Origin of the sequence: Pseudomonas sp. B1(2018) (assembly GCF_003097365.1) — a bacterium.
In the GTDB taxonomy this organism is placed as follows: domain Bacteria; phylum Pseudomonadota; class Gammaproteobacteria; order Pseudomonadales; family Pseudomonadaceae; genus Aquipseudomonas; species Aquipseudomonas laurylsulfatiphila.
The window spans coordinates 230686-288356 of sequence record NZ_PYUK01000001.1 but is presented as its reverse complement, the minus strand read 5'-3'; the positions used below and the strand labels follow the sequence as shown (position 1 = coordinate 288356).

The window sequence follows — 57671 nt, the reverse complement described above, 5'->3', positions numbered from 1 at the left end:
GACGCAGGCGTTCAGCGGCGGCTTCGGCGGCTTGCTGCACCGAGTCGAATTCGGTTTCGTCGACATCCTGGGGCGATACGATAAACGCGCGGCGCGTCCCGAGCAGCACCATGTAGCTTTTCATGATCGGATCGAGGGTGACCTTCAGGTCGTCGTCCTCGTCCAGCGCCTCACCGATCACCGCTTTCGCCCGTTTGACCCGCGAGGCCGGGGCCTCGCCGAGGAAGGTCGCGCGAAACACCATGACGCTGCGGTTGGCCACTTTCAGTTCGGCAGGCGCATCGGCCACCTGTGGTGAATCCTCGGCCCACAGCTGCAACGACCAGAACAACCCGAGAACAGTGAACAATACAACGAGCAACCTGCTCCGCATCTGTCAGATCCCTACTTCACAAATATCTGGTCGAGTGTACGTACCGCAGCGTAGTTCACCGATGAACGGTTGTCAGATTGTAGGAGCGAGCCTGCTCGCGATAAACCGGAGAGCACTGCGGGGCACCTGCCCGCCAGCGTTATCGTTGACGACCATCGCGAGCAAGCTCGCTCCTACAGGGTTTGTGCTCTCGCCGGCGACCATTGTCCTCTGTAGGAGCGAGCTTGCTCGCGATAAACCAGAGAACACCGCGGGGCACCTGCCAGCCCGCGTTTTCGTTGACGACCATCGCGAGCAAGCTCGCTCCTACAGGGTCTGTGTTCTCACCGGCGGCCATTGCCCTCTGTAGGAGCGAGCTTGCTCACGATAACCCGGAGAACACCGCGGGGCACCGTTCAGTACCTGATTCAAGGGTTGACCTGGTAACCCTTGCCCTGCAAACAACTGGTGTAAGCCGACGTAGTGTTCGCCTGCGTGGTTTTCGATTGCTCCCGGCGTTCCTGGCGCTGACGTGACGCACCGACTACGGCGCCGGCCGCCGCTGTCTCCTTGGCGCGGTTCTGGCGATAGTCCTGTTTCCTGTCATCGTCGACACGATCATAAACCTCGTCATGTTGATTGCCGCGCACCTGGGCCCCGACCGCGCCAGCGGCGGCCCCGGCAGCAGCGCCCTTGACCCGTCCGCCGGAAGGCGTGGAAGCCGTCGAGGCGCTTTGGCTGGCGGCGATGCTGTTGCATTCGTTGATGTCGGCCTGGGTTTGTTGCGAACTTTGCCCTTTCATCGGCACCACCGTTTGCGCCCATCCCGGGGCGCTCAAAACCGACAAGGCGAGACACAGACTGATAGGTGACAGTTTTTTCATGATGACCTCCGGATGAACCTGGTTCACCCCCAACAGGAGTTTAGATCAGCCCCCATCAGCCACCCGGTTACTGACCGGCGGTGAGTTCAATCTCCATGACCAGTTGGTCTTCGACCCAACGTACCGGCACGGCCTCCAGTTGCGCGCCTTTACACGGGCCGTCGATGCAGTGCCCGTCGTCGTAACGAAACATCGCGCTGTGATGGGCGCACATCAGGACCTTGCCGCGCCAGGTGCAGAACTGCTGCGGATTGAAGTCCAGCGGTACCGAGAAATGCGGGCAGCGGTTGATGTACACCCACACCTGCTCGCCCTGACGCACCGCCACCAACCCGGCGGGATGCAGTTGCTGGTGCTGTGGCAATCCCAACGCCCCGCCGTCGGCGATGTCGTCCAGTCGGCACAAGGAAATGCGGGTCATGGAAAACCGCGCAGTTCCGGATTGCCCAGGCTCCAGTGCCAGGGGCGAATCTGCAGGCTGGCGAACAGTCCCGCCTGGACATAGGGATCGTCGCGCATGAACGCTTCCACCTCCGGCAGGCTGCCCGCCTCGATGACCAGCAATGTCCCCGTCATCGCCGCGCCGGCATCATCGAGGATCGGGCCGCCGAGGCGCACGACCACCCGATGATCCCCGGTCGCACGCAAATGCGCCTGGTGACTGGGCCGCAGACGTTGGCGCAGCGCCTGGCAGTCCGAATGATCAGTGGCAAATACCGCAAAGAACTGACCCATGATTCACGCAGATTCCATGACAAATTCATAACACGCACGCTTGAACGGCACGTCCATACCCAGCCTGGCGGACACATCGTCGTGGCAGGTCATGTCTTCGTAAATCACCTGCAACGACTGTTTCACCCCAAACACTGCATCGGATTGCAGGTACGGATCATCGTGGTTGAACAGGTGCGTGACCAGTTTGCGATAGCCCGGCACATCAATCATGAAATGCAGGTGAGCTGGCCGCCACGCATGGCGGTTGGCGGCATCGAGCATGCGCCCTACCGGGCCATCGGTCGGTATCGGATAGGCCACCGGGACAATGGTGCGAATCGCAAAGCAGCCATCCGCGTCGGTGCGATAGCGCCCGCGCAGGTTGCCGAACGGCTGTTCGGTGTCCTGTCCGGAATACATGCCGTTTTCGGCGGTCTGCCAGACGTCCAGCACCGCACCGGCCAAGGCATTGCCATGGATGTCGACCACGCGCCCGCGTACCAGCGCCGTTTGCCCGGGCGTGAAGGCCATGTTTTCGCCGAACTCGCGATCCGGCATGCCATCGATGTAGAACGGCCCGAACACCGTGGTCTCGGTGGCCGTTGCGCTGTGGCGATGGTTGATCGCGTCGACCAGCATCGAAACGCCCAGGGTGTCCGACAGCAGAATGAATTCCTGGCGCACCAGGCCATCGCATTTGTGCCCGGTGTCGGTCAGAAAGCCGATGCCTTCGAACCACTCCCGTTCAGTCAATGCGACCTCGCTGACAAATGCATGCAGGTGGTGCACCAGGCTTTGCATGATCTGTTTGTAACGCGCATTCGGCGCATCATTGAAGCTGTTCACTGCCTGTCGGGAGATCAGTGATTCCATGATGTTGTCTTGATCGGTCATTGTTGTTATTCCGACGAGGATAAGAGTGGCTGGCAGATCAGGCGGGAGCCTGACCTGTCAAAGCACGGTTGAGCAGCGCCTCAATCGGGCCTTGTTCAAACGGCCGCGGGTTGTAGTAAGGGCTGGCGCAGGCGATCTGCGCGGCTTCGGCCGGGCCGTTGGCCGGGAAACCGATGTCCGCCAGGGCCAGTGGAATACCCAGCTTCTGATTCAGTGCGTACAACAAGGCACCGACCTCGCTCGCCTCACTCCCACCCAACGCGCGTGCAGCCCGTTGCAAAGGCCCCGCCGCCGCTTCGCGGTTGTAATGCGCGGCGTGGGGCAAGACGATGGCGTGCGCCTGGGCATGGGGTAAATTGAACGTGCCACCCAAGGTGTGACAGAGTTTGTGGTGCAAGGCCATGCCGACCGAACCCAGGCAAATACCTGCCAGCCAGGCGCCGTACAGCGCCTGGCTGCGCGCCTCGGGGTCATCGGGATGCTTGACCACACCCGGCAAGGCCTGCGCCAGCGAGCGAATCGACTCTTCGGCCATGAAGCCGATGATCGGGTTGGCGTCTTGGGCGTACAGCGCCTCGACCGCGTGGGCCATGGCGTTCATGCCTGAACAGGCCGAAATGTGCGCTGGCAGGGTCAGGGTCAATTGCGGGTCGTAGACCACGGTCTTGGGCAAAACCCGCAGATCCCGTCCGGTTTTTTTAAGGCGATTTTCGGTCAGCCCGTAGATCGGCGTCATCTCGGAGCCGGCGTAGGTGGTCGGCACCGCCACTATGGGCAGACCGGAATCCATCGCGATCGCCTTGCCCAGGCCGATGGTCGAGCCACCGCCAATGGCCACGCAACAATCCGCATCCAGCCGGGCTGCCTCAAGGCGCGCCGCTTGCGCCACTTCCAGCGGAACGTGCATCACGGCCTTTGGATAGACACCGGCGGCACGATCACCGAGCAACGCCGCGACCTGTTCGCCGAGTCCCTGCTGTTCCGGTGTGGTCAGGATCAGCGCGCGCCGGGCACCCAGCCGTTCGATTTCCTCGGCCAGCGCCGAGAGCTTGCCCCAGCCGAACACCACACGGGTCGGCAGGCTTTGATAGACAAAGGGATTCATGGCTGGCCTCAACGCTTGTAGTAAGGCGGGATGTTGGCGTCGACATTGACCCAGACCGAACGGGCCTCGGTGTAGTCGTGGATCGCCTCGAAGCCCATTTCCCGGCCATAGCCGGACTGACCGACTCCGCCAAACGGACTGCCCGGGTTGACCCGTTTGTAGCAGTTGATCCAGCACATGCCGGCGTGAATCGCCTCGGCCATCTTGTGTGCGCGGCTCAAATTCTGCGTCCACAGGCCGCTGCCCAGCCCGTATTCGGAGCCATTGGCGATGGCCAGGGCTTCTTCGTCGGTGCTGAAGCGCACCACAGTCACGAACGGGCCGAAGACTTCCTCCTGGCAAACGCGGTCACCGGGCTTGGCCTCGACCACTGTCGGCTCGACATAAAATCCATTGGCCAATGCTTTATCGTCCGGTGCCTTGCCGCCGGCCAGGACCTTGCCGCCCTGCTCGATGGCAATATCGATGTACGCCATCACCCGGTCGCGGTGCAGCGCCGACGTCAGTGGCCCCATTTCGGTGTCCGGGTCCAGCGGGTCGCCCAGGCGAATGGACTTGGCCAACGCAATGAAACGCTCAAGGAATTGATCAGCGATGTCTTTGTGCAGAATCAGCCGCGAACCGGCGATGCATGCCTGGCCCTGGTTGTGAAAAATCGCCCAGGCCGCGCCATTGACCGCCGCGTCCAGATTGGCGTCCTCGAACACGATGTTCGCGCCCTTGCCACCCAGTTCCAGCTGGATGCGCTTGAGGTTGCTTTGGGAGGCTTCGACGATCCGCCGCCCGGTGGCGGTCGAACCGGTAAAGGCAATCTTGCCCACATCGAGGTGTTCGGCCAGCGCTTGCCCGGCGGTATGGCCGTAGCCCGGCACCACGTTGACCACGCCCTTGGGGAAGCCGACTTCCGTCATCAGCTCGACAATGCGCAAGGTCGACAACGGGGTGATTTCCGAAGGCTTGATCACGATGGTGTTGCCCGCCGCCAGCGCCGGGCCCATTTTCCAGCTGGTGAACATCAGCGGGAAGTTCCACGGCACGATCTGCCCCACCACGCCAATCGGTTTGCGCTGCACGTAGTTGAGAAACCCGGCTTCGACCGGAATCACCGAACCTTCGATCTTGTCGGCCATACCGCCGAAATAACGGAAGCACGCTGCCGTGCGCGGCACGTCAAGGCCACGGGAATCGCGGATCGGGTGCCCGGTATTGAGGGATTCGAGCTGCGCCAGTTCTTCGCCGCACGCTTCGATCCTGTCCGCCAGTTTGAGCAAAAGGCGTCCGCGTTCGGCGGCGCCCAGCGCCGACCAGGCCGGGAAGGCGCGCTTGGCGGCGGCCACGGCGAGGTCGATGTCAGCGGCTTCGGCGGCAGCGATGCGGGTGATCAACGAACCGTCATGGGGCGACACGACGTCGATGGTGCCGCCGCCGACGGCATCCACGAAGCGGCCATCGATATAGAGCTGATTTTGCATAATGGTTTCCTCGCACCGCGCGGCTGGCGCAGTGTTTGACGAAGTGATTGCTGAACGCTTTGCCCGGCGCGAGCCGGGCCGGACACCAGGTCCTAGAACTCGATCGGATACGGCTTGAGCTCACCGCTTTCGTAGCGTTGCGGCAGGTTTGGCGTGGCGTTTTCCCAGACCATCAGCATCGAGCGTTTGGTCGAGTAGCCCTGGTGACGAATGTCCGCGGGCATGGCGCAGATGTCGCCGGCACGCATGGTGATGCGCGCACGGGGGTTGCCGTCGTCCTTGTCGCCGACGTCCCAGATGATTTCGTCGGACATCTGCAGGAACCACTCGATGCGGTCGTTGCCATGGAACACCGGCAGGATGAACTCCTCGGTGGTCGGGCAAAACAGGCTGGCCTTGCACACCGAGGTCACCGACGGGTTCCAGGTCACGTCGGAGCGCGACAGGTACTTGAACAGGTTGAAGGCATGCAGTTCGCCTTCGAAGCCTTCGGCGGCATGGACCTCCGGTTCGTCCTGCGGCACATCGATGAACTGGCGGTTGACCGGCAGGTCGTCACGCAGCGGCGAATCATCCTTCAGGCCCGGCATGCGTTTGGTGGCGATGCGCGAACGCTCGATGGCTTCGATGTTGTTGCCGTTCTTGCGCCCGAATGCGCTGCCGGTTTCTTCGGGTGCGGCGAAGGGGTCGAAGGTGGCGTTGGTCCAGTCGCGCAGGATGGCCTTGAAGGTGGCCATGATCAGCGGCGTTTCGAAGTTTTCGGTGTAATTGACCCCGGCCGCCTTGAGCGTGCCGTTGAAGGTGCCGGCGTACAGGTCGACCTTGCCGTAGTAGTTGCGGGTGCCAATGACCTGGTCAAAGTTGACCCAGCCGTAGAAAAAGCCCCAGGCCACGTCGCGCATCATGGCGCGCAGGAAGGCGTCGACCGGAATCAGGTGCGAGCGGGTCTGGCCCTTGGCCGGCCAGGTGATGCGGGCGAAATACTCGTCGCGCGACAGTTCGAAGGCGCCGAGTTTGAATGAGCGGTAGCCGGTGACGGCATGGGGCGCGCTGGCCTGGACTTCATCGTCGGCAAGGTGGACGGTGTCGGCAGCGGTTTCAAGCATGGCCATGGCGGAATTCCTCTTGTTGTTGTGGGGTGGGCGGTCGGATGTGGCAGATCACTTGAAGCAGATGTCGGCCCACTTCTCGACCGACAACGGGCCTTTGATGGTCTGCTGCAGAATCACACCCGGGCGGCTGGCTTCGAAGCGATAAGCGGTGCCGACCGGCAACAGGCACTGATGGCCGCGCTTGAGCAACACATAACCCATCGGTTTGCCGGCCGGTACGTCACCGGCCAGATGCGTGCCCTCGCCGGCTTTCAACGGCGCATCGAGCTTGAGGAAGTCCACGCGAACCTCACCGTCCATGACGATGGCGAATTCGTCGTGTGCTGCGGTGTACCAGGGCGACTGGCCTTCGGCACGGATGGACTCAACGACGTAGCCGAGGTTGAAACCCACCACGACTTTTTCAAAAGGGAGGGATTTATCCGCCACTTCGAAAATGTTGGAAAAGGCGTAGTGGCTGGCCTGGCCGCTGATGATTTCAACCGACCCTTTGGTGTAGTTGTCCAGCGAGCCGAAGACCGTTTCAATTGCAGCGCTACTCATGGTTTTCACCGTTTTGTTGTTGTAGTAACAGTGAGCCAACAGTACGTCGCACCACCCCGGCGAACAATTAGAGGACCGGCGACAACAGTGTTTGCGAAACGCAAACACTGTTGTAGGAGCTGCCGCAGGCTGCGATCTTTTGATCTTGCTTTAAAAAATCAAAAGATCGCAGCCTCGTTGCACGAGACAGCTCCTACAGGGAGTACGTGGTCGTCAGCGCACCCAGCCACGCTCCAGCAGGGGCTTGTCCCAGCATGGCTCATCGCCGAAGTTGTCCACCAGAAAGTCGATCAACGTACGCACTTTCAAGGCCCGGCGCTGGGTGGCGGGATACACCGCCGAGAAGTTGAACGAGGACAGCGCATACTCCGGCAGCACCGGAATCAGCCGGCCGCTGAGCAAGTCATCACTGGCCACCAGGGTCGGCAGACAGACAATGCACACCCCGGTCTGCGCGTAATCGCGCAGCAAATGCACGGAGTTGGAGCGCACCTGGCCCGGTAGGCTCAGCTCGACTTGCTCGTCGTCGCGGGTGAAGATCCAGCGATTGCGCGACGGATAGCCTTCGTACAGGGCGATCTTGTGTTGCAACAGTTCCTGGGGATGGGTCAGGACACCGAACTCGCCGGCGTAATCGGGCGACATGCAGAACAATCGGCGCACGCTGAACAGCTTGCGCTCGATCAGGGTTTCGGCCATGGGCGGGAACATCTGGAACGCCACGTCGAAGCCTTCCTCGATGGGGTCCACCACCCGGTCGTTGACGATCACGTCGACTTCGATGTCCGGGTACAGGCGCGTGAACTCGGCCAGCATGCGGCCGAAGTGACCAATGGCAAAACCCGGCAGCATCTGCACCCGGAGCTTGCCGGTGGGCTTGGCCCGCAGTTCGCGCATGTGTTCGGTCAGCGAGTTGAACCCGGCGACCATGTCGGCGCACTCCTTGTAGTAGGTCTCGCCCACTTCGGAAAGCCGCACATGACGCGTGCTGCGGTGGAACAGCGGCGCGTTGATGAACTGTTCCAGTTGCTGGATGCGGTGGGTGATCACCGAACGGGTCACCCCCAGTTGCTGGGCCGCCTTGGCGAAGTTGCCGGTTTCGGCCACCCGCACAAAGGCTTCGACACTGAGTAAACGATCCATGGGCAGGCTCTCGGAATTTTTGTTCTTGTATGAACAGCGAGGTTAGCCTGTCGCCACCACGTACTCCACCTCCCCGCCACCCCCTGTAGGAGCTGCCGAAGGCTGCGATCTTTTGATCTTGTTTTTTGAAGAGCAAGGTCAAAAGATCGCAGCCTTCGGCAGCTCCTACAGGGGGGGGTGGTGCTTTATGGGTGGGGGTGCACTGACAATCGTCGCTGCATCGGGAACACCTGCCAGCCCAGGCGCTCGCTGACCAACCCCCACACCCCTTGCGGCGCCTTGAGCATCATCACCACCGCGACCACGCCGAGGATGATCATGTACAGCGCACCGTACTGCGCCAGGCAACCGCGCAATACGAAGTAAATCAGCGTGCCGATCAACGGCCCTTCCAGGGTGCCGATGCCACCGATGATCACGATAAAGATCACCACCGCCGTCCAGTCCTGCAGGTTGAACGCCGCGTCCGGGGAAATCCGCAGCTTTTGCAGGAAGATCAACGCCCCAACCACGCCCGTACAACCGGCGGCCAGTACATAGACCATCAGTTTGGTACGGAACGTATCCACCCCGAGGCTGCCGGATGCCGGCTCGGAATCACGAATCGACGCCAGGGCCAGCCCCTGACGCGAGCGCAACAGGAAGTACACCACCGCCACGGCGCCGATGGCGATCGCCAGCGCGGTGAAGTAGATCAGCGTTTCGCGCCCGTCCCGGTCATTGCCGATTTGCCGCACAATCGCCGCCGGCAGGCTTTGCCCCGATCCGCCGCCAAGGCTGCTCATCTGCGCCAGGCCCAGACGGAAGACCTCCGCCACCACCCACGTGCCGATGGCGAAGTAAGCGCCGCGCAGGCGAAAAACGATCAGCGCCGTGGGAATCGCCAGCAACGCCACCAACACGCCTGAAAGCAGCACCGCGGCCAAGGGCGGCACACCGAATTGGCTCGCCAGCATGAACAGCAGATAGCCGCCCAGGCCGACGAAGGCCTGCTGCCCTACCGAGACCATGCCGGCGTAGCCCGCCAGCAGGTTCCACATTTGCGCCAACGCCAGGTAATAGGCGAACTCCACCACCAGGCGCAGGCTCGCCCGATCGGCCCACAAAGGTGCACTAAGCAAGATCAATACGCACAGGCCCAGCAACGACAGGCCGATGGTGCTGCTGGTGGTCGTGCGTTGTACGCGATAAGCGAGCGCGGGGTTGTTCAAGGCATTCATCAGTCGACACTCCGGGGAAACAGGCCACGCGGGCGCACGACCAGGATCAGCAGAAACACAAGGTGACCGGCGAGGATCTGCCAGCCGGGATCGATTTTTGCCCCCAGGGTTTGCGCAACGCCGAGAATCACTCCTCCGGCCAGCGTGCCCCACAGGCTGCCCAGGCCACCGATGATCACCGCTTCAAAGCCGTACAACAGCCGCGCCGGCCCGACCGTAGGATCAAAACTGGTGCGGATCGCCAGGAACACGCCGGCTATCGACACCACGGCCATCGCCAGCGCCATGGCGAGGCCGAAGATGTGCGCGTTGTTGACGCCCATCAGCCGTGCGGTGTGCTGGTCATCAGAGGTGGCGCGAAACGCCCGGCCCAACGATGTTTTGTAGAACAGCAACTGCAGGCCGCCAATGATCAGCAGCGCACTGCAGAACACGATCAGCGGCATGACGCCCACACTCAAACCACCGAAACCGACACTGGCGACCTCAAGATCGCCCTGGGACAGCTTCTGGCTATCAGCACTGAAGAATTCCAGCAGCACGTTCTGCACGATGATCGACAGGCCGAATGTCACCAGCAACGGCGGCAGGATGTCCGTGCCCAGCGTACGGTTGAGCAACAGCCGTTGCAGCAGATAGCCGAAACAGAACATCAGCGGCACCACGATCAGCAAGCTCGCCAACGGGCTGAACCCCAGGTGATTGACCACCAGCAGCGCCAGGTACGACGCCAGCACGATGAAGTCGCCATGGGCGATGTTGACCAGGCGCATGATGCCGAACATCAGCGACAGCCCCACCGCGAACATCGCGTACAGGCCGCCGAGCAACATGCCTTGAAGCAAAGTATTGAGCCATTCCATCACTAGATCCCGAAATACGCGGCTTTGATGTGTGCTTTGTCCGCATCCCCAGGCCGACCGGCCAGGGACACGCGCCCTTCCTGGAAGCAATAGAAGCGGTCGCACACACTCAGTGCCTGATTGATGTCCTGTTCGACGAGAATCACCGTGGTGCCGTCGGCCTTGATCGAGGGCAATGCGGCGTAGATGTCCTTGATCGTCGTCGGCGCCAGGCCCAAGCTGATTTCGTCGCACAACAGCAAGTGCGGGTTGGCCATCAGGCCCCGGCCAATCGCGACCATTTGTTGCTGGCCGCCAGACAGTGCGGTGCCCGGACGCTTGCGCAGTTTTTCCAGCACCGGGAACAACTGATAGATGCGCTTGAGCGTCCACGGTCCCGGGCGTTTGCTGTAGGCGCCGATCAGCAGGTTTTCTTCCACGCTCAGGGACGGAAACAGCTTGCGGCCCTCCGGCACCAACGCGATGCCGCGCTCCAGCACCTGATTGGCGGCCATGTCGCCAATGGCCTGACCCTTGAAATTAATGGCGCCCGGCTGGTTCTTGATCAACCCGGCCAAGGAGCGCAGGAACGTCGATTTGCCCGCGCCGTTGGAGCCGATGATCGCCACGGTTTCACCGGCCTCAAGGGTCAGGCTGATGTCGAACAGCGCTTGAAAGTCGCCGTAGCCGGCGCAGAGTTTTTCGATGGTCAGCATGCGTCAGCTCCCGATGCCCATGTAAATGTCCTGGACCCGAGGATCGGCCATCACGCTGCGCGGTTCGCCTTCGGCCAGCTTGGCGCCGAAGTTGATCACCGTCAGGCGACTGACCACCGCCAGCAAGGCGTGCACGATGTGCTCGATCCAGATAATGGCAACACCGGACTTGTGGATGCCCTGAATGGTTTCCACCAGTGCCAGGCATTCCGGTTCGGTCAGGCCTCCGGCAATTTCGTCGAGCAACAACAGGCGCGGCTGGGTCGACAAGGCCCGGGCCATTTCCAGGCGCTTGCGGTCGAGCAAGGTCAGTGAGCCGGCCAGCACGTTGGCCTTGCGCATCAGCCCAGTGAGTTCCAGCGTCTGCGCACACCATTGGCTGGCTTCGTTGTCACGCAGCCGTGCACCGAAGGTTGCGCCCACCAACAGGTTCTCGAACACGGTCATTTTCACGAACGGATGCGGAATCTGATGGGAACGGCCGATGCCCTGCTGGCAGCGCTTGAACACAGGCTCGCGGGTGACGTTGCGGCCTTCGAAATGAATCGTGCCTTTGTCCGCCGCTACGCCACCGGCGATCAGGTTGAACAACGTGCTTTTACCCGCGCCGTTGGGGCCGATGATGCCCAGGGCCTCACCCGGTTGCAGGGTCAGGTCGATGGCGTCCGTGACCTTCACCGAGCCGTAGCTTTTGTGCACATCGGTCATTTGCAGAAGTGGTTGTTGCATGGTGCACCCGTCTCCTGTCGCGCGATCAATACGTAATGGCCTGCATCTCGCCGCCCAGCGGAATCGCCGGGGCGGTGGCATTGCTGGTCACGATAAGGTCGTATTTATTGTCCTTGCCCAGTCGCCACTGGCCGCTGACCAGAGGCGTCTTGGCGACGTTCTTCACCGGCCCGCCATTCCAGTTGATCGGCCCGACCACGGTGTTGAGGTGGGTCTTGAGCAAGGCATCGCGGACCGCTTGGGCGTTGCCGATTTCTTCGGTGCGCTTGAGGATGTCCACTGCCAGTTCGAACAGGGCATGCACGAACCCCAGCGGTTGCGTCCACTGCTTGCCGGTGGCCTGGGTGAAACCCTGGGCCAATTGGCCGGCACTGGCGCCGGTCAATGACGAGCTGAACGGGTGCGTCGGGCTCCACCAGATTTCGGTCGACAGGTTGTTGCCGGCCTTGCCCAATGCCTCGACTGCCGTCGGAAACAGCAATGCCTTGCCCACCGATACGGCTTTCGGATTGAAGCCTTGCTGCCGGGCCTGGGTCCAGAACGTGCTCAGGTCCGGCGGGATGACCACGCCGGTAACGATTTCGACATCGGCCTTTTTGAACGCGGCAATCTGCGCGGAAAAATCGTCGGTCAGACTCTGGAAGCGGCCAGGATCGACTAGTTGAAAGCCCTTTTGCGCCAGTACTGGTGGGAACCCGAGCTTCTGGTCGCCCCAGGCATTGCCGTCGCCATCGTTGGGGAACAGACCGCCGACAACTTTGTTGGACGGCATCGCTCCCCACATGGCGCTGTAAGTGCCGATCACATCTTCCAGGCCCCAGAAGAAATGGTAGGTCCACTCGAAGCCTTGATCCGGCTTGCCGCCCCGGGTGAAAAACCACGGCTGCCAAGGGGCAACGGTGGAGATGCAGGGAATCTCGTTGATTTCGCACTGGTCGGACACCGGGTTGGTGGTCTCCGGGGTCGACGACACCAGCATCAGGTCGACCTGGTCCGACAGGATCAGCTCGCTCGCCACTTCCGCCGCGCGGTTGGGGTTGGACTGGCTGTCCTTGACGATGACCTCCAGGCGATAGGCCTTGCCTGCGACATTGATCGAATTTTTCAGCACTTGCTTGAGCGACTCGATGATGTAGTTGTCGGCTGCCGCAAACGGCGCCAATGGCCCGGTCTGCGGGCTGACATAACCGAGCTTGATCACCCGCTCACCGCCGATGGCAAAGGTGAACGGCATGCTTGCCAGTGCCACGCCACCGGCGGCAATGCCGGTACTGCGCAGGAAATCACGGCGGGAGAAGTCGCGGTCTAACAGGTTTTTATCGTTGTTGTCTGTCATGTAAGTACTCCAAAAGCCTGGACGAACGGGGTCGCCACGTGTGGCCGGGCCATCACGCAGGGTCAGGGGTAAAGCAGGGAAATCCGTTTAGAAGAAGAAACTGACGTCGAACGACGCGACCACTTGCGAATCCTTTTCGCCGTCGGCATAGGCATCGCGGCCGGGGCCTGAATGGATGTCGTAGCGCAGTTCCGGACGCAGGCGCACGTTGGGTGTCGGCGTCCAGGCCAGGTTGGTGGTGACGCCGTAGAAGCTGCCCCAGGTCGGATCGGGTATCCCGGTGTTCGGGTCGATGTTGGCCATCATCACGTGGACCGGGGCGTCGGTGTAGAACCACTCGGCGCGGCTGTTCCACATCAGGTTTTCGCTGAGTTTGTGGTACCAGTTCACGTCCGTGCCATACCAGGTCGCGTCGTTTTTGTTGGCAAACCCGGCGAAGGCGCCCTGCTCCTGCTTGCCGTAGTTCATCTCCAGCGCCACGCGGTTGTTCGGGTCGAGCACTTGCGTCAGGGTCAGGTAAGACGCCAGACGCTTGTAGTCGTCATCCTTGGTGCCCGCCGGCAGCGGCGAGCCACAACTGCATTCGGCGAAGCTGTCGCCAGCGCCATTGCCGTAGATGTTTTCCCAGTCGATCCAGGTGCCGAAGTCCGCCGAGCGCCAGCGCACGTTGGCGATCACGTCCGGCGAGTGGTTGGGGTCCTGCAGGTTGTTCCAGCCCTGCACCACGCCCAGTTCGAAGCCGAGCATGCTTTCGCCCGGCTCCGAAGGCAGTTTGAACGAGTACAGTGCCCCGGCATGTTTGGCCGGGCCGTGCATGAAGGAGTAAGTGTGGGTGTAGAAGTCGGTCGGTGCCGGAGATGGCAAGGCGAAACCGATTTCGTTTTCCAGCGGCGTATGGAAAATCCCGACCATCAACTCCGAACCGCCGAGCACGGGGAAGTAGAAGTTGACGTAAGCCTGGGCGACGGTGAACGCCGGATCTTCAGGCTTGTTGTCACGGTTGACGCTCAGATCTTCGTCCCAGCCGTAGGTCTTGAAGAAGCGTGCATCCTTGCCGTACAGCGCCGTGACGTTGAACCCCCAATCGGCTTCTTGCGGCATCGCGCCGGGAAACGGACCGACGCGGCCGATCACATTGCTCTTGGGTTTCTTCTCCACGGCCAGGGCGAACTGGTTGAGGTTCACACCTTCGTCGGTATTGAAGAAGCTCTGCTTGCTGACGTCATCCGTGCCGTTGTTGTTATAGATCACACCGGCCTGAGCCCAGCCGTAGATCTTGATCCCGTGTTCGCGCTCAAGGCTGTCGCCGAAGACATTACGCACCAGCGAACCCATGGGATCGTCTGCTGCCAGAGCCATAGAGGGAAACAAAACACCGGCACCCAGAACGGGCGCGAACAGGGTTGCTGCGCAAACCCATGCACGAATACTCATACCTGCCTTCCTTATTTTTATTAGGCGCCAATCCCCCGAAGGGGCATGAGGCCGAAAGCAAGGTATGACGTCTTGATGAGCCCTGGCTTGAGCTCCACCCGGTCGTTGGCAGATCGTGGTGTTCGGCGTAATGGAGGCTACAAGCCCGCCACTGCACCAACAATTCCATTCTCGGCGACTTCAGTGTTTGCGTATTCAGAACAATGCAGGCCTTTGTGGGAGCGGGCTTGCTCGCGATGGCGGTGTATCAGCCACCAATGATGTTGAATTTGAAGGCCCCTTCGCGGGCAAGCCCGCTCCCACAGGTTTTGTGGTGTTGGTCAGGCATCTGCGGCAGCACCGATCATTGTGGGAGCGAGCTTGCTCGCGATGGCGGAGGCTCGGTCAACATAGATGTTGAAGCTGATGCCCTCATCGCGAGCAAGCCCGCCCCCACAGGTTTTGTGGTGTTGGTCAGGCATCTGCGGCAGCACCGATCATTGTGGGAGCGAGCTTGCTCGCGATGGCGGTGTATCAGCCACCAATGATGTTGAATTTGAAGGCCCCTTCGCGGGCAAGCCCGCTCCCACAGGTTTTGTGGTGTTGATCAGGCATTGGTGGCCAGTGGATAGAGCTTGTCATCGAACTGCGACAGTTTCGGGAATACCAACGGCTGATCATCACTCAGGTGTTGCAGGCGCTGGCCGTAATCAACCAGAAATTGCTGGCGCGCCTCTTCGCTGATGTACGGCACATGCCAGGCCACGAAGGGCTCCAGCACATCGAAGCCGACATAAGCCAGCGTACCGCGCAGGATCGGCCGCAGCATGTCCTCCAATGGGCCGTGGATCGCGCCTTCCCCAAACATGTGTTCACGCCCGCCCAGGGTCACGGTCACCAGCGCTTTCTTGCCGGCCAATCCACCCTGATCGTAGAAACGCTTGCCGCCATAGCAGATGCCCGAGACCAGCACCCGGTCGATCCAGCCCTTGAGCATGGCCGGGGTGGAGAACCAGAAGATCGGGAAGTTGAGGATCAGCAGGTCGGCCCACAGCAGTTTGTCCAGCTCGGCCTGGATGTCTGGCGCCAGCGACTGGCTCTTCACGCCCAGGCGTTGTTCCAGGGCATAGACCAGGTACTCGGGGTTTTCCCGATTCGAGAAGTCGGCGTCGCTGGCCACCGGGTTCCAGTTCATTTTGTACAGGTCGCTGACCTGCACTTCGTGGCCCTGAGCCTGGAGCGTGGCGACGGCCTGGTCACGCAGGGCGGCGGTGAAGGATTGCGGCTCCGGGTGAGCGTGGACGATCAGTACTTTCATGGTGGTTCCTTAGACTTGTTCCAGCGAATCGGTTGAAGGTGTGCAAGCGCGTGTGGCCAGCAAGCGGTCTAGCCAGTCGGGGTCCATTTGCGGTTCGGAAGAAAACAGCAGCCCGGTGTAGTCCTGGTGCGGCGGGGTGAAGATCTGGCTGCGCGAGCCGTGGTCCACCACCCTGCCCCGTTGCATCACCAATACCTCATCGGCAATCGCCCGAACAGTGGCGACGTCATGGGTGATGAACAGATAGGCGACACCCAATTGCTGCTGGATGCGGTTGAGCAATTTCAGTACGCCTTCAGCGACCAGTTGGTCCAGGGCCGAGGTCACTTCGTCGCAAATGATCAGTTGCGGATCGGCCGCCAGGGCCCTGGCGATGCAGATGCGTTGTTTCTGCCCGCCTGACAGTTCCCGGGGTTGACGCTCCATGAAGGTCGCCGGGTCGAGTTCGATCATCTCCAGCAGTTCGGCGACCCGGGCACGCATGGCCTTGCCCTTGAGGCCCAGATAAAACGTCAATGGCCGACCGATGATGTCGACGATGCGCTGACGCGGGTTCAGCGCGGTGTCGGGGATCTGGTAGATCATCTGGATGCGCCGCAGTTGTTCCTTGCTGCGCTGGCGAAAGTCCGCCGGCAAGGGTTCGCCGTCGTACAGCACCTGGCCGTAAGTCGGCGGCAGCAACCCGGTGATCAGCCGCGCCGTGGAGCTCTTGCCGCTACCGGATTCGCCGATCACCGCCAGGGTCTGGCCGCGATACAGCTTCAACGACACGTCGTGCAGCACCGGTTGCCGGCCATAACTGGCGCAGCTGTTGCGCAGTTCCAGCAACGGTTGTTCCTGCTGCGGGCTGGCCTTGGGCTCGGTGCGGAAGCTGCGCACCGCCCACAGCGACTTGGTGTAGTCCTCCTGCGGGTCGCCGAGCATCTTGCGGGTCTCGGCCTCTTCCACCAGTTTGCCGTGGCGCAGCACCATGATGCGGTCGGCCATCTGCGCCACCACCGCCAGGTCGTGGCTGATGTAGATCGCCGCGCTGCCATAGGTCGCCACGGCATCGCGAATGGCGGCGAGGACTTCGATCTGGGTGGTAACGTCCAGCGCCGTGGTCGGTTCGTCGAAGATGATCAGGTCCGGGTGGCAAGCCATCGCCATGGCGGTCATGACCCGCTGCAACTGGCCGCCGGAGACCTGATGCGGATAACGCTGGCCGATGGTTTCGGGGTTGGGCAAGCGCAGCACCCGATACAACTCCACCGCCTCGCGCGTGGCCTGTTCGCGACTCATGCCGCCGTTTTTCACAGCGGTTTCGACGTGCTGGTCGATCAGTCGATGGGCCGGGTTGAACGAGGCCGCCGCGCTCTGTGCCACATAGGCAATGCGCAACCCCCGGAGTTTGCGCAGGGCTTCAGGCTTGGCCTCGAGCAGGTCGATGCCGTCGAAGTGCACCGAGCCGCCGGTGATCCGGCAGCCGTCGCGGGTGTAGCCCATGGCCGACAGACCGAGGGTCGACTTGCCCGCGCCGGACTCGCCGATCAGCCCCAGCACTTCGCCCCGCTGCAGGGTCAGGTCGATGCCCTTGATCAGTGGATGCCAGGCGTCTTCGTAATGGCCTTCGATGTGCAGGTCGCGGATTTCCAGCAAAGGTTTTGTGGTCGTCATGTTCAGCATTCCTTGAGGCCGCTGGATTTGTGCAGCATCCAGTCGACGACGAAGTTGACGCTGACCGTGATCAAGGCCACGGCCAGGGCGGGCAGCAACGGACTGATGTCGCCGAAGGTGATCAGCACGGCGTTATCGCGCACCATGCTGCCCCAGTCGGCGGTGGGCGGTTGAATACCCAGGCCGAGGAACGACAAGGCGCTGATGAACAGGAACACGAAGCAGAAGCGCAGGCCGAACTCGGCAATCAGCGGCGCCGCGGCGTTCGGCAGCACCTCGCGGGTCACCAGCCAGCACAGGCCCTCACCGCGCAGGCGCGCGGCTTCGACGAAGTCCTGCACCACCACGTTCATGGCCACTGCGCGCGACAGGCGAAACACCCGGGTCGCATCCAGCAGCGCAATCACCAACACCAGCGACGTCGCCGTGGTACCGACCACGCTGAGGATCAGCAAGGCGAAGATCAGTTGCGGAATGGCCATGAGGATGTCCACCACCCGCGACAAACCCTGATCGACCCAGCCGCCCTTGATCGCCGCGATCAAGCCGCAGGACCCACCGAGCAAAAACGCCAACACCGTGGTGAGGAAGGCAATGCCCAGGGTGTTGCGCGCGCCATAGACCAGGCGGCTGAACATGTCGCGCCCCAGGTTATCGGTGCCCAACAGGAACTGCCCGCCCCACGGCTCAAAGCCCCCGCCCACCACCTGGGTTTCGCCGAACGGCGCCAACACCGGCGCGAACACCGCCACCAGTACGTACAGCAGGATCATCAACAAACCGAACTGGGCGCTCAGGGGCGCCCGCCACACGTGTTTTAACAGGCTCATGGTCTACCCCTTCGGATGCATCAGGCGTGGGTTGCTGGCAATCGACAGCACATCGGCGCTGGTGTTGAGCAGGATGTAGGTCGCGGCGAAGATCAGGCTGCAGGCCTGCACCACTGGAATGTCGCGCTTGGCCACCGAGTCCACCAGCAACTGGCCGAGCCCCGGATAGACAAACACCACTTCGACCACCACCACGCCGACCACCAGGTACGCCAGGTTCAACGCCACCACGTTGACGATGGGCGCCAGGGCATTGGGCAAGGCGTGGCGGAAGATGATCCGCGACTGGCTGATGCCCTTGAGCCGGGCCATTTCGATGTAGGGGCTGGCCAGCAGGTTGATCAGCGAGGCGCGGGTCATGCGCATCATCTGCGCGATCACCACCAGGCTCAGGGTCGCCACCGGTAACACCGAGCGTTCCAGGATCGTGCCCAACGAAGCGTCCGGCGCCAGGTTGGAAATGCTCGGGAACCAGTTGAGCTTCACCGCGAACACCAGGATCAGGATGTAGGCAACGAAGAACTCGGGGAACGACACCGCGCTCAGGGCCGAGGTGTTGAGCAAGCGGTCGAACCAGCTGTTGCGGTACAGCGCGGCGAGCATCCCCAGACACAACGCCAGCGGCACCGACACCAGGGCCGCCAGCAAGGCGAGGCTGAAGGTGTTGCCCAGGCGCGAGCCGACCAGTTCGGCGATGGGCCGCTGGTTGGCCAGCGATACGCCAAGGTCACCGTGCAACAGCTGCCAGATCCAGTGGCCGAAACGGGTCAGCGGTGGCAAGTCCAGCCCCAGTTGCGCGCGGTAGGCCGCCACGGTTTCCGGGGTGGCCGACTGGCCGAGCATGGCCTGGGCGATGTCGCCCGGGAGCATGCCGACGGCCAGGAAGATGATCACTGAAACGGCGAACAGGGACAGCAGGCCTAATGCGAGGCGCTGTCCCAACAGCTTGAAAATACTTCTCATCGTGCAGTTCCTTGAAAATAGGCACGCTTGCATAATCCTGAAAATTTCTACTGTGGGAACACGCCCCCCCTGTGGGAGCGAGCTTGCTCGCGATAGCGGACTGTCAGCCAACATTGATGTTGAATGTGCTGCCGTCATCGCGAGCAAGCTCGCTCCCACAGTTGATCTCCACAGTTCAACTTTCCGCTTTATGCCTGCCACCAGCGCTCGATCACCCGCAGGCCATCCAGTTCACCGTAGGGCGCCGTCTGCCCGCCGTGAACCACCCGGTTGGAACGCGCCGCCACGGAACTGGCGAACAGCGGCACGATCGCCCCGCCCTCGTCCCGGCACAGCGCCTGCATTTCGTTGTACATCTCGCGGCGCAGCGGGTCGTTCATTTCGCCGCGAGCGGCGTTGAGCAGTTGGTTGAAACGCGGGTTGTCCCAATGGGTTTCGTTCCAGGCCGCCCCCTTGGCGTAGCCGATGCTGAACATGCGGTCGGCGGTCAGGCTGCTGTACCAGAACGAGGTGGTGAAGGGTTGCTTCATCCACACGTTGGAGAAGAAACCATCCGCCGGTTCGCGCACCACGTCGATGTCGATCCCGGCGGCACGCGCCTGCTCCTTGAACAGCACCGAGGCGTCCACCGCGCCGGTGTAGGCCGCGTCGGAGGCTTGCAGGCGCACCTTGAGCGAATCCAGACCGGCCTTCTTCAGGTAGAAGCGCGACTTGTCCGGATCGTAGGTGCGTTGTTCCAGTGCGGTGTTGATGAAGCGGCTGCCGGGCTGGATCGGGTGGTCGTTGCCCACCAGGCCATAACCGTGCAACACCGAGGCCAGCAGGGTTTCGCGGTTGATCGCGTGCTTCATCGCCAGGCGCACATCGTTGTTCAGGAAGACCTGGCTGTCGGTGAGCATCGGGAAGGTATAGTGCTGGGCGCCCTTGGTTTCTTCGATGACCAGGTTCGGGTTGCGCTTGAGCAGCGCGACGGTTTTCAGGTCGACCTTGTTGATCACATCCACTTGCCCGGTGACCAGCGCATTGACCCGTGCCGCGCCGTCGGAGATCGCGATCAACTCGGCGCTGGCGAAGTGCGCGCGCCCCGGTTTCCAGTAATCGGGGCTGCGTTCCAGGGTCATGCGCACGCCCGGTTCGAAGTCCTTGAGGCGATAGCCACCGGTACCGGCGCCGGCCTGCCAGTCTGCCGCGCCGTCCTTGCTCGGCATGATCGCCAGGTGGTAATCGGCAACCACATAGGAGAAGTCGGCGTTGCCCGAGTGCAGTTCGAACACCACGCTGTCGCTGCCGTTGGCGCTGACCTTGGCCACGTCGCCCAGCACGGTCTTGGCTGCCGAGGTGGATTTTTCGCCCAGGTGATGCTGGATCGACGCCACCACGTCCTCGGCGGTCAGGGTCTTGCCGTTGTGGAAGGTCACGCCCTGACGAATCTTGAAAGTCCAGACACGCGCGTCCGGGGTCGAGGTCCAGCTTTCGGCCAGTTCGGGGATGGCCGTGCCGTCGACGGCAATTTCGGTCAGGGTGTTATAGACCGCCGAGAAGCCGACGAAGGTGAAGGTGTCGGACCAGGAACCCGGATCTTTCGAGTCCGTGGTGCTGCCACCCGCCAGGCCCAGACGCAACACGCCGCCCGGTTTTGGCGTGGCCTCCCCGGCAAGGGCGCCAAACGGCAGCCCCATGGAGAACGCCCCGGCCACCGCCGCGGCTGCCGCGCTGTACTTCAGGAAGTCCCTGCGCGGGAAGCTGAATTCATGGTTCGCTTGAGTAATCTTGTTTTTGTTATCGCTCATTGCATTGCCCCTGATCAAAAAGCTAATGAATTACCGGTTCAAAACCACGCAAGACACCGGGCCAGGGCCCGGTGCATACAACGTTCGAATCGCCAACCGTCACACCTGGATCGCCTTCACTTCGACGAACTCGTTGAGCCCCTCCTCACCCCACTCCCGGCCATTGCCCGATTGTTTGTAGCCACCGAACGGCGCCTGGTAATTGAACGCCGCGCCATTGAGGAAGCACTGGCCGGCGCGCATCTGCCGGCCCAGGTGCAAGGCACGCTCGGCACTGCCGGCCCAGACGCCACTGGACAGGCCGAACGGCGAGTCGTTGGCGATCTGCACCGCTTGCGCCTCGTCGGTGTAGGGAATCAGGCACAGCACCGGGCCGAAGATTTCTTCCTGGGCGATGCGCATGCGGTTGTCGACATCGGCGAACAGCGTCGGGCTGACATAGAAGCCGCGTTCGAATGCCGACGGCGCGTCACCGCCGCACAGCAGCCGTGCGCCCTCCTGTTGGCCGACCTTGATGTAATCGAGCACGGTGCGTTTTTGCCCCGCGGAACACATAGGTCCGAGGAAGCTTTGCGGATCCAGGGGATCGCCCATGCGCAGGCTCAGGGTCTCCTGCAGGGCGATTTCCACGGCTTCGGCATAGCGGCTGGCCGGCAGCAGCATGCGGGTCAGCGCGGTGCAGGTCTGGCCGGAGTTGATCATCACGTCCTGCACGCCGTAGCGCACGGCCGCGTCCAGATCCGCATCCTCAGCGATCAGCAGCGGCGACTTGCCGCCCAGCTCCAGGCACACCCGTTTCACCGAGGGCGCCGCCGCTTGGGCGACCCGTACTCCGGCGCCGGTGGAGCCGGTAAACGACACCATGTCCACGTCAGGGTGTTTGGCCAGCGCTTCGCCGACTTTCGAGCCCGGCCCGCTGACCAGGTTGAACACCCCGGCCGGCAGGCCGATGTCCTCGATCATCTGCGCCAGCAGGAAGGCATGCAGCGGGGTTTCCTGGCTCGGCTTAATCACTACGGTGCAACCGGCGGCCAGGGCCGGGGCGAGTTTGCCGATCAACTGGTGCAGCGGGTAATTCCACGGGTTGATGAACGCGCAGACGCCCACGGCCTCGCGGATCACCAGCGAATTGCCGACTTCGCGCACCTCGTCCATGAGATGAGCCAGTTCGACGTACTGCTCAAGGCCAGCGATCGGCCCGTCGACCTGCACCGAGCGGCACCATTGCACCGGCATGCCCAACTCAGTGGTGATGACCGAGGCCATCTCGTCAGCGCGGGCACGCAATTGCCCGGCCAGGGCGCGAATGTAACCGGCGCGCACGCTGGAGGGTGTGCGTGACCATGAGTCGAAGGCCCGGCGTGCAGCTGCCACAGCGTTTTCGACATCGAGTTCATCGCCCAGCGGAACACTGCCGCACACTTCCTCGGTGGCCGGGTTGATTACCTCGGCGATCCCTTGCCCCGACGGCTTTTGCCAGCGCCCATCAATGAACAATGCGTTGTGATTAAGCATGAACCTGGGCCTCCATCAATTCCTGGGCACAACGGGCAATGCGCTGGCAGGCATCGCGCAAGGGTTCGGCGCCGACCACCAGACCGAGTCGAATGTGCCCCGCCGCGCTCGGACCAAAGGCCTCGCCGGCCAATACCGACACACCGTGGCGATCGAGCAGACGGTCGGCAAACGCCTGGGCACTGAGCCCGGTCTGGCGGATGTCGAGCATCACGAACATGCCGCCGTCAGGTTTCAACGCCCGCACCCCGGGGCAATCGGCCAGGCTGTCGCACACCAGGTCGCGGCGCTGGCGATAGGCTTCGCGCATGGCCTCCAGTTCGGGCAGATTGCTTTCCAGGGCCACCACGGCAGCGTCCTGAATGAAATCCGGCGAGCCGTAGAGCATGCACAGCGCAAGGTTTTCCAGGTGCGCTGCGAGGGACGGTGGCGCCACCACCCAGCCAACGCGCCAGCCAGTCATGGCGTGGGATTTCGACAGGCTGTTGAGGGTCGCGGTGCGCTCGGCCATGCCTGGCAGGCTCGCCGGGCTGACGTGTTCGCCTTCGAACAGCAGTTCGCTGTAGACCTCGTCGGAAATCAGCCACAGGTCGTGGGCGATGCACAACTCGGCCAGAGCGGCCCAGGTGCTGCGCGGCAGACTGGCGCCGGACGGGTTGTGAGGACTGTTCAGCGCCAGGGCCCGGGTGCGCGGTGTGATGCGTGCGGCGACATCTTCAGGCAATACGCGGAAGCCGTTTTCCGAACGCACCGGCACCGGCACCACCACGGCGCCGCAGGCACCGAACACGGCTTCGTAGGTGACGTACATCGGCTCGGCGACTATCACTTCGTCACCCGGATTGAGCACGCATTGGGCCACGCTGAACAGCGCACATTGTGCCCCGGCCAGCACGGTAACCTGATCGGCCGAAACGCTTTGACCGCTGCGTTGTTGATGGCGCTTGGCAATGGCCTCACGCAGGGCACGCTTGCCGCGCACCTCGGCGTAATGGGTGTTGCCGCTCAGCAGGCTGTCGATGGCACCCTGCACGATGGGCTGTGGCGTGTCGAAATCCGGGTCGCCCACGGACAGCAGCAAAATGTCCTGGCCCTGCTCGCGCAGCGCCAGGGCGCGGTAGTGAATATCCCACGCGGCAGCGCCATCACCGGCGATGCGTTGAGTCAGATCGGAAAAGCGCATGGCTTCGTCCCCTTCAAATACAGATCAGTGCGCGCAGGCATGCTTGAGTTCGATCAAGGTCACGCCGTTACGCTTGAAGCCGTGGCGCAAGTCGGTCTGCAACTCGACCAGGCTTTGCGGCTGGTTCACCGTGCAACCGAACGCACGCGCGAGGGCAGCGAAATCCGGATTGCGCGGCAGTACGCCGATGGGTTCGATGTCCAGCCCAAGCATGTCGTCGCGGATCTGCCCCAGGGCGTCGTTGTTCCACAGCAGCACCACCAGCGGGCTGTCCAGTTCTTCGACTGCCGTCGCCAGTTCCTGCGCGGTGTAGAGGAAACCACCGTCGCCGACCAGCACCAGACCGGGCCGTTGCGGCGCGCCGAACTTGGCGCCGATCCCCGCCGGCAGGCCATAACCCAAGGTGCCGTAGCCTGTCGGGTGCAGCCAGCTGCGGATGGCCAGGCTGTCAAAGGCGTAGTTCCCCGTATACGCAAGCTGGGTCATGTCGGTGCTGATGAAAGCGTTTTCCGGCAGCTCTACAGCAATGCGGTCGAGAATCGCCTGATGGATCGACTGCAACGGGCCATGGCTGGCCTTGACCGCTTCGCGCAACGCGGCAACCGAGGCGATCGCCGTGGCGGCATCCCGCACGTCGGATGGCAGGCGCTCAAGCAAACCGCTGAGGGTTTGTTGTGCATCGCCCTGCAAGGCCACTGCGCAGGGGTAGAAGTCGTTGAATTTGCGCGGGTCGATATCGACACGCAGCAGTTCAGCGTTGAGCGGCAGGCGTTCGCGCCAGAAGTCGGTGTCGGCCATTTCGGTGCCAACCGCCAGCACCACGTCGGCCTCCGCGATCAGGTTCCAGCCCGGCTCCACACACAGGGAGGAACCGGCGTTGAGCGGTGCATCCGGTGGCAGCAGGCCCTTGCCGGCGACGCTGGTGAACAGTGGCGCAGCGAGACGCGTGCTGAGTTCACTGAGTTCCTGCGCGGCATTGAGTGCACCACCACCGGCGATGATCATCGGCCGTTTCGCGTCTTTGAGTTTGGCCACGGCTTGATCCAGCGCAGTGGCGGATGCCGGACCACGACTCGGACGACGCACCACCTCGTTGCTCCAGTCACGAGCGATCGGCGCCGACAGCACGTCCAGCGGCACCGAGATGTGCACCGGGCGCGGGCGCTCGCTGTCGAACACCGCATAGGCTCGGGCGATCAGTTCGGGAAGGTCTTCGGCGGTCAGTGCCACTGCGGAGAACGCGGTAATCGGCGCCGTCATCGCGCGCTGATCCTGACACTCGTGCAGGCTGCCCCAGCCCTTGCCGAGGCTGGCGCTGTGGTTGACGCTGGAAATCACCAGCATCGGAATCGAGTCGGCGTAGGCCTGGCCGATGCCGGTGGCGGCGTTGGTCACGCCGGGACCGGTGATGACGAAGCACACGCCGGGTTTGCCGCTGACCCGGGCATAACCGTCGGCCATGAAGCTGGCGCCCTGCTCATGACGGGTCAGCACGTGGCGAATGCCGCTGCCGGGCAAGCCGCGATACAGCTCCAGGGTGTGTACGCCGGGGATGCCGAACACGGTATCGACGCCGTAGTTGGCCAACAGGCGCACCAGGGCCTGGCCGCCGGTCAAGGTTTTGCTTTGCATGTTCATGTCCTCACTCGTGGCCGAGGCGAATCAACGCATCGACCGCAGTCGTGCCCTGGGCACCGACCAACAATGGGTTCACATCGAGTTCCAGCAATTGCGCGGCGTTTTCGCAGGCGTAGTCGGCCACGGCGCGGATCGCCGTCACCAGGGCGTCGAGGTCAGCAGGCTCGCGGCCACGGAAGCCTTGCAGCAACGGGGCGCTGCGCAGGCTGAGCAAGGCATTGCGGATCGCACCGTCGGTGGTCGGCAGCAACAGGCTGCGACTGTCCTTGAGCAACTCCACCAGAATGCCGCCGGCACCGATTACCAGCGCGAGGCCGAAATCGTTTTCGCGCTTGATGCCGACGATCAGCTCAGCCAGTGGCGGTTTGGCCATTGGCTCGAGCAACAGTTGATCGAAGGCTACGCCCGGGGCGTAGGCGGCGATGCTGGCGCGCATCTTCTCCAGCGCCGCACTCAACGCCGCGCCATCCTTGAGGTTCAGCGCCACGGCGCCGGCCTCGGTCTTGTGCGGCAGCTGTGCGCTGACGGCTTTCAAGACCAGCGGATAGCCCAGTGACTCGGCATCCTTCAGGGCCTGTTCCGGGGTGCTCAATACGCCGTTTGGCGTCGGCAGGCCGAAGGCTTTTAACGCCTGCTTGGAATCCCATTCATTGAGCAAGCGCCCCTCGCCTTCCAGCGCGTGCGGGCACAGCGGTACCAGTGCCGATTCACCCAGAGCGAGCAAGACCTGGCGATTGCGCTGATAACCCGCGATGCGGCCCCAGGCGGCCAGCCCGTCCTCGACGCCCTGCAAGGCCGCGACGCCTTGCGCGTGCAGACGCTCACGGGCGTGGGCCGGCAGCAATTCGGGAAAGGCCGAGGTGACGAAACCGGTCTTGCCGTGGCGCTGCAGTGCCGCGCAGTACAGCTCCAGCAGCAGGTCGCACTCCTTGCGCTCGCCGGTGAACTCCGACGGGTAGTCGAGCACCAGCATGGCCGCGTCGGCTTCGGTGCGCAGGGCGCTGTCGAGCATGCGGTTCAAGGCTTCGCCGTCGCCCCAGATCGCCGTGGTGAAATCCAGCGGGTTGACCAGGTTGGCGTAGGTCGGCAGCACGTGCGCGAGTTCGCCGACCTGTCCTTGATCGAGTTTCGGCAGGCCCAGTTCGTTGCGTTCGGCGTAGTCGGCAATCAGGCCGGCGTCACCACCGGAACAGGCCAGTGCGATCAGGCTGTTACCCGCTGGCAGGTTGCCGCAGGCCGCGGCCTTGAGGGTTTCGACAAAACTCACCGGGCCGCTGACACGGATCACCCCGAGACGGTCGAACAGCGCGTCGTACAGCGCATCGGAGCCGGACAGCGAACTGGTGTGACTCAGGGCCAGTTCGGCGCCGATCTGCGACACGCCGGTTTTCAGGGCGATGATCGGGATGCCCTTCTCCAGCGCCTTGTGCGCGGCGCGGGCAAAACCCGGGACGTTTTTCAGGCCTTCGAGGTGCAGGCCGATGGCGGTGACCCGCGGTTCGTCGAGCAACACGTCCATCAATTCAGCCACGCCCAGTTGCGCCTGATTGCCCACCGACGCCATGTAGGCCACCGGCAACGAGCGGTCGCTCATGGACAGGTTGTAGGCAAAGTTGCCGCTCTGGGTCAGCACCGCCACACCCTTCTCCACCGCTTTGCCGCCATGGGCCACCGGCCACAGCGCGGAGCTGTGCAGGTAGTCGAGCAGGCCGTAGCAGTTAGGGCCGAGCAAGGCCATGTCGCCAGCGGCCTTAAGCAATTGCTGTTGCAGGGCCTGGCCTTCGGCACCGGTTTCAGCGAAGCCGGAGGCGTAGCAGATCGCGCCGCCCGCGCCGATGGCGGCCAGCTCGGCCACGCAGGTCAGGGTGAGTTCGCGGTTGGTGGCGATGAACACCGCGTCCGGGCCGCAAGGCAGCTCGGCGACGCTGCGCACGCAGGGTACGCCTTCGAGGCTGTCGTGCTGCGGATTAACCAGCCACATTTGCCCTGGGTAGCCGCCTTCGGCACAGCGCTTGAGGGCGCGCGCCATGCTGCGGCCGCCGACGAACGCCAGGTGTTGCGGCGCGAGCATGCGTTTGAGGTTGTCACGAATGGTTTGGGACATGGGAGTTCTCCGGGCCGGTCAGCGCAGCAGCGGCCGCAGCAGCTCGCGGGAAATGATGTGGCGCTGGATTTCCGAGGTGCCTTCCCAGATCCGTTCGATCCGTGCGTTACGCCAGATGCGCTCCACCGGACCTTCGTCCATCAGGCCCATGCCGCCGAAAATCTGCACCGCTTCGTCGGCGGTACGGCCGAGCACTTCACTGGCGAACAGCTTGGCCATGCCGGCCTCGCCATCGGTCATGGTGCCCTGGTCCATTTTCCACGCGGTGTGCAGGGTCAGCAGTTCGGCGGCGCGGATCTGCGTGGCCATGTCGGCCAACTTGAACGACACGCCTTGGTAAGTGCCGATCGGCTGGCCGAATTGCTTGCGGTCCGCCGCCCATTGCAGCGAGACATCCAGTGCACGCTGGGCCTGACCGACGCAGTTGGCCGCGACCATCACGCGGCCGGCGGTCAGCCAGGCGTTGGCCACATCCCAACCCTTGCCGACTTCGCCCAGCACTTTGCTGGCCGGTACGCGGCAGTCGTCGAAGAACATTTCGAAGGTGTGGTAACCCCGGTTGCTCACGCACTTGGGTCCACGGCGAATGGTCATGCCCGGGGTGTTGCGGTCGACCAGGAACGAGGTCACGGCGTTACGCTTTTTGCCGTTGTGTTCGTAGGTGTCGGTCACGGCGAAGACGATGGCGAAATCGGCATGCCCGGCGTGGCTGATGAAATGCTTGCTGCCGTTGAGAATGAAGTCGTCGCCCTCACGCACGGCACGGGTCTTGATCGCATTGGCATCGGAACCGGCACCCGGCTCGGTCAGGGCGAAGCAGTCGATTTTCTCGCCCTGGATGCACGGCAACAGGTAGTCGTTGATCTGGTCGCCGGTGCAGGCCATGAGGATCTTCGACGGCCGCGCGACGAACACGTGCAGCGCCCAGGACACTTTGGACAGCTCACGTTCGATCAGCGCCTGGGACAGGTAGTCCAGGCCACCGCCGCCCACTTCTTCGGGCATGTTGAAGGCGTAGAACCCGGCGGCGATCGCCTTGCCGCGAATCTGCGCCGCCAGCTCCGGGGACACCTCGTCGGCGCGGTCGACTTGCTCTTCATAGGGCAGCAGTTCCTTCTCGACGAAGCTGCGTACCGAGTCCACCAACATTTCTTGTTCTTGGGTCAGTTGGAAATTCATGGTGCTACCTGTTGTTCGTGTGCTGAAAGAAGTGTGGGAATCAACGGCCGACGAAACGTGCCGGGCGTTTTTCCATGGCGGCACGCAGGGCTTCGTTGCCGTCTTCACTGCGCCCGCACAACAGGCCCGCGGCGAGTTCGGCTTGCAGTTGTTCCGCCAGGCTGCGGTCGGCGCCTTCGCGCATGAGTTTTTTGGTCTGGGCAAAGGCGAACGTCGGCCCGGCGGCCAGGCGTGCGGCCAGTTCGCTGGTGACCGTCAACAACTGATCGTCGGCACAGACATCGCCGACCAAGCCGGCATCGAGGGCACGGTCAGCACCCCACAGTTCATCGAGGAACAGCAGGCGCTTGGCCTGTTCGCTGCCGATCAGGCGTGGCAGGTGCCAACTGGCGCCGGCATCCGGCGAGTACGCCATGCTGGTGTAGCCGGCCTTGAAGCGTGCCGACTGGCCGGCAATGCGAAGGTCGCAACACAGGGTCAGGTCCATCCCGGCGCCGACGGCGGTACCGTTGATGGCGGCGATGGTGGGTTTTTCCAGGCTGTGCAGGCGAGTCATCAAGGCGTGGGCAGTCTCGGTCCAGCCGTAGGTTTCCAGTGCGCCCCGGGCTTCGGCATCCGCCCATTCATCGAGGTCGGCACCCGCACAGAAGCTGCGGCCACTGCCCGTCAACACCACCACACGCACCGCTGGATCGGCGTTGAAACCGTCGAGCAAGGCGTGCAGGTTTTTCAGCGTCGGAACGTCCAGCGCATTGCGCTGGGCCGTGCGATTGAGGGTGATCCAGGCAACGCCTGCTTCGACCTGGCTGAGCAGCGACGATTGAGTGGTCATGGGAATCCTCGAATTATTGTGATTGGTCTGAGGTGATGCGACTTGAGGCCATACTAAACGAGTGTTCAGTAAGGCGGCAATCGGTGGGGAAATGGGCTGTAACAGCTTTAGAAATGAGACAACCTATTGTTTTTATTGGGTTTAATTCTTTTGCTGGGGGATGGCGCGGTTGCTTTGTTACAACTTTGAACAACTGTGGACACGATGACGCAAGGATCGCAGCCTTCGGCAGCTCCTACAGGGATACAGGCGTACCCGAGCAATGTAGGAGCTGCCGAAGGCTGCGATCTTTTGATTTTGTCGGGAACACAAAACCACTGTGGGAGCGAGCTTGCTCGCGATTGCGGTGGATCAGTCAACAGTGATGTTGAACCTGATGCCGCCATCGCGAGCAAGCTCGCTCCCACAGGGAATGTGTTGGATTGAAGGAATTAAACAGTCGGCAAGCTCGGTGCCAGCACCGTCTGACGCTTGCGATGAATCAGGAAGTACGCGCCATAGCACAGCGCAATGAAGCCAAACCCCCAATACAGCGACGGACGCTGGGTTTCATCCAGGGCCAGGAACACGAACAGCGAGCAGCACAGCGTGATGCACATCAGCGGCAATACCGGGAACCAGGGTGCGCGGTATTTCAGGTCGCTGAGTTTGCCACCGTCGCGCAGGTACGCCTTGCGGAACTTGTACTGCGCCAGGGCGATGACGATCCAGGTCACGGTGCCGGACATGCCGCTCACCGCCATCAGCACCATGAACAAGGTGTCGGCGGCGACGAAGCTGGTCATCAGCGACACCAGCGCGAAGCACAAGGTGATGCTCAGCGCCCGCAACGGCACGCCACGCTTGCTCAAAGGCGACAGGCTTTTCGGCGCCATGCCGGTTTTCGACATCGCCCACAGGATGCGTGTCGAGGCATAGAGGCCGGAGTTGCCCACCGACAGGATCGCGGTGAGGATCACGAAGTTCATCAGGTCGGCGGCGTAGGGAATGCCAACCATGTCGAACACCTGCACGAACGGGCTTTCCATCAGTCCCGCCTGCTGCCACGGCACGATGGCCGACAGCACGATAATCGCCAGCACATAGAAAATCAGCACGCGGAACACCACGTTGCGCACGGCGCGGGGAATGCTCTTTTCCGGCTGGTCGGTTTCCCCGGCGGCCACGCCCATGATCTCGCAACCCTGGAACGCGTAGACCACGGTCATCATCACCGCGAACACGGCGGACAGACCGTTGGGGAACAGCGAATCGCCGATCAGGTTGGTCGCCATAGGTGCCGGTGCGCCGCTGCTCAGGGGCATCACGCCGAAGATCACCAGCACGCCGACCACGATGAAACCGAGAATGGCCGCGACCTTGATCCCCGAGAACCAGTATTCGGCTTCACCGAAAGCGCGGGTGGCCATGGCGTTGATGCCGAACAGCACCACCACGAACAGCGCCGACCAGTACCAGATCGGCACCGCCGGGAACCAGCGGGTCATCAACATGCCGGCGGCGGTGAATTCCAGGCCGACGGTGGTGGCCCAGCTCATCCAGTACACCCAGCCGATCATGAACCCGGTGGCCGGGCCGATGTATTTGGTGGCGTGAGTCTGGAACGAACCGGACACCGGCATCTGCACCGACAGTTCGCCCAGGCAGACCATCACCAGGTACATCAGGAAACCCGCGACCAGGTAAGCCAGGATCGCCTCCACCGGGCCGCCTTGGTTGATGGTCACGCCGGAGCCCATGAACAGCCCGGTGCCGATGACGCCGCCCAGGGACAGCATGAAGATGTGCCGGCTCTTGAGGGCGCGAGTCAGCTGGATGCCTTTTTGCTGGGTGCTGCGATCAGAGTTTTCGTTCATGTCGGCACCTCAGCAGTCGTTGAGGTGAACAGCGCGCGACAGGACGTCACTGCGCAGGGAGGGATCAGCTTTACGGCAATTCATTATTATTATCTCCAATAAGCTTCGAAGACCGCGCTGCGGCGGTTGCGTCGATTATTGGAAAGCCATGTAAGTTCGCGTTGACCGTAAAGATCGAAGTTGTAGAAAGTCGTAACAAATTTGTACGTCAGCTCTGCAACAGGCCTTTGAGGGTATCGATCGAGTGCTGCAATTGCTCATCCAGCGCGGTGCTCATGCGCTGGATGTCCGATTCATCGTTGGCCAACGCCAGGGTTTCCAGCGTCCTCAAGGTGCTGGCCAAGGCCCTGAAACCCAGGGAATCGCAGCTGCCGGCCAGACGGTGCGCCAGTTGCGCGACCTCTGTGCAGTCAGCGGCGGCCATGGCTTCATGCAGCGCATCGCGGTGCTGCAGGATCGAGTCGCGCAACACCGCCAGCAGGCCCTGGACCTTTTGCTCACCGAGCAAGGTGCGATGGGTCTGCAACAGCGGCCAGTCCATCGCTTCATCGCTCATCAGCGCCCCGGCGATGTGAGTACGCCCTTCCAGCACCTGGCGCAGGTTTTCCAGCTTCAAGGGCTTGGCCAGGACGCCGTCCATGCCGGCCTCCAGATAACCGCGCACCAATGCCGGTTGCACGCTGGCGGTCAGGGCGAAGATGCGCGTATGACGGTTCGGCCCGTCGCTGTGGCGGATCTGCCGGCATAACTCGACACCGCTGATGCCCGGCAGGTGCACGTCCAGCAACAGCAAATCGAAAGCCTGCGTTGTGCAGTGTTGCAGCGCCTGCTCCGCGTCGTCGGCGAGCCACACCCGATGGCCGTCACGCTGCAGCAAACCCTTGGCCACTTCCCGGTTGAGCGCCACGTCTTCGACCACCAGGATATCCAGTGCCGGCCCCGCCGCCCGAACCGCCGGGGTCTCAGCCACGCCGCTGGCCGGCTGCAAGCACAGCTCGAACCAGAAACAACTGCCGCGCCCCTCCTCGCTGTCCACGCCGATGCAGCCGCCCATCTGTTCCACCAGGTGTTTGCAGATCGCCAGCCCCAACCCGGTACCACCAAAACGTTGCGCGACTTCTTCGCTGGCCTGGGTGAAGCGCTCGAAAATCTTCGCCTGCATCGCCGGGGCTATGCCGATGCCGTCGTCAGTGACACTGACCCGCAGCCGCTGTCCCACTTGTTCGCCGGTTTCGCTGAGAAGCACCACCTGGACGCTGACTTCGCCGCCCTCGGTGAACTTGATCGCGTTGGCCAGCAGGTTGCTCAGCACCTGGCGCAGGAACTGCTCGGCGCCGTGGTGATGCTCGGCAATCCGTTGATCGACCCGGCAACTGAGGATGGTATCGTTGTTCAAGGCTCGCGGTTCCAGCAGCGTCAGCACTTCGTCGAGCAACTGGCGCAGCGAGAAATCCACCGGCTCGGGATGGCTGACGCCCTCCTCCAGCTTGGCGAAATACAGCACTTCGTTGAGGATCGTCAGCAAGCCTTCGCCGGCCTTGTGCAAGGCATCCAGGCGCTTGCCGTCCCGGGCATCCAGGCGCGCGCCGCGCAACAATTCAGCCATGCCGAGGATGCCGTTGAGGGGCGTGCGCAGTTCGTGGCTCATGGTCGCCAGGAACCGCGATTTGGCAAGGTTGGCCGCTTCCGCTTCATCCTTGGCGCGCATCAGGCTGGCGGTGCGGCGCTCGACCATTTTCAGCAGCTCGTCACGGTTGTCCTGCAAGGCCAGGCGATCGCTTTCCCGGCGCTCGATGTCGTGCAGGATCGCCCGGCGCATGTCGTCCAGGGCATGGGCCACGGTATCGATTTCGTCGCTGCCGCGGCGTTTGTCCAGTTGCAGGGGTTCCTGCCATTCACCGGCAGCGATGCGCCGGGCGAACTCGGCCATGACTTTCAGGTGTCGGGTCACCAGTCGATAAAACAAGCCCGACAAGGCAACGGCCAGACCGCAGAGAAACACCGCCATCCACAACAGGCTGGTCAAACCGGTGGCGTAGAGACGTTGGTACACCGCGCCCAGATCGGTGCTGACTTCCAGTTCACCCAGGTGGCGCAACGGGCCGGACGGCGGCTGATAGTCCAGGGCAAAGCGCTCGATACGCAGTGGTCCGACCGGCTCGGGATTGCCCTGTACCAGGTCGAAATCGGCACCGGTCAAGTGCACCCGCGCGACATCGGAGAAGTCCACCAGCCCGCGCAACTGCACGTTCAACTGCTCCTGGTTCAAGTCCCAGAGGCTGCGTTCCAGGCTGGCCAGATACCCGGCGCGGATCAGTTCCATGCGCGAATCGATGTCGCGCATTTCCCGTCGATACTCGATGTACAGTTGCACGCTGCTGGCCAGCACGGTGAAGCACAGGCTGAACAACAGAATGAACAGCAACAGGCGTCGCAACAGTCCACCGGGACGGGCACGAATCATTGCGCATCCGCCGGCAGATTGATCATGTCGCGATAGGTCACTTCGCTTTCGTTGAGCCAGCGCTCGATGTCACCGGCGTCGACCATGCGCTGCAATTGCGCATTGATCTCGGGCATGCGATTGGCCAGGGGCGAGCGCCGCGACACGGCGACCCGCAGATAGTCCACGCTCAAGGCCTTGGGCAAGGCGACGATGTCCTGGCCGCCGGGCAGGTTTTCCACGTACAACTGGCCGGTGCGCCGCTCCTGGGTGATGAAGTCGATGCGCCCGCGAATCAGCTTGCCGAAGTTCTGGTGGCTGTCGGACACCCATTCGATGTTGTTGTTGCGCGCGACCATGCGATCGAACTCCACCCCATAGCTCTCACCGAACAACAGGCCGCCACGGTAATGGGCCAGGTCGTCCAGCTGTTCGAATTTCACCGGGTGTTGACGGTTGATGAACAGCGCCACTTCTTCACGCAGTACCGGCACCGTCGAGAACAGCATGCTCTGCTCCCGTTGCGCGGTACTGTAGGCCAGCACCACATCGACCCGACCTTCGGCGGCGTCCAGCAGGCAGCGTTTCCAGTTGCCCAGCACGACCATCTCGACTTCGTACCCCAACCGGCCGAACAGGTTTTTCACCACGCTCGGCGCCAGGCCGCGCACCTGCTTGCCATCGCTCCAGGAAATCGGCGGGTACACCGGGTAATCGCAATAGCGAACCTTGTCCGCCGCGACGACATGGCCGGCCACCAGCAGCGCCAGCAGGCAAAGCCATCGCGCCATCCGGTTCAGGCCGCTACGCCGGCGGTGAACAGGTAACCGGCGCCGTGAATGGTGATGATCAACTGCGGTTCGGCCGGATCGTCGTGCAACTTGCGACGCAGACGCCCGACCAGCACGTCGATGGAGCGGTCGTTGGGCACCCATTCGCGGTTGCGGATCTGGTCCATCAATTGATCGCGGCTGAGGGTGTGGCCGCTGTTGCGCAGGAACACGCTGAGCAACTGGTATTCGCCGTGGGTCAGCAGGGTTTCGTTGCCCGATGGATCGATCAGGCGACGGCGGTCGGTGTCCAGCGCCCAATCGGCGAACTGCTTGACCGGTTTGGCCAGCGCAACGGCTGGCTGTGGCGTTTGCGCATGACGTACCCGGCGAATCAGGTTTTTCGCCCGGGACACCAGTTCCCTTGGGTTGAGGGGTTTGATCACATAGTCATCGGCGCCGCATTCGAGGCCGACAATGCGGTCGATTTCGTCGTTGCGCCCGGTGATCAGGATGATCCCGACCTCCGAACGCACCCGCAGCTCGCGGGTCAGGGTCAGGCCGTCCTTGCCCGGCAGGCGGATGTCGAGCATCACCAGGTCGACGGTCTGGCTGGCCAGGAAAGTTTCCGCCAGTTCCGCCGTGGCGGCGCAATGGACGTCGTAGCCTTCCTGGGACAGGTAGGCGTGCAGCAGATCGCGAATCAGCGGATCGTCATCGACGATCAGTACCCGAGGAGTCATCGCTTGGTGTCCGGCTCAGGCCCGAAGGCCAGTTTCTTATTAGAGTGTTTTCCCGCATCGGCGCCAGAGAGTATCCAGTGTTGAACAACTGATCAACAGTCGCTCGTCTGCACGCAAAAGCGCTGGCGTCCCCCGGCCTGCAAACCATCGACCCAGGCCTCGCAAATCTGGATGCCCTGTTCCGGGGTAAAGGTGCCGGGGTTCAGCCCGGACTCCAGCCACAGGCCGTCGAGCAAGGCGCTGAGGCTGATGGCGGCGAGGTCGGCGTCGAAATTTTCCCAGCCCTCTTCCTGGGCCAGTTCCGCCAGCACCTTGCGCAGGATGGCGCGATACTCGCCATAGGAATGATCGTGAGCCTTGTTGATGGCCTCGGCGGTTTTCACCGCGCCCCAGAACGCCAGCCAGGCATCGATCAGTTGCGGATCGAGCAGTTCGGCGGAAAACGAACCGCGAAAAAATGCCGACAACCGCTCCCGGGCATTCGGTGCGGCTTGCTCCATGGCGTCGCGCAACAAGGTCATGACCCGCCCGGTGATCGCCATGTAGGCTTCGGCCACCAGTTCATCCTTGCCGGAATAGTGATGGCTGATCAGCCCCACCGAGACCCCGGCCTCGGCGGAAATCTTGCGGATCGACGCGCCCTGGAAGCCGTGACGCTTGAGGCACACCAGCGTTGCCTCGATCAGGTTGGCTTTGCGCAGCTCCGGTTCCATGCGGGAAAAACGGGCTTCCTGGTTCATGGGCAACACGCTCCTTGGTTCAATCGTTTGGGCCTGCGCGGGTTGGCGGCGGGCTGAACGACTGTACAGCAAGAGTGGGCCATGTCTCCAGTCAAGAGCAAGCAAGATAGACCGCGGTGCCGCCATCGCTGGCAAGCCAGCTCCCACAATGTTTTCGGGTGCTCACAGATTTTGTGTACACCCACTAACCCTGTGGGAGCTGGCTTGCCAGCGATGAGGCCGGCCCGTTCAACACAAGGGCAGTGCTAGTCGCGATACCCCGGCGCCACCCGATCCAGCATCCGCAACAACGCCGCCCAGGCCAGTTGCATCGCATCCGGATCGTTCAACTCGCCCTCTTCCAACGGCCGCCCCGGATCATTGAACTGCCGCTCGGTGTGCGCGCAGACCTCGTGCGACGGCAGAACAATTTCACCGGCCGCTTGCGCGGCCAACTGGATTTCGCAGGCTTTTTCCAGGTAGTACATGCGCAGGAACGCCTGGCTCACCGTCTCGCCCACGGTCAGCAAACCATGGTTGCGCAGCATCAGGACCGACTTGTCGCCCAGGTCCGCCACCAGCCGTTGCTGCTCACTCAGGTCCAGCGCCACGCCTTCGTAATCGTGATAAGCGACGCGGCCATAGAACTCCATGGAAATCTGATTGACCGGCAACAACCCGCACTTCAACGCCGCCACCGCGCACCCGGATTTGGTGTGGGTGTGCAGCACGCACTGCGCATCCTCACGAGCACCGTGGATGGCGCTGTGAATCACGAAACCGGCCGGGTTGACCGGGTACGGCGAGGTCTCTACGGCACGGCCGTTGAGGTCGATTTTCACCAGGTTGGACGCGGTGATTTCGTCGAACATCAGCCCATACGGGTTGATCAGAAAGTGATGCTCCGGCCCCGGAATGCGCACCGAGATGTGGGTGAAGATCAGGTCGGTCATGCGAAAGTGCGCAATCAGGCGGTAGCAGGCCGCCAGTTCCTCACGCAGGCGCTGCTCGGTGGCGCTGCGCTCAGGGGCCAGGTGGCTGGCGATTTTGTTCATGGTCGGGGTTCTCCAGGGTGATCGGCTGGGCAGACAGTAAGGCTGGACGCTTGGACACGTCCAGCCATCCGCGTTTATTTGCTGGCCCAGGCGTTGAAGCGCTCTTCCAGCTCTTCGCCATGATCGACCCAGAAGCCGACGTTCATCGACAGCGCGCCCTTGAGGTTCTGCGGCGCGGTGGGCACCCATTGCGCCAGCTTGTCGTCCAGCCGTGCGGCGGCCTGGATGTTGGTCGGGCCGTAGGGGATCTGCTGCACGTAGTTGACCTGGGCGTCCGGCTGATTGGCGAAGGCGATGAAGCGCTTGGCCTGGTCCACGTGCCTGGAGCCTTTGATGATCGCCCAGTAGTCCATGCCGTACAGGCTGCCGGGCCAGACCAGGCCGAGGTGACTGCCTTTCTGCGCGGCGTCGGCGATGCGTCCGCTGTAGGTCGAGGTCATCACCACGTCGCCGGCGGTCAGCCACTGCGGCGGCTGCGCGCCCGCCTCCCACCACTGGATGTACGGCTTGAGTTCAGTGAGCTTGGCGAATGCCCGGTCCACGCCTTGCGGAGTGCCGAGTACTGTGTAGACGTCTTCGGTCTTGACCCCGTCCGCCAGCAAGGCGAATTCCAGGTTGTACACCGCACGTTTGCGCAGTCCGCGCTTGCCGGGGGTTTTCTTCACGTCCCAGAAGTCTGCCCAGGAGGTCGGGGCCTGGGCCAGTTTGTCGGTGTCGTAGGCAATCGCCACGCTCCACACCAGTGCGGCGGAACCGCATTCCTGTGCCGCTTCGGGGATCAACTGGTCGGCGTGGCCCAGGCGGGTCCAGTCCAGGCGCTCGTACATGCCCTCCTCGCAGCCGCGCATCAGGTCCGGGCCTTCGATCTGCACCACGTCCCAGTCGACGTTGCCGGTGTCGACCATCACTTTGATCTTGGCCATCTCGCCGTTGTATTCGCTCTGGATCACCTTGCTTTGATCCACGGCGGCGAAGGGTTGAAAGAACGCCACGTCCTGGGCTTTTTGTCCGGCTCCGCCGTATCCGACCACCACCATGTCCGATGCTGCCTGTGCGCTGCCCAGGCCCATGGCCACGGACAACACCAAGGGATAAAAACCGTGCTTGAGCGTGTGCGATTTCATCGAGGGTTCCTCTTGCAGGTGCCGCCCGGACAGAGGCCGGCGCAGCCCTTTTTATTGTTGTGAGGTACGGCCCGGGAGCGGGCTCGAAATGAAATTACTCCACGCCACAGTAAAAAAACAAGTTGATTTTTTACTGAAGGTAAATTTCTATAGACCAATAATAACAACACTCAAAACCTGTTACCTCTGTAGGAGCGAGCCTGCTCGCGATGGACCTGAGAACGCCGCGGGGTGTCAGGTACCCAGCGTTATCGTTGACGTCCATCGCGAGCAGGCTCGCTCCTACAAAGGTCAGCCTGCCTGGAGTACCCGCACCATGCCGACCTCGACACCTGCCTTCGCGCACCTGTTCGAACCCCTGGAAATCCGTGGCAAGCGCCTGAAAAACCGCATCATGTCCAGCGGTCACGACACCTCGATGCCCACCGACAATCTGGTCAATGAGCCATTGATCGCCTACCACCGGGCACGAGCCGAAGGCGGCGCCGGGCTCATCGTGCTGCAAGTGGCCGGTGTGCACGACAGTGCGCGCTACACCTCCCATGTGCTGATGGCCACCGACGATGCGTGCATCGAGGGCTATCGCAAACTGGCGCAAACCTGCCATGCCCACGGCACCGTGGTGTTGTCCCAGGTGTTCCATCCAGGTCGGGAGATCATGGAGTCCAGCGACGGCCTGCTGGCGGTGGCCTATTCGGCCTCGTCAGTGCCCAACGAACGTTTCCGGGTGATGCCCCGCGCCCTCGATCAGGCCATGATCGACGAGATCGTCGCCGGTTATGCCGCTGCCGCCCGCCGCCTGCATCAGGCCGGGATCGATGGCGTCGAAGTGGTTGCCAGCCATGGTTACCTGCCGGCGCAATTCATCAATCCGCGGGTCAACCGGCGCACCGATGGTTACAACGGAGATTTGGAACAGCGCTTGCGCTTCCTGCGCGAAGTCATCCAAGCCGTGCGGGCGGCGACCGACGAGCAGTTCATCATCGGCCTGCGCATTTCCGCCGACGAGCGCGACCCCGAAGGCCTGACCGAAGACGAATCCCTGGCTGCCGTACAGTCACTGCAAGCGCAGCTCGATTACGTGCACATCGTCGCCGGGACTTCGGCGTCCCTTGGCGGCGCAGTGCATATCGTGCCGCCCATGGCGATCGAAGCGGCATACCTGGCCAAGGAAGCCGGGACGTTCAAGGCTGGCTTGAACATTCCGCTGTTCGTCACCGGGCGCATCAACCAGCCCCAGGAAGCCGAGCTGATTCTGGCTCGCGGCCAGGCCGATGTGTGCGGCATGACCCGGGCGCTGATCTGCGATCCACAGATGCCGAACAAGACCGACACCGGCCGCGTCGAAGACGTGCGCGCGTGCATCGCCTGCAATCAGGCGTGCATCGGGCACTTCCACAAGGGCTTGCCGATTTCCTGCATCCAGCATCCTGAAACCGGTCGCGAGCTGATTTTTGCTGAACGCCGACAGGCGACAAATCGCAAACGCATCATGATCGCCGGCGGCGGCCCGGCCGGGATGAAAGCCGCCGCTGTCGCCGCCCAGCGCGGACATGACGTGACCCTGTACGAGGCCGGTTCACAACTGGGCGGCCAGGTGTTGCTCGCGCAGTTGCTGCCACGGCGCAGTGAGTTTGGCGGCGCCAGCACTAACCTGCAGAGGGAAATGCAGCTGGCCGGGGTGCGCGTGGTGCGCAATACCCGGGTCGACCGGGCGCTGGTGGAGCAGGAAAAACCGGACATGGTGATCATCGCCACCGGTGCCGAGCCCTACTGGCCAACCTTCGAGCGTGGCGGTGAATTGCAGGTGGTGGATGCCTGGCAGGTGTTGCGTGACGAGGTACAGATCGGCCGTTCGGTGGTGGTGGTCGACTGGCGCTGCGACTGGATCGGCCCCGGCATTGCCGAGCGCCTGGTGCGTGCCGGGCATCAGGTGCAACTGGCGGTCAATGGCACCCATTGCGGGGAGAACCTGCCGCTGTACGTGCGCGATCAACTGGCCGGCGAGCTGCATAAACTGGGCGTGCCGATCACGCCGTACGCGCGGCTGTATGGTTGCGATGACAACACGGTCTACCTGCAGCACACCGCCAGCGGCGAGCCGATGCTGATGGAGAACATCGATACGCTGGTGCTGTGCCAGGGTCACCAACCGGTGGATACCCTGGGTGCCGAGCTGCAAGGGCTGGTGGAGTTTCGCCGCATCGGCGACTGCCTGGCGCCGCGCACCGCCGAAGAAGCGATTTACGAAGGGCTGAAAGTCGCGTGGGAGCTTTAAGGCTGTTTATACTCCGGGGCTTTACATACACATGATCGCTCTGTGTAGGAGCTGCCGCAGGCTGCGATCTTTTGATCTTGTTTTTGAAAAGCAAAATCAAAAGATCGCAGCCTTCGGCAGCTCCTACAGGGGCGTAGCGTAGACCCGGGTTTGGAACTGAGCATGAGCAATAACAGCAGGAAACCGTCCGAAACCGGCAGCGCCGAACCGCACTTCCTCGGCACGCGCATTCGCGGCCTGCGAAAACGCCGGGGCATGACCCTGGCGGAACTGGCGCAACAGAGCGAACTCACCGCCGGCTACATCAGCCAGCTGGAGCGCAACCTCGCCTACCCGTCGATTCCGGCGCTGTTCAACATTGCCCGCAGCCTCGGCGTCACCATCCAGTGGTTCTTCGCCAGTGAAGCGGTCACCGCCCCCGAAGACGATGGCGTCGTGGTGCGCAAGAACAGCCGCCTGAACGTGCATTACGAAGACGGCATCGTCGACCAGTTGCTGACCCCGCAAGCCAACCGCCAACTGGAAATGCTCCACTCACGCTTCCCGCCCGGCACCTACAGCCAGCAAAGCTACAGCCACGACGGCGAAGAAGCCGGCTTTCTGCTGTCCGGCAGCTTCGAGCTGTGGGTTGGCGAGCGCCATTTCCAGCTCAATGAAGGCGACAGCTTCAGCTTTTCCAGCCAGGAACCGCACCGCTACGGCAACCCCGGCGATGTGGACGCGGTAGTGATCTGGGTGATTACACCGCCGACGTTTTAACGCCGGCCGCGCCCGATGGGCTGCGCGACACTCGCACGCTTGAGGGTGTCGCTCGGCAGCTCCTTGAACAGCGCGCGATAGCTGCTGGAAAACCGCCCCAGGTGCCAGAACGACCAGTGCATCGCCACTTCGGCCACGGTGGTTTGCGTCGGCGTGCGGCTCAGCAGTTCGCGGCGGGCGCTGTTGAGGCGGCGCAGGCGCAGCCATTGGGTCGGCGCCATGCCGGTGTAGGTCTTGAACGCATGCTGCAACTGGCGCAGTGAAACCCCGGCCACCTGGGACAATTCCAGCAGGTTGAGGTGTTCTTCCGGGGTATCCGCCGCCCATTCCCCTACCCGCTTCATGATCGCCCGCTCTCCGGCACGGCGCTGCAAGGCGCCCTGGTCGAGGCCGATACAGGCGTTGTCGAGAATGAACAGACAGTCGTCCAGCAATTGCTGGGTCAGCGCTTCGCGGCTCGGTGGATCGAAGGTCTGCGACAGGCGCGTCAGGGTCCCGCTGAGCCAGCGGCAGAACAGCGCGTTCTGCTGCGAGTTGAGCGGCGCCATGAACAGCCCTTCGAGCCGGGCGATGTCGAGGCTGTGGCGTTTTACAAACTCCGGCCCGAACACCACGGCGATTTCCTGGTAGTTCTCCGGGGTGATCCAGATGTTGCGACTTTCGCCATTCAATACGTACAGCGCGTTGTCGCCACGATCGAAACAGAACGACAACGAGCCTTGGGGCGCACTGAAATTCTGCTCGACCCGGGTGTTCATCGACTCTTCGTAAATCTCCACGCCCTGCAGATCCAGATAGCGCACCAACCCCGCGAAATGCCCCGGCGACATCTGCTGGTAATGCTGAATCCAACCCGGTGTGGCGCGGATTTGCTCGGCGACATCGGCGGTGTTGAAGGCTTGGACCTGGAGGGAATTGGAACCTGTCATGGGTGACCTTACGCACTCTTTTGGTGCGCTTTGTGCTGCTTAAAGTGGATAGATGGAACCGCAAGGCTCGCCCAAGATAGACCTCAACGCGCTACAGGGGAAGTGTCCGGCGGATGAAACCGGCCTCTCCTGGCGTTAATAAAACCAATAACGAGGTCTTTATGAATGTCCCTTTCGATCAGCTGTTCACTTGGCTGAAAGATCACAAGATTACCGAAGTCGAGTGCGTTGTCAGCGACCTGACCGGCATTGCACGCGGCAAAATTGCACCGACCAACAAGTTCCTGCATGAGCGAGGCATGCGCCTGCCGGAAAGTGTCCTTCTGCAAACGGTAACCGGGGACTTTGTCGACGACGACATCTACTACGACCTGCTCGACCCGGCCGACATCGACATGGTCTGCAAGCCGGACGCCGACGCCGTCTACGTGGTGCCGTGGGCCATCGAGCCGACCGCCATCGTGATCCACGACACCTTCGACAAGTTCGGCAACCCGATCGAACTGTCGCCGCGCAACGTGCTGAAGAAAGTCCTGCAGCTTTACACCGACAAAGGCTGGCGGCCGATTGTCGCGCCGGAAATGGAGTTCTACCTGACCCAGCGTTGCGAAGACCCGGACTTGCCGCTCAAGGCGCCGATGGGCCGTTCGGGTCGCGCCGAAAGCGGTCGCCAGTCGTTCTCCATCGACGCGGCCAACGAATTCGATCCACTGTTCGAAGACGTCTACGACTGGTGCGAACTGCAGGGCCTGGACCTCGACACGCTGATCCACGAAGACGGCCCGGCGCAGATGGAAATCAACTTCCGTCATGGCAACGCACTGGACCTGGCCGACCAGATCACCGTGTTCAAGCGCACCATGCGTGAAGCGGCGCTCAAGCACAACGTGGCGGCAACCTTCATGGCCAAGCCGGTCGGCGACGAGCCTGGCAGCGCCATGCACATTCACCAGAGCGTGGTGGACATTGCCACCGGCCAGCCGATCTTCGCCGATGCCGATGGCAACATGAGCGAGCTGTTCCTGCATCACATCGGTGGCTTGCAGAAGTACATCCCGAAAGTGCTGCCGATGTTCGCGCCGAACGTCAACTCGTTCCGCCGTTTCCTGCCGGACACCTCGGCACCGGTGAACGTCGAATGGGGCGAAGAAAACCGCACCGTCGGCCTGCGCGTACCGACGTCCAGCCCGGACGCCATGCGCGTGGAAAATCGTCTGCCGGGCGCCGACGCCAACCCGTACCTGGCCATCGCCGCCAGCCTGCTGTGCGGCTACCTGGGCATGGTCGAGCGCATCGAGCCAAGCGCCGCGGTACAGGGCCGCGCCTATGAGCGTCGCAACCTGCGCCTGCCGATCACCATCGAAGACGCCCTGACCCAGATGGAAGAGTGCGACACCATCAGCCGCTACCTGGGCAGCAAGTTCGTACGGGGCTACGTCGCGGTCAAACGCGCCGAGCACGAGAACTTCAAGCGCGTGATCAGCTCGTGGGAGCGTGAGTTCCTGATGCTTAGCGTCTGAGATCTTCACCGTCCGTAATGACCCCATCGCGAGCAAGCTCGCTCCCACATTTGAAATGCGTTCCCCTGTGGGAGCGAGCTTGCTCGCGATGAGGGCCGACAGACCACTAAAGAATCACCTGAAGAATCCAATAATTCCAAGAAGGTATCGATATGCGTCTATTGAAATCCATGGTCCCGGTCGCACTGGCAGCGATGTTCAGCACCATTGCCCAGGCTCAACCCCAGGTCAGTGTCTACAACTGGACCGACTACATCGGCGAAACCACCCTCGCCGACTTCCAGGCCAAGACCGGGATCAAGGTGATCTACGACGTTTTCGATTCCAACGAAACCCTGGAAGGCAAGCTGCTTGCCGGTCGCACCGGGTATGACATGGTCGTGCCGTCGAACCACTTCCTCGCCCGCCAGGTAAAGGCCGGCGCGTTCCTCAAGCTCGATCGCGAGCAGTTGCCGAACTTCAAGAACCTCGACCCGAAACTGCTGGCGCTGCTGGAGAAAAACGATCCGGGCAACGCCCACTCGGTGCCCTACCTGTGGGGCACCAACGGCATCGGCTACAACGTCGACAAGGTCAAGGCGGTGCTGGGCATCGACAAGATCGACTCCTGGGCCGTGCTGTTCGAACCGGAAAACATCAAGAAGCTCAGCGCCTGCGGCGTGTCGATGATGGACTCGGCGGATGAGGTGTTCCCGGCAATCCTCAACTACATGGGCATGGACCCGCGCAGCGAAAACCCTGAGGACTTCAAGAAGGCCGAAGCCAAGCTGCTGCAAATCCGTCCCTACATCACCTACTTCCACTCCTCCAAGTATGTGTCGGACCTGGCCAACGGCGACATCTGCGTGGCGTTCGGTTACTCGGGCGACGTGTTCCAGGCCGCCAACCGCGCCAAGGAAGCCAACAACGGCGTGAACATCGCCTACGCCATTCCCAAGGAAGGCGCCAACCTGTGGTTCGACCTGCTGGCCATCCCCGCCGACGCCAGCAATCCGAAAGAAGCCCACGCCTTCATCAACTACCTGCTGGACCCGCAAGTGATTGCCAAGGTCAGCGCGTCGGTCGGCTACGCCAACCCGAACCCGGCCGCCAAGCAGTACATGGACCCTGAACTGGTCAGCAACCCCGAGGTGTATCCGCCCCAGGAGGTCCTCGACAAACTCTACATCTCCACCACGCCGCCACAGTCGATCATGCGCCTGATGACCCGTTCGTGGAGCAAAGTGAAGTCCAACAAATGAATCAGTACACCCAGGAACATACCCACTCCTATTACGCGGCGTCCGCCAGGGGCATGAGGCAGCGTCCCGCGCTGACCTCGGACCTGGTGGCCGATGTCTGTGTGGTCGGCGCGGGTTTCACCGGCATCAACACCGCCATCGAGCTGGCCCAGCGTGGACTCTCGGTGGTTTTGCTGGAGGCCCGGCGGATTGGCTGGGGCGCCAGCGGGCGCAACGGCGGCCAGTTGATACGCGGCATCGGCCATGATGTCAGCGGCTTTGCCAGACATGTGGGTGCCGAAGGCGTGCAGTACCTGGAACAGGCCGGGGTCGAATCGGTGCAAGTCGTGGCCCAACGCATCCGCGAACACGGCATTGATTGCGACCTGCGCTGGGGCTTCTGTGAACTGGCCAACACCCCGGCGCATTTTGCCGGGCTGAAGGCCGAACACGCCGAATTGCTCGAGTCCGGTTACGCCCATGAAACGCGCCTGATCGAACCTGGCCAGATCCGCGAGCACGTGGTGGACTCCGGCGTTTACGCCGGCGGCCTGGTCGACATGGGCTCGGGCCACCTGCATCCGCTGAACCTGGCACTGGGCGAAGCGCAAGTCGCCGAGTCCCTTGGCGTGCAGATCTTCGAGCAAAGCCCGGTGCTGGAGTTGATCCACGGCAGCACCGTGCAGGTGCGCTGTGCCGGTGGCACCGTGCGTGCGGCCACGCTGGTGCTGGCTTGCAATGCCCACCTGGAAGAGCTGGAACCGAAGCTCAGCGGCAAGGTGCTCCCGGCCGGCAGCTACATTATCGCCACCGAACCCTTGTCGGAAGACGCCGCCAGGCAACTGATCCCGCACAACGTCGCGCTGTGCGACCAGAAAGTCGGCCTGGATTACTACCGGCTCTCGGCCGACCGGCGTCTGTTGTTCGGCGGTGCCTGTCATTACTCCGGGCGCGACCCGGCGGACATCGCGGCCTACATGCGCCCGCAGATGCTCAAGGTGTTCCCGCAACTGGCCAAAACGCGCATTGACTATCAGTGGGGCGGCATGATCGGCATCTCGGCCAACCGCTTCCCGCAGGTCGGGCGCCTGAGCCAGCACCCGAACGTGTTCTACGCCCAGGGCTACTCCGGCCATGGCCTGAACGTGACCCACTGGTGCGCGAAGTTGTTGGGCGAAGCGATCCATGCCGGGCACAGCAAAGGCTTCGACGTGTTCAGCGCGGTGCCGCACATGACCTTCCCCGGCGGACGCGCCCTGCGCTCGCCACTGCTGGCCCTGGGCATGTTCTGGTATCGGATGCGGGAAATGCTGGGTTAGACCCGGGTCGTCAACCTGCATGGCAACTGTGGCGAGGGAGCTTGCTCCCGCTCGACCGGGCTGGCGCACCAGTGCGCAGCACTCGCAAAAACGGCATTCCTTGCCGAATATTTTGGGGTCGCTACGCGACCCGGCGCGAGCAAGCTCGCTCGCCACATATCCCCGTTTGCTTCCAGCATCCTGCGCTGTCCATCCCCTTGTTTCGACTTTCGATTTGCTCAATCGCGAGGCACTTCTATATTGAGGGGGTGCTCTGAATTTCCTGCCTCTTGTTGAGCTTGACCCATGGCAACTACCGATCAGCTGATCATCTGCGAGCACTGCGACAGCGTTTACCAAAAAGTCACGCTCGCCAAACATCAGAAAACCTTGTGTACGCGCTGCGGCGGCGTGCTGCAGCGCTATAACGGCCTCACGGTGGAGCAGCGTCTGGCGTTGACCTTCACCGCGTTGATGCTGTGGATTTTCGCCAATTTCTATCCCGTGATGAGCATCAGCCTCAAAGGCTCGAAGCACAGCGCCACCCTCTGGGACTCGGTGCTGGCCCTGAGCCTGGGGCCTATCACCTTCATCGCCATGGTGGCGGCGATCGCCATGATCATCGCGCCGATCTTCCAGTTGTTGCTGCTGATCTGGGTACTGGGCTTTGCACTGGCCGGACAACGCTCACCGGGCTTCAAGCTCTGCATGCGCTGGCTGGAAACCCTGAGGCCCTGGAGCATGCTCGAAGTCTGCCTGCTGGGCGCCATGGTCGCCGTGATCAAACTCGCCGGGCTGCTTGATGTGCTACCCGGTATCGGGTTGTTTGCCCTGGCCGTGTTGAGCCTGATGATGATCCGCATCGCCGGGCGCGACATCCGCGAACTATGGGACATTGTATGAGCACGCCTCCGTACGCCGACGAGCTCAACCTGTGCCTGTGTCACACCTGCGGCCAGGCTTGCGACATGACTGGCGAACCTCACGAATGCGAGCGTTGCGGTGCGCCGCTGCACCGGCGCAAAACCAATTCCCTGACCCGCACCTGGGCCTACATGATCGCGGCCCTGGTGTTTTACATCCCGGCCAACCTGTTGCCGGTGATGAACACCGAAATGGTCGGCCATGGTGCCGACAGCACGATCATGAGCGGTGTGCTGGAGTTCTGGGAGGCCGGGGCCTGGGACATCGCCCTGATCATTTTCATTGCCAGTATCGCGGTGCCGGGCATCAAGTTCGTCGCCATCACCTTGCTGCTGGTCACCGTGCAACGCGACAGCGAGTGGGCACGCAAAGAGCGTTCGACGCTGTACCGCTTCGTCGAGGTCATCGGCTACTGGTCGATGCTCGATGTGATAGTCGTGGCCCTGGTGGCCTCGCTGGTGAAATTCCAGGCCCTGGCCGACATCGAGCCGCGCCTGGGCATTCTGTTTTTCGGTCTGGTTGTGGTGTTCACCATGCTTTCGGCAATGAGTTTCGATCCACGCATGATCTGGGATAAAGAGCGGGAAAACCCACACAATGAGGAGGTCACGGATGAAGTCGCAAGCCACTGACGGGCCGCAAGCCCCTGGGCAGGCACCGATCAAGACCCGCCGTTTCAGCGTTTCGCTGGTCTGGATCGTGCCGATCGTCGCGGTGCTGGTGGGTATTTCGCTGGTGGTTCACAGCATTCTGCAGCAAGGCCCGACCATCGTTGTCACGTTCAAGACAGGGAGCGGCCTGACCGCGAATAAAACCGAGGTCAAGTACCGTAATGTGGTGATTGGCCAAGTCTCGGATGTGGAACTGAGCGATGACCAGAAGAGTGTCAACGCCACCATCAAGCTGGCCAAGCAGGCCGAAAGCTTTACCCGCGAGGATTCGCAGTTCTGGGTCGTGCGCCCGCGCATTGGCGCGGGTGGCGTGTCCGGCATCGATACCCTGCTGTCGGGCGATTACATCGGTGCCGATATCGGTCAGGCCAACGGCCGGGCAAAACACTTCACGGGGCTGGAAAACCCGCCGCCCATCACCTATGGCGAGCCGGGCAAGCGCTTCACCCTGTTCACCCAGGACCTGGGCTCGCTGGATATCGGCTCCCCGGTCTACTATCGCAAGATCCCGGTGGGCCAGGTGGTCGCCTACGCGCTGGACCCGGATGGCAAAGGCGTGAACATCGAGCTGTTCATCCACGCCCCCAACGACAAGTACGTTACCGAAAACACGCGTTTCTGGAACGCCAGCGGCATTGATGTGAACGTCGGCGCCAACGGCTTTGCGGTCAAGACCGAATCGTTGTCCTCCCTGCTGGTGGGCGGCATTGCCTTCCGCGCACCCGACTACAGCCCTGGCGATAAACCGGCCGCTGCAGAATACGCCTACGAACTGTTCGACGACCAGCAAACCGCCCTCGCCCCGCCAAACGGCAAGCCGCAGTACCTGGCCATGCGTTTCGACCAGGCAATGCGCGGGCTCAAGGTCGATGCGCCGGTGGAATTCCTCGGTGTGGAAATCGGCAAGGTGGTGTCGGTCAATCTGGATTACGACGAGAAGCTTCGCTCCTTTCCGGTCAACGTCGGTATCGTGATTTACCCGCAACGCCTGGGCAGGGCCCACGACAAGATGCTCAAGGCGCTCAATCATGACCCCAATGACGAAGCGGGTGGCGTACGCCTGATCGGCACCTTTATCGATAACGGCCTGCGTGCCCAGGCGCGCACGGGCAATTTCCTGACCGGCCAGCTGTACATCGCCCTGGACTTCTACCCCAAGGCAGAAAAAGTCGCCTTCGATGCCACGGCGCGTCCGGTCATGATTCCGACCATTCCAGGCAGCCTCGAGCAATTGCAGGAAAAGCTCGAAGCCATGGTCGACAAGATCAACAAACTGCCGATAGAGCGAATCGCCGGCAATCTCGATGGCAATCTCGTCGAACTGCGCAAGGGCATGGCGCAATTCAACGGCAAGATCCTGCCTGGCGTGCAAAGCACTCTGTCGGACTTCAGCAAAACGATGGATACCGCCAATACGACCTTGCAATCCGCCGGTTCGACCTTGGCCGACGACTCGCCGCAACGGGAAAAACTGAATCAGACCCTGGATGAACTGGGACGCACGTCGAGATCCTTGCGTGATCTATCGGATTACCTGGGACGGCATCCGGAGTCGCTGCTTCGCGGCCGCCCGAACAATGCCCCGCCCATGGATCTGCAAGGGCCACCGCGCAATTGAGCACAGGAGCAACACCCATGGCTTTTCCGCTGAAACTCACAGTGTTCACCGCGTTGTTGCTGCTCGCCGCTTGCCGCAGTGACCCGATTCAGTTCCATACCCTGACGCCGACCCAGGTGGGCAATCATTCGACGACCACCGTCGGGGTGATTCAGATCGAGACGATAAGCTTGCCGCCCCAGGTCGATCGGGCGCAGATCGTCATTCGCGAGGGCAACAGTACCCTGGCGATCCTCGAAAGCCATTGGTGGGGTGCAACCCTCGTGGAGGAATTGCGCAGTGCACTGGCCGATCAACTGAGCAACAGTCCCGTAAAGGGCAAGTATTCGGTACGGGTCGATGTGCAGCGTTTTGACTCTGTCCCCGGTCAATATGCGCTGATGGACGTGATATGGCGTCTGCGCAGTGCCGAGCCGGGCAACAAGGCCCAGGTGATTTGCCGCAGCACCTTGCAAACGCCGTCAGGCGCAACAGTCGATGAGTTGGTACTTGCCCAGCAAAACAACATCAAACGCCTGGCCGCGCTGATCAGCCAGGCGGCCACCCGACCCCAGGCAAGCTGTCCTTCGTCCTGAAGGCCATCCATCGCCAGCAAGCTGGCGCCTACAGTTTTATTGTGGGCACACCCCTTGTGGGAGCTGGCTTGCCAGCGATGGTCGTCAACGATTACGCGGGTGAGCTGGATGAACGCGCCGCATTGGAGTCCATCGCCAGCAGGCTGGCTCCTACAGGTATTGCGTTGTTAGTGTTTCCTGGGATTGCGTGAAGAACCTTTTTTTATGGTTGCTCACGCAATTCCGGGGAGCACCTACAGAGCCCGCCGCGATCGGCCTCGTTGCTTGGTGGTGCACGTGTTCCCCTGTAGGAGCTGCCGGAGGCTGCGATCTTTTGATCTTGATCTTCAGCAATCTCCAGATCGCAAAAGCAAAATCAAAAGATCGCAGCCTGCGGCAGCTCCTACAGATATTTCGTTATCTGTGTTCCCCCGGGAATCCGTGAAGAACCTTTTCAGCGCTGCCATCCCACGCAAAAGCAAAAGATAACAATTCCCAGTAGTTAACTAATTACCCGCCACAACCTCCTCTGCAATTTTTTCACATTCCGTTCACCGTTCCGACACCTGCGCAGATTTAACTTGGGCTCCCGTTAATTCGCTGAACTTGGTTTCGGCGGAATTTTTTTGTGCTGTTTAAGGTTTTGTTCAATAGCACTTTCCCTGGCGCTTCAATGGTGGACAAACTTGGTCGACTCCGTCTTGCGTAAACCCTCTTCGCGCCTGTCCAAATCGGTCGTGGCCATTAGCGCACTGACCATCGCCGTGCTGGTAACCGGCTTTGTCCTGTGGCCGAAATCCCCGACCAACCTGGCCGAGGAAGGTGCACAGGTCCGGGCGCGGTTGCTGCAACAATGGAATGCCGGCGAGATCGCGGTGCTGGTTCGCCATGCCGAGCGGTGCGACCGTTCCAGCAACCCTTGCCTGGGCCCGGCTGACGGCATTACCCGTGTCGGCAGTGAAGCGGCCGCCGTTGTCGGGCAAGGGCTGGCACACCTGGGTCTGTCACAGACCGACATCCTGACCAGCCCTGTTACACGCACCGTGCAGACTGCGCATTACATGTTCAACAGCGACCCACGTACCCAGGAATGGCTGGCCACCTGCGGCACGACCCTGCGTAACGATGTCGTGGCGCACAAGGTGGCCCATCGCAACCTGGTGCTGGTGACCCACAGCGGTTGCATCGCGGACTTTGAACAGCAGACCGGCCTCAAACACGCGGCGAAGGACGCCGAGTACGGCAGCTCGTTGTTTGTCCACATCGATGGCAATGGGCAATTGCAAGTACTCGGCATTGTGAATGCCGAAGACTGGAATACTCTGCAACAAGAAAAAGACTGAGTCATCACTCGGCGAAAACTCTGGCAACAAGTTACTTCAAAGTTGACTGAATAACAGCTGAACAAACGGCGAGAAACATGACTTGACTTCTCGCTGTTCAATATCATCCCGCTTTTCCCTCTTGCAACTTTCATCTCTATCTTCAATCAGCCTTTTCAGCGCCAAGGTCGAGACATGACGTCAAATCAGCCACTGCCGGATTTTATCGGCCAATCTTCCCGCCTGCTCGTCCCAACGACACCGGCCAACGGGCGCTGGATGCTGTTCGCCCTGGTTCTGGCGTTCATAGCGTTCTACTTGCTGCCACTGATGAGCCACGGCCTGTGGATTCCCGACGAAACCCGTTATGCGCAGATCAGCCAGGAAATGCTGCAGAGCGGGAACTGGATCTCGCCGCACTTCATGGGCCTTCGTTATTTCGAGAAGCCGATTGCCGGGTACTGGATGATTGCCATCGGTCAGGCAGTGTTTGGCGACAACTTGTTCGGAGTGCGCATAGCGTCAGCGCTGAGCACCGGGCTGAGCGTGTGGCTGACCTGGCTGATTGCCCGGCGGTTCTGGGACGATCCGCGTAAAAGCTTTGCCTGCGCACTGTTGTACATGAGCTTCGGGCTGATTGCCGGTCAGGCCGGGTACGCCAACCTCGATCCGCAATTCACCCTGTGGGTCAACCTGAGCCTGGTTTCCCTGTGGTTTGCCATCGACAGTCGCACCACCCGTGCCCGGATGGGTGCCTGGACGGTCCTGGGCATCGCCTGCGGCATGGGCTTCATGACCAAGGGCTTCCTGGCCTGGCTGCTGCCGGCGGTGATCGCCCTGCCCTACATGCTCTGGCAGCGTCGTATTGGCGAGCTGTTGCGTTACGGGCCATTGGCTGTTGTGGTCGCCGCGGCCGTCTGCCTGCCCTGGGCACTGGCCATTCATCATCAGGAACCGGATTTCTGGAATTTCTTCTTCTGGAACGAACACGTACGCCGCTTCGCCGCCGACAACGCGCAACACGCCCGTCCGTGGTGGTTCTACCTGCCGATGCTGGTCGTTTCCACCCTGCCCTGGGCTGCGTTGTTACCAGCAACCTTCATCCAGGCCTGGAACAACAAGCGTCAGCCCGTCAGCGGTTTTCTCCTGCTTTGGTTGTTGTTGCCATTGGCGATTTTCAGCATGAGCAGCGGTAAATTGCCGACTTACATCATGCCGTGCCTGTTGCCGCTGGCGCTGCTGATGGGAGATGCCCTGACCCGCCTCCTGCAACAGGCACGGGCAAGGACGATTCGCCTAAACGGATGGCTCAACGTCGTCATTGCCACGACGGCCCTGACGGCCTTGCTGTACCTGCAACTGAGCAAAGAAATATTCGAAAACACCGAGATGTTCAGCCTATCCCTGGCGTTCATCGTGCTGCTGGGCTGGATCATCGCCAATGCCCTGCAAATCCTGCGGCCATTGACGTTATGGGCGATGCCAGCCCTCGGCATCTGGCTGCTGGTGGCACTGCTACCCGCGGCCATGCCGGGCCAGATCGTCGACAGCAAGATGCCCGACCGGTTTATCTCCGAACACCTGGACCGCCTGAACCAGACCACCACGCTGCTGAGCAACGACCTGGGGGCAGCCTCGGCCCTGTCGTGGCTGACCGGCCGACCGGAGATAGCGCTTTACAACGTCATCGGTGAAATGAAATACGGCCTGCAGGATCCTGCTGCCGCCTCGCGCAAGGTGACCCTGCAAGATGTCGGGCAATGGATGACCGAGGCGCGCAAGAGAGGCTCGGTCGGGGTGGTGATGCGGGTCAACAGCGTCGATGAGGTTCAGGAGGTCGAGGCGCTACCTGCCGACGGCACTCGTTATCAGCGTGGCAACCTGCAGGTCCTGATCTTCCCGCCAATCCAGCCCTGACAGGCAGGCCAGAAAAAGCACCACAAGGCCTGCGCCCTACGCCCCCCCGGTTGGGCCGTTGACGAAGAGTTGAAGCGGGTGGCCCCGTTCCCCGGCACACCGGCCATCACCGAGCTATCCTTTCGCAACCCCGATGAACGCCACGCGGGGCCAGCAGCAACTGGCTTCGGGGGAGTGAAAAAAGGCCGTCGGGGGCAGCGTCACATTCTCATCGACGATATCGTTTGATCGACGAGTCGAGCCACAGTGGGCACACTGCTGCTAATCTGAATGAAAATTACATGTATTAACGGTTTTTTTGACGTTATTTTCTCATTTGGATCTCTACATTCCCTGCAATTCCAGATATGCAAATGATTCGCATTGGTTAACTGGCGTTTCAATGCACATGACTTTCAAAAAATGCACCAGGAGCAGCCCGCAGAATGATTCCCAAAATCCCTTCGTTCTTGAAAAAAGCCCTGCTGGCCACCGCTTTGCTGAGCGCTGGCCAGGCCTATGCCGCTGACTCCGTCGGTCTTGTGGTGTACAACGCGCAACACGAAGGCCTGACCAAGGCCTGGGTCGAGGGCTTTACCCAGGAAACCGGTATCCCGGTCACCTTGCGCAATGGCGATGACACCGAAATGGGCAATCAGATCGTGCAGGAAGGCGCGGCCTCTCCGGCCGATGTATTCCTGACCGAAAACTCCCCGGCCATGGTGCTGGTCGACAACGCCGGGCTGTTCGCGCCTGTCGACAAAGCCACGCTGGAGCAGGTTGACCCGGCCTACCGTCCGGCCCACGGCAAATGGGTCGGGATCGCCGCACGCTCCACGGTGTTTGTGTACAACCCGAGCAAACTCTCGGAAACCAACCTGCCGAAATCGATCATGGACCTGGCCGACCCAAGCTGGAAAGGCCGCTGGGCCGCGTCGCCAGGCGGTGCTGACTTCCAGGCCATCGTCGCCGCCATCCTGCAACAAAAGGGCGAAGCCGCCACGCTGGAATGGCTCAAGGGGATGAAAACCAACTACACCAGCTACCGTGGCAACAGCGCGGTACTCAAGGCAGTGAATGCCGGACAGATCGAAAGCGGCGTGATCTACCACTACTACAGCCTGGTGGATCAGTCCAAGACCGGGGAAAACAGCAAGAACACCGCCCTGCACTACTTCAAGCACAAGGACCCGGGCGCTTTTGTCAGCATCTCCGGCGGCGGCGTCCTCGCTTCCAGCAAACACAAGGAACAAGCCCAGGCGTTCCTCAAATACATTACCGGCAAGGACGGCCAGGCTGTGCTGAAGAACGGCAAGTCGTTTGAATACGCCGTCGGCAAAGGCGCTGAATCCAACCCTAAACTTGTGCCTCTGAATCAACTCGATGCGCCGACTGTCGATGCTTCAAAACTCGACAGCAAAAAAGCCGTAGAGCTGATGACACAGGCCGGACTGCTCTAATTGATTCCTGAAACCCTGCCTGCGGAAGTCGCCGAGGCGACTCCCGCACAATTGCGTCGACGATCCCGCGGACTGTTTGCCGGGCGTGGCGGTGTATGGGTGATCGGTTTGTCGGTGCTGGTTTCGTTACTGGCACTGCTACCGATCGCTTATGTTATCGGCGTGTCCCTGCAGACAGGCTGGTCAACCGCCGTAGCCCTGGTGTTCCGCCCTCGGGTCGGTGAACTGCTGGTCAACACCGTATTGCTGGTACTGCTGACGATTCCCTTGTGTGTGGCGCTGGGCGTGACGCTGGCATGGCTGACCGAACGCACGAATCTGCCTGGGCGGCGCTGGTGGTCGTTGCTGGCCACCGCACCGCTGGCAGTGCCTGCGTTCGTTCACAGCTACGCCTGGGTCAGCCTGGTACCACCGATTCACGGCTTGTTTGCCGGCGTCCTGGTCTCGGTCATCGCCTACTTCCCGTTCCTGTATTTGCCGGTGGCGGCCACGTTGCGCCGGCTCGACCCGGCCATCGAAGACGTCGCCGAGTCCATGGGGCTCAAACCCTGGAAAGTGTTTTTCCGTGTGGTATTGCCGCAATTGCGCCTGGCGATCTGCGGCGGCGCGTTGCTGGTCGGTCTGCACCTGCTGGCCGAATATGGCTTGTACGCCATGATCCGCTTCGACACCTTTACCACCGCGATCTTCGACCAGTTCAAATCGACCTTCAACGGCGCAGCGGCGCACATGCTGGCCAGCGTGCTGGCGTTGTGTTGCCTGGCCATGTTGACGGCCGAGTCCGCCGCCCGGGGTTCGGCACGTTACGCTCGCGTCGGCTCGGGGAGCGCCCGGGAGCAACGGGTCGTGTGCCTGAAACCGGCATCCATCCTGCTCTCGTTGACGCTGCAAATCGTGACCTGTGCCCTGGCCCTGGGCGTGCCCTTGATCACCTTGGGCAAATGGCTGATCGCCGGCGGCGTGGAGGTCTGGGACACGAGCGAGTTGTTGCCTGCTTTGGAGCAAACCCTGCTGCTCGGCGTCGCCGGCGCGGCGCTGACAACGTTAGCGGCGATCCCGATTGCCTGGCTGTCGATCCGTTACCCCGGCCGTATGCAACGCGTGCTGGAAAGCTGCAACTACATCACCAGTTCCTTGCCCGGAATTATCGTGGCGTTGGCCCTGGTCACCGTCACGATCCATTTTGCCCGGCCGATTTACCAGACCACCTTCACCGTGTTGCTGGCGTACCTGCTGATGTTCCTGCCCCGCGCCCTGGTCAGCCTGCGCGCCGGCATTGCCCAGGCCCCGGTGGAACTGGAGAACATCGCCCGCAGCCTCGGCCGTTCGCCGGCCCGGGCACTGTGGCTGATCACCTTGCGCCTGGCCGCTCCCGGGGCCGCCGCCGGTGCGGCGCTGGTGTTCCTGGCGATCACCAACGAATTGACCGCTACCCTGCTGCTGGCCCCGAACGGCACGCGCACCCTGGCCACCGGATTCTGGGCCATGACCAGCGAAATCGATTACGCTGCCGCGGCGCCCTACGCCTTATTGATGGTTGTGCTGTCGCTGCCGCTGACCGGACTTCTTTATCACCAATCGAAAAAAACGGCTGGCCGATGAACACTCTTGAACTCAATGCCCTCTACAAGTCCTATGGCGCCCATTGCGCGCTGGACAACGTCAGCCTGTCGGTGCCAAGCGGCAGCCGCACAGTCATCGTCGGCCCGTCCGGCTCCGGTAAGACCACCTTGCTGCGAATGATTGCCGGCTTCGAATTCCCCGATTCCGGACGTCTTTCGCTCAATGGCCAGACCCTGGTCGACGGTACCCACGAAGTGCCGGCCCATCAACGCCTGATCGGCTACGTGCCGCAGGACGGCGCGCTTTTTCCGCACATGACCGTGGCGGCGAACATCGGCTTCGGCTTGTCGACCAAGGGTTCTGAAAAACAACAGCGCGTCGCCGAACTGATGGACAGCGTGGCGCTGGACGCGAAGATGGCCGAGCGCTGGCCTCACGAATTGTCCGGTGGCCAGCAACAGCGCGTGGCACTGGCCCGGGCATTGGCACAACAGCCACGGCTGATGCTGCTGGACGAACCGTTCTCGGCGCTCGATACCGGATTGCGCGCGGCGATGCGCAAGATGGTCGCGCGGCTGCTGGAAGACGCGGGCGTCACCACCATTCTGGTCACCCATGACCAGAGTGAAGCCCTGTCGTTCGCCGACCAGCTGGCAGTGATGCGCCAGGGCCGACTGGTACAGTCAGGGCATCCGCTGGACCTTTACCGCTATCCCGAAGACGAACAGACCGCCCTGTTCCTGGGGGATGCGGTGGTGATGCCGGCACGCATCGAGGCCGGTTGGGCTCATTGCGACCTGGGACGGATCCCGGTCAACAACCACCGCAACAACAACTCGGCGCAGATCATGCTGCGCCCCGAACAGCTGCAATTGGCCAGCATCCACCCCGGCGACCCGGAAGCCGGTGGTTGCCGGGCCGTGGTCACCGATCGGGATTTCAGCGGCAACACTTGCACGCTGACGGTCGAGCTCCAGTCATTGACCAGCCACGAGCAACCGGGACGCTCACTGCTGGTACGCAGTTCCGGCATGTACGCACCTCCCGCCGGCAGCGCGGTTCAGGTCTCGACCATTGGCCACGCCCACGTGTTGAGCGAGCTGTAAGGGTTCACAGGTCGAATCGATCCACTGCCCGACGCCGCTCGTTGTCGTCGCGCACATCGTAGTTGGCCGTGGTCTGGATGTTGCTGTGGTGCGCCAGTTTCTGCGCAATCGACAAGTCATGCTCTTCGATCACCCGGGTAATGAATGAACGCCGGAAGTCGTGGGGCATGATTTTCACCCCGACCTGCGCGCCCCGTTGCCGGGCGATGTAGTAGATCGCATGTTTGGTGATGCGCTCACGGGTGATGTGGCTGCCACGGCGGATGCGATTGAACAGAAACGGATCGTCCGGCTCGCCTTCCTTGAGCAGGGAGCGGCGCAATTCAAGCCAGGCTTGCAGTTTGGCGAAGGCCCAGG

Annotated in this window: 50 protein-coding genes (2 of these 50 only partly in view); 14 read left to right on the top strand and 36 right to left on the bottom strand. The window is 62.0% G+C overall.

The window, feature by feature from the left end:
* The 34 genes from C9422_RS01215 to C9422_RS01030 form a co-directional block, all read right to left on the bottom strand.
* A protein-coding gene (locus tag C9422_RS01215; protein WP_116579381.1) for a mechanosensitive ion channel family protein crosses the window boundary here: on the bottom strand, window positions 1-373 show its beginning. 1238 nt of this gene lie to the left of the window's left edge; only the first 373 of its 1611 coding nucleotides appear in the window; it begins with the start codon at window positions 371-373; its stop codon lies beyond the left edge, outside the window.
* Window positions 374-780: 407 nt separating this feature from the next.
* On the bottom strand, window positions 781-1236 hold the full coding sequence (locus C9422_RS01205; protein WP_007980728.1) for a YMGG-like glycine zipper-containing protein: 456 nt from the start codon (window positions 1234-1236) through the stop codon (window positions 781-783).
* A 67-nt stretch (window positions 1237-1303) separates the two neighbouring features.
* Entirely contained in the window at window positions 1304-1657 is a 354-nt protein-coding gene (locus C9422_RS01200) for a Rieske 2Fe-2S domain-containing protein (RefSeq protein ID WP_116579379.1), read from the bottom strand.
* On the bottom strand, window positions 1654-1971 hold the full coding sequence (locus C9422_RS01195; RefSeq protein WP_007997964.1) for a YciI family protein: 318 nt from the start codon (window positions 1969-1971) through the stop codon (window positions 1654-1656). Before C9422_RS01195 ends, C9422_RS01200 begins: the two co-directional genes overlap by 4 nt.
* A gap of 3 nt (window positions 1972-1974) precedes the next feature.
* Entirely contained in the window at window positions 1975-2847 is an 873-nt protein-coding gene (locus tag C9422_RS01190) for a dioxygenase (protein WP_116579378.1), read from the bottom strand.
* A gap of 37 nt (window positions 2848-2884) precedes the next feature.
* Window positions 2885-3952 (bottom strand): maleylacetate reductase, encoded by a 1068-nt coding sequence (locus C9422_RS01185; protein WP_116579377.1) that lies wholly within the window; start codon window positions 3950-3952, stop codon window positions 2885-2887.
* 8 nt (window positions 3953-3960) lie between these two features.
* Window positions 3961-5424 carry an aldehyde dehydrogenase family protein gene (locus C9422_RS01180; protein ID WP_116579376.1) on the bottom strand — a complete coding sequence of 488 codons (1464 nt, stop codon included), beginning with the start codon at window positions 5422-5424 and terminating at the stop codon, window positions 3961-3963.
* Between the two features lie 92 nt (window positions 5425-5516).
* Window positions 5517-6536: a hydroxyquinol 1,2-dioxygenase gene (locus C9422_RS01175; RefSeq protein ID WP_116579375.1), complete on the bottom strand. Its 1020-nt coding sequence runs from the start codon at window positions 6534-6536 to the stop codon at window positions 5517-5519.
* 48 nt (window positions 6537-6584) lie between these two features.
* Window positions 6585-7079, bottom strand: a complete 495-nt coding sequence (locus C9422_RS01170; RefSeq protein ID WP_116579374.1) for a hydroxyquinol 1,2-dioxygenase — start codon at window positions 7077-7079, stop codon at window positions 6585-6587.
* Between the two features lie 213 nt (window positions 7080-7292).
* Window positions 7293-8222, bottom strand: coding sequence for a LysR family transcriptional regulator (locus tag C9422_RS01165; RefSeq protein ID WP_116579373.1), 930 nt, complete (start codon window positions 8220-8222; stop codon window positions 7293-7295).
* A gap of 185 nt (window positions 8223-8407) precedes the next feature.
* A complete protein-coding gene (locus tag C9422_RS01160) occupies window positions 8408-9442 on the bottom strand; it encodes a branched-chain amino acid ABC transporter permease (protein WP_116579372.1) in 1035 nt (344 codons plus the stop codon).
* Entirely contained in the window at window positions 9442-10305 is an 864-nt protein-coding gene (locus C9422_RS01155) for a branched-chain amino acid ABC transporter permease (RefSeq protein ID WP_116579371.1), read from the bottom strand. Before C9422_RS01155 ends, C9422_RS01160 begins: the two co-directional genes overlap by 1 nt.
* A gap of 2 nt (window positions 10306-10307) precedes the next feature.
* On the bottom strand, window positions 10308-11000 hold the full coding sequence (locus C9422_RS01150; RefSeq protein WP_116579370.1) for an ABC transporter ATP-binding protein: 693 nt from the start codon (window positions 10998-11000) through the stop codon (window positions 10308-10310).
* A 3-nt stretch (window positions 11001-11003) separates the two neighbouring features.
* Window positions 11004-11729 (bottom strand): ABC transporter ATP-binding protein, encoded by a 726-nt coding sequence (locus tag C9422_RS01145; RefSeq protein ID WP_116579369.1) that lies wholly within the window; start codon window positions 11727-11729, stop codon window positions 11004-11006.
* A gap of 25 nt (window positions 11730-11754) precedes the next feature.
* Window positions 11755-13065: an ABC transporter substrate-binding protein gene (locus C9422_RS01140; protein ID WP_116579368.1), complete on the bottom strand. Its 1311-nt coding sequence runs from the start codon at window positions 13063-13065 to the stop codon at window positions 11755-11757.
* An 87-nt stretch (window positions 13066-13152) separates the two neighbouring features.
* Window positions 13153-14499 carry an outer membrane beta-barrel protein gene (locus C9422_RS01135; protein ID WP_116579367.1) on the bottom strand — a complete coding sequence of 449 codons (1347 nt, stop codon included), beginning with the start codon at window positions 14497-14499 and terminating at the stop codon, window positions 13153-13155.
* A gap of 586 nt (window positions 14500-15085) precedes the next feature.
* On the bottom strand, window positions 15086-15796 hold the full coding sequence (locus C9422_RS01120; protein ID WP_116579365.1) for an NAD(P)H-dependent oxidoreductase: 711 nt from the start codon (window positions 15794-15796) through the stop codon (window positions 15086-15088).
* Window positions 15797-15805: 9 nt separating this feature from the next.
* A complete protein-coding gene (locus C9422_RS01115) occupies window positions 15806-17452 on the bottom strand; it encodes an ABC transporter ATP-binding protein (protein WP_116579364.1) in 1647 nt (548 codons plus the stop codon).
* 2 nt (window positions 17453-17454) lie between these two features.
* Complete coding sequence (locus C9422_RS01110; protein ID WP_007980721.1) at window positions 17455-18282, bottom strand: ABC transporter permease; 828 nt, start codon at window positions 18280-18282, stop codon at window positions 17455-17457.
* A gap of 3 nt (window positions 18283-18285) precedes the next feature.
* Complete coding sequence (locus C9422_RS01105) at window positions 18286-19245, bottom strand: ABC transporter permease (protein WP_116579363.1); 960 nt, start codon at window positions 19243-19245, stop codon at window positions 18286-18288.
* 188 nt (window positions 19246-19433) lie between these two features.
* Window positions 19434-21035 carry an ABC transporter substrate-binding protein gene (locus tag C9422_RS01100; RefSeq protein WP_116579362.1) on the bottom strand — a complete coding sequence of 534 codons (1602 nt, stop codon included), beginning with the start codon at window positions 21033-21035 and terminating at the stop codon, window positions 19434-19436.
* A gap of 99 nt (window positions 21036-21134) precedes the next feature.
* Complete coding sequence (locus C9422_RS01095; RefSeq protein ID WP_116579361.1) at window positions 21135-22550, bottom strand: aldehyde dehydrogenase family protein; 1416 nt, start codon at window positions 22548-22550, stop codon at window positions 21135-21137.
* Window positions 22543-23733, bottom strand: a complete 1191-nt coding sequence (locus tag C9422_RS01090) for a pyridoxal phosphate-dependent aminotransferase (RefSeq protein ID WP_116579360.1) — start codon at window positions 23731-23733, stop codon at window positions 22543-22545. The genes C9422_RS01095 and C9422_RS01090 overlap by 8 nt, the downstream gene beginning before the upstream one ends.
* Window positions 23734-23757: 24 nt before the next feature.
* On the bottom strand, window positions 23758-25365 hold the full coding sequence (locus C9422_RS01085; RefSeq protein ID WP_116579575.1) for a 5-guanidino-2-oxopentanoate decarboxylase: 1608 nt from the start codon (window positions 25363-25365) through the stop codon (window positions 23758-23760).
* A 10-nt stretch (window positions 25366-25375) separates the two neighbouring features.
* Window positions 25376-27475, bottom strand: a complete 2100-nt coding sequence (locus tag C9422_RS01080; protein ID WP_116579359.1) for an acetate--CoA ligase family protein — start codon at window positions 27473-27475, stop codon at window positions 25376-25378.
* 18 nt (window positions 27476-27493) lie between these two features.
* The gene (locus tag C9422_RS01075; RefSeq protein ID WP_007981552.1) at window positions 27494-28654 is read right to left on the bottom strand and encodes an acyl-CoA dehydrogenase family protein; all 1161 of its coding nucleotides are present in this window, start codon (window positions 28652-28654) and stop codon (window positions 27494-27496) included.
* A gap of 40 nt (window positions 28655-28694) precedes the next feature.
* On the bottom strand, window positions 28695-29486 hold the full coding sequence (locus C9422_RS01070) for an enoyl-CoA hydratase/isomerase family protein (protein ID WP_116579358.1): 792 nt from the start codon (window positions 29484-29486) through the stop codon (window positions 28695-28697).
* Between the two features lie 431 nt (window positions 29487-29917).
* Complete coding sequence (locus tag C9422_RS01060; protein WP_116579357.1) at window positions 29918-31342, bottom strand: amino acid permease; 1425 nt, start codon at window positions 31340-31342, stop codon at window positions 29918-29920.
* A 208-nt stretch (window positions 31343-31550) separates the two neighbouring features.
* On the bottom strand, window positions 31551-33806 hold the full coding sequence (locus C9422_RS01055; RefSeq protein ID WP_116579356.1) for an ATP-binding protein: 2256 nt from the start codon (window positions 33804-33806) through the stop codon (window positions 31551-31553).
* Window positions 33803-34576 carry an ABC transporter substrate-binding protein gene (locus C9422_RS01050; RefSeq protein WP_116579355.1) on the bottom strand — a complete coding sequence of 258 codons (774 nt, stop codon included), beginning with the start codon at window positions 34574-34576 and terminating at the stop codon, window positions 33803-33805. Before C9422_RS01050 ends, C9422_RS01055 begins: the two co-directional genes overlap by 4 nt.
* A 5-nt stretch (window positions 34577-34581) precedes the next feature.
* Entirely contained in the window at window positions 34582-35298 is a 717-nt protein-coding gene (locus C9422_RS01045; protein WP_116579354.1) for a response regulator, read from the bottom strand.
* A 92-nt stretch (window positions 35299-35390) separates the two neighbouring features.
* Window positions 35391-36038, bottom strand: coding sequence for a TetR family transcriptional regulator C-terminal domain-containing protein (locus C9422_RS01040; protein WP_007974341.1), 648 nt, complete (start codon window positions 36036-36038; stop codon window positions 35391-35393).
* Window positions 36039-36283: 245 nt separating this feature from the next.
* Window positions 36284-37072 (bottom strand): class II aldolase/adducin family protein, encoded by a 789-nt coding sequence (locus tag C9422_RS01035; RefSeq protein ID WP_116579353.1) that lies wholly within the window; start codon window positions 37070-37072, stop codon window positions 36284-36286.
* Window positions 37073-37146: 74 nt separating this feature from the next.
* Entirely contained in the window at window positions 37147-38196 is a 1050-nt protein-coding gene (locus C9422_RS01030) for an ABC transporter substrate-binding protein (protein ID WP_007974336.1), read from the bottom strand.
* Window positions 38197-38512: 316 nt separating this feature from the next.
* Here C9422_RS01030 and C9422_RS01025 point away from each other — a divergent pair, with 316 nt between their 5' ends.
* Both C9422_RS01025 and C9422_RS01015 read left to right on the top strand, forming a co-directional pair.
* Window positions 38513-40474: an FAD-dependent oxidoreductase gene (locus C9422_RS01025; RefSeq protein WP_116579352.1), complete on the top strand. Its 1962-nt coding sequence runs from the start codon at window positions 38513-38515 to the stop codon at window positions 40472-40474.
* A 162-nt stretch (window positions 40475-40636) separates the two neighbouring features.
* Window positions 40637-41233, top strand: a complete 597-nt coding sequence (locus C9422_RS01015; RefSeq protein WP_116579351.1) for a cupin domain-containing protein — start codon at window positions 40637-40639, stop codon at window positions 41231-41233.
* Here the strand turns inward: C9422_RS01015 and C9422_RS01010 are convergent.
* Window positions 41230-42162, bottom strand: coding sequence for a helix-turn-helix domain-containing protein (locus C9422_RS01010; RefSeq protein WP_116579350.1), 933 nt, complete (start codon window positions 42160-42162; stop codon window positions 41230-41232). The two genes, C9422_RS01015 and C9422_RS01010, sit on opposite strands and share 4 nt — an antisense overlap.
* Window positions 42163-42323: 161 nt before the next feature.
* Here C9422_RS01010 and C9422_RS01005 point away from each other — a divergent pair, with 161 nt between their 5' ends.
* The 12 genes from C9422_RS01005 (at window position 42324) to C9422_RS00945 (ending at window position 57314) form a co-directional block, all read left to right on the top strand.
* Complete coding sequence (locus C9422_RS01005; protein WP_007974329.1) at window positions 42324-43682, top strand: glutamine synthetase family protein; 1359 nt, start codon at window positions 42324-42326, stop codon at window positions 43680-43682.
* Between the two features lie 152 nt (window positions 43683-43834).
* Window positions 43835-44923: a polyamine ABC transporter substrate-binding protein gene (locus C9422_RS01000; protein WP_116579349.1), complete on the top strand. Its 1089-nt coding sequence runs from the start codon at window positions 43835-43837 to the stop codon at window positions 44921-44923.
* Window positions 44920-46221 (top strand): FAD-binding oxidoreductase, encoded by a 1302-nt coding sequence (locus C9422_RS00995; protein ID WP_116579348.1) that lies wholly within the window; start codon window positions 44920-44922, stop codon window positions 46219-46221. The genes C9422_RS01000 and C9422_RS00995 overlap by 4 nt, the downstream gene beginning before the upstream one ends.
* A gap of 285 nt (window positions 46222-46506) precedes the next feature.
* On the top strand, window positions 46507-47103 hold the full coding sequence (locus C9422_RS00990) for a paraquat-inducible protein A (protein WP_102700072.1): 597 nt from the start codon (window positions 46507-46509) through the stop codon (window positions 47101-47103).
* Window positions 47100-47756 carry a paraquat-inducible protein A gene (locus C9422_RS00985; RefSeq protein ID WP_116579347.1) on the top strand — a complete coding sequence of 219 codons (657 nt, stop codon included), beginning with the start codon at window positions 47100-47102 and terminating at the stop codon, window positions 47754-47756. The genes C9422_RS00990 and C9422_RS00985 overlap by 4 nt, the downstream gene beginning before the upstream one ends.
* Window positions 47737-49413 carry an intermembrane transport protein PqiB gene (locus C9422_RS00980; protein WP_007974320.1) on the top strand — a complete coding sequence of 559 codons (1677 nt, stop codon included), beginning with the start codon at window positions 47737-47739 and terminating at the stop codon, window positions 49411-49413. The genes C9422_RS00985 and C9422_RS00980 overlap by 20 nt, the downstream gene beginning before the upstream one ends.
* A gap of 17 nt (window positions 49414-49430) precedes the next feature.
* Window positions 49431-49988, top strand: coding sequence for a membrane integrity-associated transporter subunit PqiC (locus tag C9422_RS00975; protein WP_116579346.1), 558 nt, complete (start codon window positions 49431-49433; stop codon window positions 49986-49988).
* 665 nt (window positions 49989-50653) lie between these two features.
* The gene (locus C9422_RS00965; RefSeq protein WP_116579345.1) at window positions 50654-51310 is read left to right on the top strand and encodes a histidine phosphatase family protein; all 657 of its coding nucleotides are present in this window, start codon (window positions 50654-50656) and stop codon (window positions 51308-51310) included.
* Between the two features lie 174 nt (window positions 51311-51484).
* Window positions 51485-53206, top strand: a complete 1722-nt coding sequence (gene arnT / locus C9422_RS00960) for a lipid IV(A) 4-amino-4-deoxy-L-arabinosyltransferase (RefSeq protein ID WP_116579344.1) — start codon at window positions 51485-51487, stop codon at window positions 53204-53206.
* A 425-nt stretch (window positions 53207-53631) separates the two neighbouring features.
* The gene (locus C9422_RS00955; RefSeq protein WP_116579343.1) at window positions 53632-54645 is read left to right on the top strand and encodes an iron ABC transporter substrate-binding protein; all 1014 of its coding nucleotides are present in this window, start codon (window positions 53632-53634) and stop codon (window positions 54643-54645) included.
* Window positions 54646-54648: 3 nt separating this feature from the next.
* Entirely contained in the window at window positions 54649-56247 is a 1599-nt protein-coding gene (locus C9422_RS00950; RefSeq protein WP_116579574.1) for an iron ABC transporter permease, read from the top strand.
* Window positions 56244-57314, top strand: a complete 1071-nt coding sequence (locus tag C9422_RS00945; RefSeq protein WP_116579342.1) for an ABC transporter ATP-binding protein — start codon at window positions 56244-56246, stop codon at window positions 57312-57314. Before C9422_RS00950 ends, C9422_RS00945 begins: the two co-directional genes overlap by 4 nt.
* 4 nt (window positions 57315-57318) lie before the next feature.
* Here C9422_RS00945 and xerC read toward each other — a convergent pair whose 3' ends face one another.
* Window positions 57319-57671, bottom strand: the 3' portion of a protein-coding gene (xerC, locus tag C9422_RS00940) for a tyrosine recombinase XerC (protein ID WP_116579341.1). The gene runs 586 nt beyond the window's last position; the window shows 353 of its 939 coding nt (coding positions 587-939); the start codon falls outside the window, past its right edge; the stop codon is at window positions 57319-57321.

What these genes read in the sequence shown, in the direction of transcription:
- C9422_RS01205 (WP_007980728.1), bottom strand. Translation starts at nt 1,236, where the DNA reads ATGAAAAAACTGTCACCTATCAGTCTGTGTCTCGCCTTGTCGGTTTTG.
- C9422_RS01200 (WP_116579379.1), bottom strand. Translation starts at nt 1,657, where the DNA reads ATGACCCGCATTTCCTTGTGCCGACTGGACGACATCGCCGACGGCGGG.
- C9422_RS01195 (WP_007997964.1), bottom strand. Translation starts at nt 1,971, where the DNA reads ATGGGTCAGTTCTTTGCGGTATTTGCCACTGATCATTCGGACTGCCAG.
- C9422_RS01190 (WP_116579378.1), bottom strand. Translation starts at nt 2,847, where the DNA reads ATGACCGATCAAGACAACATCATGGAATCACTGATCTCCCGACAGGCA.
- C9422_RS01185 (WP_116579377.1), bottom strand. Translation starts at nt 3,952, where the DNA reads ATGAATCCCTTTGTCTATCAAAGCCTGCCGACCCGTGTGGTGTTCGGC.
- C9422_RS01180 (WP_116579376.1), bottom strand. Translation starts at nt 5,424, where the DNA reads ATGCAAAATCAGCTCTATATCGATGGCCGCTTCGTGGATGCCGTCGGC.
- C9422_RS01175 (WP_116579375.1), bottom strand. Translation starts at nt 6,536, where the DNA reads ATGGCCATGCTTGAAACCGCTGCCGACACCGTCCACCTTGCCGACGAT.
- C9422_RS01170 (WP_116579374.1), bottom strand. Translation starts at nt 7,079, where the DNA reads ATGAGTAGCGCTGCAATTGAAACGGTCTTCGGCTCGCTGGACAACTAC.
- C9422_RS01165 (WP_116579373.1), bottom strand. Translation starts at nt 8,222, where the DNA reads ATGGATCGTTTACTCAGTGTCGAAGCCTTTGTGCGGGTGGCCGAAACC.
- C9422_RS01160 (WP_116579372.1), bottom strand. Translation starts at nt 9,442, where the DNA reads ATGAATGCCTTGAACAACCCCGCGCTCGCTTATCGCGTACAACGCACG.
- C9422_RS01155 (WP_116579371.1), bottom strand. Translation starts at nt 10,305, where the DNA reads ATGGAATGGCTCAATACTTTGCTTCAAGGCATGTTGCTCGGCGGCCTG.
- C9422_RS01150 (WP_116579370.1), bottom strand. Translation starts at nt 11,000, where the DNA reads ATGCTGACCATCGAAAAACTCTGCGCCGGCTACGGCGACTTTCAAGCG.
- C9422_RS01145 (WP_116579369.1), bottom strand. Translation starts at nt 11,729, where the DNA reads ATGCAACAACCACTTCTGCAAATGACCGATGTGCACAAAAGCTACGGC.
- C9422_RS01140 (WP_116579368.1), bottom strand. Translation starts at nt 13,065, where the DNA reads ATGACAGACAACAACGATAAAAACCTGTTAGACCGCGACTTCTCCCGC.
- C9422_RS01135 (WP_116579367.1), bottom strand. Translation starts at nt 14,499, where the DNA reads ATGAGTATTCGTGCATGGGTTTGCGCAGCAACCCTGTTCGCGCCCGTT.
- C9422_RS01120 (WP_116579365.1), bottom strand. Translation starts at nt 15,796, where the DNA reads ATGAAAGTACTGATCGTCCACGCTCACCCGGAGCCGCAATCCTTCACC.
- C9422_RS01115 (WP_116579364.1), bottom strand. Translation starts at nt 17,452, where the DNA reads ATGACGACCACAAAACCTTTGCTGGAAATCCGCGACCTGCACATCGAA.
- C9422_RS01110 (WP_007980721.1), bottom strand. Translation starts at nt 18,282, where the DNA reads ATGAGCCTGTTAAAACACGTGTGGCGGGCGCCCCTGAGCGCCCAGTTC.
- C9422_RS01105 (WP_116579363.1), bottom strand. Translation starts at nt 19,245, where the DNA reads ATGAGAAGTATTTTCAAGCTGTTGGGACAGCGCCTCGCATTAGGCCTG.
- C9422_RS01100 (WP_116579362.1), bottom strand. Translation starts at nt 21,035, where the DNA reads ATGAGCGATAACAAAAACAAGATTACTCAAGCGAACCATGAATTCAGC.
- C9422_RS01095 (WP_116579361.1), bottom strand. Translation starts at nt 22,550, where the DNA reads ATGCTTAATCACAACGCATTGTTCATTGATGGGCGCTGGCAAAAGCCG.
- C9422_RS01090 (WP_116579360.1), bottom strand. Translation starts at nt 23,733, where the DNA reads ATGCGCTTTTCCGATCTGACTCAACGCATCGCCGGTGATGGCGCTGCC.
- C9422_RS01085 (WP_116579575.1), bottom strand. Translation starts at nt 25,365, where the DNA reads ATGCAAAGCAAAACCTTGACCGGCGGCCAGGCCCTGGTGCGCCTGTTG.
- C9422_RS01080 (WP_116579359.1), bottom strand. Translation starts at nt 27,475, where the DNA reads ATGTCCCAAACCATTCGTGACAACCTCAAACGCATGCTCGCGCCGCAA.
- C9422_RS01075 (WP_007981552.1), bottom strand. Translation starts at nt 28,654, where the DNA reads ATGAATTTCCAACTGACCCAAGAACAAGAAATGTTGGTGGACTCGGTA.
- C9422_RS01070 (WP_116579358.1), bottom strand. Translation starts at nt 29,486, where the DNA reads ATGACCACTCAATCGTCGCTGCTCAGCCAGGTCGAAGCAGGCGTTGCC.
- C9422_RS01060 (WP_116579357.1), bottom strand. Translation starts at nt 31,342, where the DNA reads ATGAACGAAAACTCTGATCGCAGCACCCAGCAAAAAGGCATCCAGCTG.
- C9422_RS01055 (WP_116579356.1), bottom strand. Translation starts at nt 33,806, where the DNA reads ATGATTCGTGCCCGTCCCGGTGGACTGTTGCGACGCCTGTTGCTGTTC.
- C9422_RS01050 (WP_116579355.1), bottom strand. Translation starts at nt 34,576, where the DNA reads ATGGCGCGATGGCTTTGCCTGCTGGCGCTGCTGGTGGCCGGCCATGTC.
- C9422_RS01045 (WP_116579354.1), bottom strand. Translation starts at nt 35,298, where the DNA reads ATGACTCCTCGGGTACTGATCGTCGATGACGATCCGCTGATTCGCGAT.
- C9422_RS01040 (WP_007974341.1), bottom strand. Translation starts at nt 36,038, where the DNA reads ATGAACCAGGAAGCCCGTTTTTCCCGCATGGAACCGGAGCTGCGCAAA.
- C9422_RS01035 (WP_116579353.1), bottom strand. Translation starts at nt 37,072, where the DNA reads ATGAACAAAATCGCCAGCCACCTGGCCCCTGAGCGCAGCGCCACCGAG.
- C9422_RS01030 (WP_007974336.1), bottom strand. Translation starts at nt 38,196, where the DNA reads ATGAAATCGCACACGCTCAAGCACGGTTTTTATCCCTTGGTGTTGTCC.
- C9422_RS01025 (WP_116579352.1), top strand. Translation starts at nt 38,513, where the DNA reads ATGCCGACCTCGACACCTGCCTTCGCGCACCTGTTCGAACCCCTGGAA.
- C9422_RS01015 (WP_116579351.1), top strand. Translation starts at nt 40,637, where the DNA reads ATGAGCAATAACAGCAGGAAACCGTCCGAAACCGGCAGCGCCGAACCG.
- C9422_RS01010 (WP_116579350.1), bottom strand. Translation starts at nt 42,162, where the DNA reads ATGACAGGTTCCAATTCCCTCCAGGTCCAAGCCTTCAACACCGCCGAT.
- C9422_RS01005 (WP_007974329.1), top strand. Translation starts at nt 42,324, where the DNA reads ATGAATGTCCCTTTCGATCAGCTGTTCACTTGGCTGAAAGATCACAAG.
- C9422_RS01000 (WP_116579349.1), top strand. Translation starts at nt 43,835, where the DNA reads ATGCGTCTATTGAAATCCATGGTCCCGGTCGCACTGGCAGCGATGTTC.
- C9422_RS00995 (WP_116579348.1), top strand. Translation starts at nt 44,920, where the DNA reads ATGAATCAGTACACCCAGGAACATACCCACTCCTATTACGCGGCGTCC.
- C9422_RS00990 (WP_102700072.1), top strand. Translation starts at nt 46,507, where the DNA reads ATGGCAACTACCGATCAGCTGATCATCTGCGAGCACTGCGACAGCGTT.
- C9422_RS00985 (WP_116579347.1), top strand. Translation starts at nt 47,100, where the DNA reads ATGAGCACGCCTCCGTACGCCGACGAGCTCAACCTGTGCCTGTGTCAC.
- C9422_RS00980 (WP_007974320.1), top strand. Translation starts at nt 47,737, where the DNA reads ATGAAGTCGCAAGCCACTGACGGGCCGCAAGCCCCTGGGCAGGCACCG.
- C9422_RS00975 (WP_116579346.1), top strand. Translation starts at nt 49,431, where the DNA reads ATGGCTTTTCCGCTGAAACTCACAGTGTTCACCGCGTTGTTGCTGCTC.
- arnT (WP_116579344.1), top strand. Translation starts at nt 51,485, where the DNA reads ATGACGTCAAATCAGCCACTGCCGGATTTTATCGGCCAATCTTCCCGC.
- C9422_RS00955 (WP_116579343.1), top strand. Translation starts at nt 53,632, where the DNA reads ATGATTCCCAAAATCCCTTCGTTCTTGAAAAAAGCCCTGCTGGCCACC.
- C9422_RS00945 (WP_116579342.1), top strand. Translation starts at nt 56,244, where the DNA reads ATGAACACTCTTGAACTCAATGCCCTCTACAAGTCCTATGGCGCCCAT.